This is a genomic window from Arthrobacter sp. 10T425 (genome assembly GCF_056393985.1).
The window spans coordinates 1-57,671 of record NZ_JBFTGZ010000005.1; the positions used below are offsets into that span (position 1 = coordinate 1).

Annotated in this window: 44 protein-coding genes, 2 tRNA genes and 1 pseudogene (1 of these 47 running past the window's edge); 29 read left to right on the top strand and 18 right to left on the bottom strand. The window is 68.5% G+C overall.

All coding sequences use genetic code 11. The features are described from left to right. From AC1DDH_RS07385 to AC1DDH_RS07400, 4 genes are all read right to left on the bottom strand, one after another. A partial coding sequence (locus AC1DDH_RS07385; RefSeq protein WP_476955166.1) for a DUF222 domain-containing protein occupies positions 1–756 on the bottom strand: 756 nt, incomplete at its 3' end. A gap of 167 nt (positions 757–923) precedes the next feature. Then, positions 924–1,226 (bottom strand): hypothetical protein, encoded by a 303-nt coding sequence (locus AC1DDH_RS07390; protein ID WP_476848746.1) that lies wholly within the window; start codon positions 1,224–1,226, stop codon positions 924–926. Positions 1,227–1,283: 57 nt separating this feature from the next. Then, complete coding sequence (locus AC1DDH_RS07395) at positions 1,284–1,508, bottom strand: DUF3107 domain-containing protein (protein WP_028278253.1); 225 nt, start codon at positions 1,506–1,508, stop codon at positions 1,284–1,286. Positions 1,509–1,569: 61 nt separating this feature from the next. After that, entirely contained in the window at positions 1,570–2,265 is a 696-nt protein-coding gene (locus AC1DDH_RS07400; protein ID WP_374208359.1) for a TetR/AcrR family transcriptional regulator, read from the bottom strand. Positions 2,266–2,373: 108 nt separating this feature from the next. Here AC1DDH_RS07400 and moeB point away from each other — a divergent pair, with 108 nt between their 5' ends. Both moeB and AC1DDH_RS07410 read left to right on the top strand, forming a co-directional pair. Continuing rightward, positions 2,374–3,597, top strand: a complete 1,224-nt coding sequence (moeB, locus tag AC1DDH_RS07405; RefSeq protein ID WP_476931170.1) for a molybdopterin-synthase adenylyltransferase MoeB — start codon at positions 2,374–2,376, stop codon at positions 3,595–3,597. 85 nt (positions 3,598–3,682) lie between these two features. Beyond that, positions 3,683–4,768: an SDR family NAD(P)-dependent oxidoreductase gene (locus AC1DDH_RS07410; RefSeq protein ID WP_476955167.1), complete on the top strand. Its 1,086-nt coding sequence runs from the start codon at positions 3,683–3,685 to the stop codon at positions 4,766–4,768. A 38-nt stretch (positions 4,769–4,806) separates the two neighbouring features. Here the strand turns inward: AC1DDH_RS07410 and AC1DDH_RS07415 are convergent, their stop codons facing one another. Further along, the gene (locus AC1DDH_RS07415; protein ID WP_476946853.1) at positions 4,807–6,189 is read right to left on the bottom strand and encodes a glutamyl-tRNA reductase; all 1,383 of its coding nucleotides are present in this window, start codon (positions 6,187–6,189) and stop codon (positions 4,807–4,809) included. 170 nt (positions 6,190–6,359) lie between these two features. On the opposite strand from AC1DDH_RS07415, the gene hemE reads away from it, so the two are divergent. The 10 genes from hemE to hemL all read left to right on the top strand — a co-directional run bounded on the left by hemE (position 6,360) and on the right by hemL (position 17,799). Beyond that, positions 6,360–7,532 carry a uroporphyrinogen decarboxylase gene (gene hemE / locus AC1DDH_RS07420; protein WP_476858909.1) on the top strand — a complete coding sequence of 391 codons (1,173 nt, stop codon included), beginning with the start codon at positions 6,360–6,362 and terminating at the stop codon, positions 7,530–7,532. Positions 7,533–7,536: 4 nt separating this feature from the next. Then, the gene (locus AC1DDH_RS07425) at positions 7,537–9,081 is read left to right on the top strand and encodes a protoporphyrinogen/coproporphyrinogen oxidase (protein ID WP_476955168.1); all 1,545 of its coding nucleotides are present in this window, start codon (positions 7,537–7,539) and stop codon (positions 9,079–9,081) included. A 292-nt stretch (positions 9,082–9,373) separates the two neighbouring features. Continuing rightward, positions 9,374–10,177 carry a hypothetical protein gene (locus AC1DDH_RS07430; protein ID WP_476955169.1) on the top strand — a complete coding sequence of 268 codons (804 nt, stop codon included), beginning with the start codon at positions 9,374–9,376 and terminating at the stop codon, positions 10,175–10,177. Between the two features lie 158 nt (positions 10,178–10,335). After that, a complete protein-coding gene (gene hemQ, locus AC1DDH_RS07435; protein ID WP_028277195.1) occupies positions 10,336–11,082 on the top strand; it encodes a hydrogen peroxide-dependent heme synthase in 747 nt (248 codons plus the stop codon). Further along, on the top strand, positions 11,079–12,362 hold the full coding sequence (locus AC1DDH_RS07440; protein ID WP_476955170.1) for a ferrochelatase: 1,284 nt from the start codon (positions 11,079–11,081) through the stop codon (positions 12,360–12,362). Before hemQ ends, AC1DDH_RS07440 begins: the two co-directional genes overlap by 4 nt. After that, on the top strand, positions 12,359–13,357 hold the full coding sequence (gene hemC / locus AC1DDH_RS07445) for a hydroxymethylbilane synthase (protein WP_476858905.1): 999 nt from the start codon (positions 12,359–12,361) through the stop codon (positions 13,355–13,357). The genes AC1DDH_RS07440 and hemC overlap by 4 nt, the downstream gene beginning before the upstream one ends. A gap of 19 nt (positions 13,358–13,376) precedes the next feature. Then, positions 13,377–14,345 (top strand): uroporphyrinogen-III synthase, encoded by a 969-nt coding sequence (locus tag AC1DDH_RS07450; RefSeq protein ID WP_476955171.1) that lies wholly within the window; start codon positions 13,377–13,379, stop codon positions 14,343–14,345. Next, positions 14,342–15,325, top strand: a complete 984-nt coding sequence (gene hemB / locus AC1DDH_RS07455) for a porphobilinogen synthase (protein WP_476955172.1) — start codon at positions 14,342–14,344, stop codon at positions 15,323–15,325. Before AC1DDH_RS07450 ends, hemB begins: the two co-directional genes overlap by 4 nt. Continuing rightward, on the top strand, positions 15,322–16,422 hold the full coding sequence (locus AC1DDH_RS07460) for an LLM class flavin-dependent oxidoreductase (protein ID WP_476873233.1): 1,101 nt from the start codon (positions 15,322–15,324) through the stop codon (positions 16,420–16,422). The genes hemB and AC1DDH_RS07460 overlap by 4 nt, the downstream gene beginning before the upstream one ends. A 45-nt stretch (positions 16,423–16,467) precedes the next feature. Then, the gene (gene hemL / locus AC1DDH_RS07465) at positions 16,468–17,799 is read left to right on the top strand and encodes a glutamate-1-semialdehyde 2,1-aminomutase (protein WP_476955173.1); all 1,332 of its coding nucleotides are present in this window, start codon (positions 16,468–16,470) and stop codon (positions 17,797–17,799) included. A gap of 79 nt (positions 17,800–17,878) precedes the next feature. Here the strand turns inward: hemL and AC1DDH_RS07470 are convergent, their stop codons facing one another. From AC1DDH_RS07470 to AC1DDH_RS07485, 4 genes are all read right to left on the bottom strand, one after another. Then, the gene (locus AC1DDH_RS07470; RefSeq protein ID WP_028277189.1) at positions 17,879–18,616 is read right to left on the bottom strand and encodes an amino acid ABC transporter ATP-binding protein; all 738 of its coding nucleotides are present in this window, start codon (positions 18,614–18,616) and stop codon (positions 17,879–17,881) included. Continuing rightward, complete coding sequence (locus AC1DDH_RS07475) at positions 18,613–19,377, bottom strand: amino acid ABC transporter permease (RefSeq protein ID WP_028277188.1); 765 nt, start codon at positions 19,375–19,377, stop codon at positions 18,613–18,615. The genes AC1DDH_RS07470 and AC1DDH_RS07475 overlap by 4 nt, the downstream gene beginning before the upstream one ends. A gap of 3 nt (positions 19,378–19,380) precedes the next feature. After that, on the bottom strand, positions 19,381–20,316 hold the full coding sequence (locus AC1DDH_RS07480) for an ABC transporter substrate-binding protein (RefSeq protein WP_223913927.1): 936 nt from the start codon (positions 20,314–20,316) through the stop codon (positions 19,381–19,383). A 408-nt stretch (positions 20,317–20,724) separates the two neighbouring features. Continuing rightward, positions 20,725–21,435 carry a 3'-5' exonuclease gene (locus tag AC1DDH_RS07485; RefSeq protein ID WP_028277186.1) on the bottom strand — a complete coding sequence of 237 codons (711 nt, stop codon included), beginning with the start codon at positions 21,433–21,435 and terminating at the stop codon, positions 20,725–20,727. A gap of 110 nt (positions 21,436–21,545) precedes the next feature. Here AC1DDH_RS07485 and AC1DDH_RS07490 point away from each other — a divergent pair, with 110 nt between their 5' ends. The 3 genes from AC1DDH_RS07490 to AC1DDH_RS07500 are packed head-to-tail and all read left to right on the top strand — an operon-like array spanning position 21,546 to position 28,968. Beyond that, entirely contained in the window at positions 21,546–21,962 is a 417-nt protein-coding gene (locus tag AC1DDH_RS07490) for an MGMT family protein (RefSeq protein WP_028277185.1), read from the top strand. 26 nt (positions 21,963–21,988) lie between these two features. Beyond that, positions 21,989–25,342 carry an ATP-dependent helicase gene (locus AC1DDH_RS07495; protein WP_476955247.1) on the top strand — a complete coding sequence of 1,118 codons (3,354 nt, stop codon included), beginning with the start codon at positions 21,989–21,991 and terminating at the stop codon, positions 25,340–25,342. Continuing rightward, positions 25,339–28,968, top strand: a complete 3,630-nt coding sequence (locus tag AC1DDH_RS07500) for an ATP-dependent helicase (RefSeq protein WP_476955174.1) — start codon at positions 25,339–25,341, stop codon at positions 28,966–28,968. The genes AC1DDH_RS07495 and AC1DDH_RS07500 overlap by 4 nt, the downstream gene beginning before the upstream one ends. Before the next feature lie 392 nt (positions 28,969–29,360). Here the strand turns inward: AC1DDH_RS07500 and AC1DDH_RS07505 are convergent. Then, positions 29,361–30,602, bottom strand: a pseudogene (locus AC1DDH_RS07505) (macrolide 2'-phosphotransferase); the annotation flags it as partial. Between the two features lie 187 nt (positions 30,603–30,789). Here AC1DDH_RS07505 and nudC point away from each other — a divergent pair. The 3 genes from nudC (at position 30,790) to AC1DDH_RS07520 (ending at position 34,797) form a co-directional block, all read left to right on the top strand. Continuing rightward, positions 30,790–31,869: an NAD(+) diphosphatase gene (gene nudC, locus AC1DDH_RS07510; RefSeq protein ID WP_476955175.1), complete on the top strand. Its 1,080-nt coding sequence runs from the start codon at positions 30,790–30,792 to the stop codon at positions 31,867–31,869. Between the two features lie 181 nt (positions 31,870–32,050). Next, positions 32,051–34,153, top strand: coding sequence for an ATP-dependent DNA helicase UvrD2 (locus AC1DDH_RS07515; protein ID WP_476859004.1), 2,103 nt, complete (start codon positions 32,051–32,053; stop codon positions 34,151–34,153). Further along, positions 34,153–34,797 carry a M48 metallopeptidase family protein gene (locus AC1DDH_RS07520; protein ID WP_476955176.1) on the top strand — a complete coding sequence of 215 codons (645 nt, stop codon included), beginning with the start codon at positions 34,153–34,155 and terminating at the stop codon, positions 34,795–34,797. Before AC1DDH_RS07515 ends, AC1DDH_RS07520 begins: the two co-directional genes overlap by 1 nt. 7 nt (positions 34,798–34,804) lie before the next feature. Here the strand turns inward: AC1DDH_RS07520 and AC1DDH_RS07525 are convergent, their stop codons facing one another. Next, positions 34,805–36,331, bottom strand: a complete 1,527-nt coding sequence (locus AC1DDH_RS07525; RefSeq protein ID WP_476858898.1) for a zinc-dependent metalloprotease — start codon at positions 36,329–36,331, stop codon at positions 34,805–34,807. Between the two features lie 257 nt (positions 36,332–36,588). Here AC1DDH_RS07525 and AC1DDH_RS07530 point away from each other — a divergent pair, with 257 nt between their 5' ends. From AC1DDH_RS07530 to AC1DDH_RS07545, 4 genes are all read left to right on the top strand, one after another. Further along, positions 36,589–37,737: a YlbL family protein gene (locus AC1DDH_RS07530; protein WP_476858897.1), complete on the top strand. Its 1,149-nt coding sequence runs from the start codon at positions 36,589–36,591 to the stop codon at positions 37,735–37,737. Positions 37,738–37,951: 214 nt separating this feature from the next. After that, complete coding sequence (locus AC1DDH_RS07535; protein ID WP_476856666.1) at positions 37,952–40,948, top strand: UPF0182 family membrane protein; 2,997 nt, start codon at positions 37,952–37,954, stop codon at positions 40,946–40,948. A 264-nt stretch (positions 40,949–41,212) separates the two neighbouring features. Continuing rightward, positions 41,213–41,286 (top strand) — tRNA-Met (locus AC1DDH_RS07540). 241 nt (positions 41,287–41,527) lie between these two features. Continuing rightward, positions 41,528–41,601: transfer RNA gene (locus AC1DDH_RS07545), tRNA-Met, on the top strand. A gap of 107 nt (positions 41,602–41,708) precedes the next feature. On the opposite strand, the gene AC1DDH_RS07550 is transcribed toward AC1DDH_RS07545, so the two are convergent. The 3 genes from AC1DDH_RS07550 to AC1DDH_RS07560 form a co-directional block, all read right to left on the bottom strand. Then, a complete protein-coding gene (locus AC1DDH_RS07550; protein ID WP_476943544.1) occupies positions 41,709–43,133 on the bottom strand; it encodes a cryptochrome/photolyase family protein in 1,425 nt (474 codons plus the stop codon). 179 nt (positions 43,134–43,312) lie between these two features. Next, on the bottom strand, positions 43,313–44,104 hold the full coding sequence (locus tag AC1DDH_RS07555) for a PspA/IM30 family protein (protein ID WP_223913934.1): 792 nt from the start codon (positions 44,102–44,104) through the stop codon (positions 43,313–43,315). Between the two features lie 156 nt (positions 44,105–44,260). Then, complete coding sequence (locus AC1DDH_RS07560) at positions 44,261–46,333, bottom strand: TPM domain-containing protein (RefSeq protein ID WP_476955177.1); 2,073 nt, start codon at positions 46,331–46,333, stop codon at positions 44,261–44,263. A gap of 296 nt (positions 46,334–46,629) precedes the next feature. Between AC1DDH_RS07560 and AC1DDH_RS07565 the strand changes: the two genes are divergently transcribed. The 6 genes from AC1DDH_RS07565 (at position 46,630) to AC1DDH_RS07590 (ending at position 53,221) form a co-directional block, all read left to right on the top strand. Beyond that, a complete protein-coding gene (locus AC1DDH_RS07565) occupies positions 46,630–48,360 on the top strand; it encodes a S1C family serine protease (protein WP_476955178.1) in 1,731 nt (576 codons plus the stop codon). Positions 48,361–48,615: 255 nt separating this feature from the next. Next, complete coding sequence (locus AC1DDH_RS07570; protein ID WP_230008547.1) at positions 48,616–49,416, top strand: electron transfer flavoprotein subunit beta/FixA family protein; 801 nt, start codon at positions 48,616–48,618, stop codon at positions 49,414–49,416. Between the two features lie 16 nt (positions 49,417–49,432). Beyond that, positions 49,433–50,383: an electron transfer flavoprotein subunit alpha/FixB family protein gene (locus AC1DDH_RS07575; RefSeq protein ID WP_476955179.1), complete on the top strand. Its 951-nt coding sequence runs from the start codon at positions 49,433–49,435 to the stop codon at positions 50,381–50,383. Between the two features lie 4 nt (positions 50,384–50,387). Then, entirely contained in the window at positions 50,388–51,167 is a 780-nt protein-coding gene (locus AC1DDH_RS07580) for a PIG-L deacetylase family protein (protein ID WP_223913938.1), read from the top strand. Positions 51,168–51,242: 75 nt separating this feature from the next. Then, positions 51,243–51,773, top strand: a complete 531-nt coding sequence (locus tag AC1DDH_RS07585) for a gluconokinase (RefSeq protein WP_476848769.1) — start codon at positions 51,243–51,245, stop codon at positions 51,771–51,773. A gap of 53 nt (positions 51,774–51,826) precedes the next feature. After that, positions 51,827–53,221 (top strand): GntT/GntP/DsdX family permease, encoded by a 1,395-nt coding sequence (locus tag AC1DDH_RS07590; protein ID WP_223913985.1) that lies wholly within the window; start codon positions 51,827–51,829, stop codon positions 53,219–53,221. A 115-nt stretch (positions 53,222–53,336) separates the two neighbouring features. Here the strand turns inward: AC1DDH_RS07590 and AC1DDH_RS07595 are convergent, their stop codons facing one another. The 4 genes from AC1DDH_RS07595 to AC1DDH_RS07610 form a co-directional block, all read right to left on the bottom strand. Then, a complete protein-coding gene (locus AC1DDH_RS07595; RefSeq protein ID WP_476848770.1) occupies positions 53,337–54,236 on the bottom strand; it encodes an anti-sigma factor in 900 nt (299 codons plus the stop codon). A gap of 10 nt (positions 54,237–54,246) precedes the next feature. Then, positions 54,247–54,852: an ECF RNA polymerase sigma factor SigK gene (gene sigK, locus AC1DDH_RS07600; RefSeq protein WP_223913940.1), complete on the bottom strand. Its 606-nt coding sequence runs from the start codon at positions 54,850–54,852 to the stop codon at positions 54,247–54,249. Positions 54,853–55,159: 307 nt separating this feature from the next. After that, positions 55,160–55,627, bottom strand: coding sequence for a tRNA (cytidine(34)-2'-O)-methyltransferase (locus tag AC1DDH_RS07605; RefSeq protein ID WP_026538402.1), 468 nt, complete (start codon positions 55,625–55,627; stop codon positions 55,160–55,162). An 83-nt stretch (positions 55,628–55,710) separates the two neighbouring features. Continuing rightward, a complete protein-coding gene (locus tag AC1DDH_RS07610) occupies positions 55,711–56,697 on the bottom strand; it encodes a J domain-containing protein (RefSeq protein ID WP_476848771.1) in 987 nt (328 codons plus the stop codon). 141 nt (positions 56,698–56,838) lie between these two features. Between AC1DDH_RS07610 and AC1DDH_RS07615 the strand changes: the two genes are divergently transcribed. Continuing rightward, a protein-coding gene (locus tag AC1DDH_RS07615) for a diacylglycerol/lipid kinase family protein (protein ID WP_476871335.1) crosses the window boundary here: on the top strand, positions 56,839–57,671 show its 5' portion. Its footprint extends 85 nt past the window's final position; 833 of the gene's 918 nt are visible here — the first part of the coding sequence; it begins with the start codon at positions 56,839–56,841; its stop codon lies beyond the right edge, outside the window.

Genomic DNA, 57,671 nt, shown 5'->3' on the forward strand with positions numbered 1-57,671 from the left:
GGGGTCCAGGGCGAGCGTGATGACGGTCGCGGCCCGGGAGGCGACCTCGCCGGCCGCGACGGCGGCTCCGAGCTCCGGGTGCACGGGCGGGATGGGCCGGCCGGCGAGTCCCTGCCGGGGCAGCAGCGTGTCGGCCAGGCAGAGCCGGCGCCTGGCCTCCGCGGCGCTGATCCGCAGCCGCGCCCGCAGGAACTCCACCGTGTTCCGGTACCCGTCATCCAGCACCGATTCCGGCACCGCCGGCTCACCCGTTCCGGGGCTTCCGGCGGGAGCCGCCGCAACGGACGTGCCGGAGGGAGCCAAGGACAAGGACGTGCCGGAGGGCTCCGCAGCAGCGGACGTGCCCGCGGGAGCCGAGGCCAAGGAGGCGCCGGCGGGTTCCGCGGTTCCGGGTGCGCCGGTCTGCCACCCGCCGGGGCTCTCACGCCAGCCCGTGGTCCACCCGGTGACCGCCCCCGTTACAGCCCCCGTGGCCGTGGCGGCGGACTGCTTCCTGGTCCGGTCCACGGCGGCCGCCGCGACGAGCTGCAGATACTCCACCGCGCGGGAGACTTCCTCCACGCCGCCGGCGAAGTCCGACGCGGCCCGGAAGCCCCACGACCCCGCATCCTCCGCGGCCGTCGAACCCACCGCCCGCAGCGCGGCCAGGGCGGCGTCCATACCGGATTGCCCGACCGGGGCTGCACCCCGCTCCGTGCCCTGCGCCTCGTCCCCGCAGGCGGTGAAATCCCTGATGAAATCCCTGACGGCTTCCATGGCTCGAGTCTATTTGAGGGCTCCGACAAAAGTGATGGGCACAGTTCCGCCTCGGAATGACTCCGGTACGGCGCACTCGGCCGAACCCCAAATGAACTGTGACCACGCACCCCGTTGGGTGCGTGGTCACAGTTGCGCGCCGAAAACAGCTGCGCGGGGCTAACGAACTAGAGCTTCAGGATGCCCGTGAGTCGCTCGGTGTCCTGCCGCGTCCGGGCCCTGCCGAGGTACACCACGGCCGCGATCGAGGCCGCAGTGCCCAGGACCATCGGCAGGATCCATGGGATCCAGGTCAGGCCCGGCTGGTAGCCGAATCCGGCCGCTATGAAGATGATCCAGCTGAGCATACCGACGGATGCAGCGACTCCCGCGGGGACGGCGACGCCGTACTTCTGGTGCCGCTTGTCGTTGGCCCACACCACGAAACCCGCAGCCACGGTCACCATGGCGACCACAATCAGGGAAAGCATTCAGGACACCTCACGATGTAGAAACTGCGATGAAGGACGGTGGTGGGAAGAACGGGGCTAGAGGGCACCGAAGCCGACGCGGCGGGCCTCTTCTGCGCCGATTTCCACGTAGCCCAGAACATTGGCGGGGACGATCACCAGGCGGCCTTTGTCGTCCGTCAGCCGCAGTTCGCTGCCCTTGGCGATCGCGTCGCCAACTACCTTGGCGACGGCTTCGGCATCCTGCGCCGATTCGAGGACAATTTCGCGGCCAATGTTTTGAATACCAATCTTTACTTCCACAGCAAGGCCTCCCAGCCAATCAACGTCCAAAAAATGTCTAAGGTCAATCTCTAGTTGTAGTCTAGGTCTCTTTGGGGAAGCGGGAGATTCCGCGCCAAGCTAAACGGTAGATGAGGTCACTGGCTACATCGAGATCCAGGTTCCCGTCCGTTTCCAGCCAATACCGTGCGCTCACGTGGGCCATGCCGGCGAGTCCGCGGCCCAGCAGCTGGGCCTCCAGCTCAGGCAGTTTGGTGTCCTCGGCGATGACGTGAGCGACGGCGTCGGCGAAGGTCTTGTTGAACGTTTCCAGCCGCGCGCTGACGTCGGGATCGTTAATCAGGTCCGACTCGAAGACGAGCCGGTGGGCCTGGTCGTCGTGCGCGATGAAGCGGAAGTAGGCGCGCATGACGGCCTGGACGCGCTCGTCATTGTCGGTGGTGGAGTTCAGGGCGCCAAGCAGGAGGTCGGTCAGCTTGCTGAGGTGGCTGTCCAGCAGAGCCAGGTAGAGGTCCCGCTTGGAGGGGAAGTGCTGGTACAACACCGGCTTGCTGACGTGGGCGGTCTCGGCGATCTCGTCCATGGCGGCACCGTGGTAGCCGTTCGCCACGAAAACTTCCTGCGCGGCCGCCAGCAGCTGAGCCCGGCGTTCGTCGCGGGGGAGGCGGGCCGAGCGTTGTCCGCTCCGGGGCTGCCCTGCCGTCGGCTTGCCGGACTCGTCCCGCTCCAACGGTGCCTGATGAACCACTGTCGGCCTTCTTTCCCTTATCCACCCCATTGCGCGCAATGGCAATCATTTGCATTTTGTACTGAACTACCTTGCACTCAATTACACCTTACGCGCGGGTAATATGACCTGGTGGTATCTTCGGGCATAGATTGAAGTATGGCTTCCAAGTTCACCGCCGCCGGTGCCCCCGCAACCCCCCAGACGAAGCTGGATCCGCAGCCCGGACCGCTGGTCGACCCGGCTGCGGACCTCAGGCCGGACGAGGTGGAACGCTACTCGCGGCACCTGATCATTCCGGAGATCGGCGCGATCGGCCAGCGACGCCTCAAGAACGCAAAAGTCCTGGTGATCGGTGCCGGTGGCCTCGGCTCCCCGGCCCTGCTCTATCTCGCCGCCGCGGGGGTCGGCACCCTTGGCATCGTCGATGACGACGACGTCGACCTCAGCAACCTCCAACGCCAGATCATCCATGGTGTCGAGGATGTGGGCCGGCCGAAAATCGAGTCCGCCCGCGACGCCATTAAGGCCCTGAACCCGCTCGTGGACGTCCGGCTGCACAACGTCCGGCTCGACGCGTCCAACGCACTGGAGCTCTTTGCCGGCTACGACCTGATCCTCGACGGCGCCGACAACTTTGCCACGCGCTACCTCGTCAACGACGCCGCCGCCATCCTCGGCAAGCCCTACATTTGGGGATCGATTTTCCGTTTCGACGGCCAGGTCAGCGTCTTTTGGGAACAGTTCGGGCCCACCTACCGGGACCTCTACCCGGAGGCACCCCCGCCCGGATCCGTGCCGTCCTGCGGCGAAGGCGGCGTGTTCGGCATGCTGTGCGCCGCCGTCGGAGCGCTGATGGTGACCGAGGCGGTCAAACTGATCACCGGCGTCGGCCGGTCCCTGCTGGGCCGGCTGGCGCTCTATGACGCTCTGGGCGGCACCTGGCGCGAGATCAAGGTGACCAAGGACCCGGCGGCAGCACGAATCACCGAACTCACCGATTACGAGGCCTTCTGCGGGATCACTCCAACGGCGGATGCCGGTACCGAGCACACCGTGACGGCGACCCAGCTCGCCACCATGCTGGCCTCCCGCAAGGCCGGCCTCAAAGACTTCCACCTCGTGGACGTGCGGGAGCAGGGAGAATACGAAATCGTCCGCATTGAGGGGTCGGAGCTGATCCCGCAAGGCCGCATCCTTGCCGGCGAGGCGTGGCAGGAACTGCCCCAGGATGCCGAAATTGTCTTCCACTGCAAGGCCGGAACACGATCCGCCGCCGTCCTGTCCGCAGCCCGCGCCGTCGGGTACGAGCGCGTCAGCCACCTCGAAGGCGGCATTCTCGCCTGGGTACGGGACGTGGAGCCCGGGAAACCGGTGTATTGAGCCGCGGCGGCCCATATGGCCAGCAAGGCTGCGATACCGCACAACATGCTCCGCCGAGCGGCGCCCTAAAACGAAAGGCCTGGTCATGAGCGAGGAAAATGTCGTGAGAGAGGAAGACGCCGTGAGCCAGGAAAATACAGTGACGTCCCAGCGCAAGATTGGCTCCGGGTTCGGCCGGGATTCGACGGCGGCTGACGTCATTGCCGGCATCGACCTGACCGGGAAGACCGCTATTGTCACGGGAGGCTACTCGGGGCTGGGCCTGGAGACCGTGCGGGCGCTGGCCTCCGCCGGCGCCACCGTCGTGGTGCCGGCCCGGCGGCCCGAGCATGCCCGCGACGTCCTGGCCGCGGCGGGGCTGACGCCGGCAACGGCTGGCGGCGGCGTCAGCGTTGCCGAACTGGAAGTTGCCGAATTGGACCTGGCGGACCAGGACAGTGTGAAGGAGTTCGCCGCCGGCTTCCTGGCCGGCCCGGCACTTGGCGCGGCGCCGGGCTCAGGCCGCAGCCTGGACATCCTCATCAACAACGCCGCCATCATGGCAAGTCCGGAGCAAAGGGTGGGACCCGGCTGGGAATCACAGTTCGCCACGAACCACCTGGGCCATTTTGCCTTGACCAACCTGCTGTGGCCGGCGCTTGCCGCGGCGCAGGGAGCCCGCGTGGTCTCGCTCTCCTCGACCGGCCACAAGCTCTCGGCCATTCGCTTCGATGACATCAATTTCGACGCCGGCTACGACAAATGGCGTGCCTACGGCCAGGCCAAGACGGCGAACGCGCTCTTCGCCGTCCAGCTCGATGCCCTGGGCCGCAACTTTGGCGTGCGCGCCTTCGCAGTACATCCCGGCGGGATCATGACGGAGCTGCAACGGCACCTGCCGCGGGAGGAGATGATCGCCGCGGGCTGGATGGACGAGCACGGCAAACTCGACCCGCGCTTCAAGACACCCGCGCAGGGCGCCGCCACCTCGGTCTGGGCCGCAACCGCGCCGGCGCTCGAAGGAATGGGCGGCGTCTACTGCGAGGACTGCGACATCGCCGAAGCCACGGTGCCGGGATCGCCCGAAGCCAGGATCAGGGGAGTGGATGCCCACGCGGTGGACCGGGAGGCGGCCACTAGGCTGTGGCAGGTGTCGGCCGAAATGACCGGGATCAACGCTTTCCCCGAATAATCCAGGGATGAGCCGCGGCGCGGGGAGGCGCGGGGCAGCTACGCGGTTTCGCGGATGTCGCCCGCTGCGGGGCCGGGGTTATGGGCACCGGGGTTGTGGACAGCGGCATTGTGGTCCACAGGGCAAGCCCCGGAACCGGCGGCACCTGCAACCGTTGCGCCGGCGGTGGGCTCCACCGTGATGCCGTACAGCGCCTCAAGACCGGCAATGTAGGCGTCCTGCTGTCCGTTGGAGGCCAGTTCGCGGGCCCGGACGGTGGGGACGTGGAGAAGCTGCTTCACCATGCGGCGCAGGGCAAATTCGACTTCTTCGGCGGCGGCCGTGCAGCCGTGCCGGGCCCGAACCTTTTCCATTTCCGCATCCAGGACGTTCATCGTGTGGCGGCGCAAGGCGACGATCGCCGAGTCGACGCTCCTGGCCTCGCGCTCCTGCTCGAAGGCGCTGGCCGCCCCGGCCACGATGCTGCTGGCCTGTTCGAGCGACTCGGCCTGTTCCTGCGGTGCGGCCAGCCGGACCGATTCCAGCGTCAGCAGTTCGACGCCGTCGAGGTCGCCGACGGCGGGGTCGAAGTCATGGGTCAAAGCGAGATCGATCGCGATCAGCGGCTGGGGCGAGTTCGCCCGGATCCGGGCGAGTTCGTCCGCTTCGACCCGGCTGTCGGAGCCGCTGCAGCCGATCATGACGTCGGCCCCGGCAACTGCGCCCGGAAGCGTGTCCTCGTTCAGTGCCGTGCCGCCCCGGGTGGCGACGAAGCTGGCGGCGCGGCCGGAGGAGGAATAAACAGAGACATCGGTGCAGCCACGTTCACGCAGCAGGGACATGGTGGCACCGGCATAGGCGCCGGTCCCGAAGACGACGGCTTTCTTGGCGGACCAGTCCGGGTTTTCCGACAGGTCAGTGGCGAGGTCCAGGGCCACGGAAACGATGGAGAGCCCGCGCGAACCCAACGCCGTCTGGGCGCCGACGTCCTTCGCGGTCTTGGACGCGGCCTGGAACAGCCTGACCAGGCCGGAGCTGGCGGTGCCCTCGTGCTGGGCCGTGATCAAGGCGCGGCGCACCTGCCCGGCAATTTCCCGTTCGCCCACCACGGCGGAGTCCAGACCGGAGCTGACCGAGAAGAGGTGCTGGCTGACCTCGGCGCCGGTGCGGGTGCTGAAGGCGCGGGAGACGAGCTGATCGTTGAGTCCGCTGGCGCCGCTGATGTGGGTGATGAGGGCCGCCCGGGCGGCGGCGACGGCGTCCGGATGGGGGGCTTCGCCGTAGATTTCAAGGCGGTTGCAGGTGGCAAGGACAACGGCACCCGCCACGGCCGGCGATCCGGCGAGGGCGGATGTGGCGATCCCTGAAGCACCGGTGCTCAACTGAGCAACGGTTTCGAGGTCGATGTCGGCGTGTGTAGCCACCAATGAAAAAAGAACCACAGCATCACCATCATAGCTTTTTCGCGCCCGTGTAGAACAACTGTCCGGGCGTGGGCTCAGGCACCCTGGCCTGTGATTCCCGCCACGACGTGGCACTCGGGGCCGGTGTCAGAGCCGGCGTGACAGGCTGTCGTTATCTTTTGGGCACAAATTTGGGCACAATCGAAGTCATGACTCCAAGCGCTGCGGCACGTGCCGGCACGACCACATTCAGTACGTCCGACAACGGCACAGCCGGCAATGCAGCCATTGACGGCGCCGCCACAGACGTCGCCGCCCGCGGCCTCGATGCCGGCCACCCGCTGATGGACGGCCGCACCGCGGATTCGCCGCTGATCACCGCCTACCGCGGCGGCAAGCCCTCCCGCCGTCCCGTCTGGTTCATGCGCCAGGCCGGCCGCTCACTGCCCGAATATCTCAAGGTCCGTGAGGGCGTCGCGATGCTGGACTCGTGCCTGCGCCCCGAGCTCGCTTCCGAGATCACCCTGCAGCCGGTCCGCCGCCACGACGTCGATGCCGCCATCTTCTTCTCGGACATTGTCATCCCGCTCAAGCTGGCCGGCGTCGGAGTGGACATCGTGCCCGGCGTCGGACCCGTCCTGGACAAACCGGTCCGCACGGCCGCGGACGTTGCCGCCCTGCCGCAGCTGACCTGGGAGGCCTTGGAGCCCATCCGCGAAGCCGTCCGGCTCACGGTGGCCGAGCTCGGCAGCACCCCGCTGATCGGCTTCGCCGGTGCGCCCTTTACCCTCGCCGCGTACATGGTGGAAGGAAAGCCTTCCCGCGACCACCTCGGCCCGCGCACGATGATGCACGCCGACCCCGAAACCTGGACTGCCCTGGCCAACTGGGCCGCCGATGCCTCGGGGATGTTCCTCCGCGCACAGCTGGAAGCCGGCGCCTCCGCCGGCCAGCTCTTCGACTCCTGGGCCGGTTCGCTGGGACTGGCCGACTACCAGCGCTTCGTTGCGCCGGCGTCGTCCCGTGCCCTGGACCATGTCCGGCACCTGGGTGCACCCCTGATCCACTTCGGCACCGGCACCTCGGAACTGCTCGTCGCGATGCGCGACGTCGGCGTTGACGTCGTGGGGGTCGACTACCGGCTGCCGCTGGACGAAGCCAACCGCCGCCTCGGCGGCACCGTCCCGCTGCAGGGCAACATCGACCCGGCACTGCTTTCGGCACCGTGGGAAGTCCTCGAAGCCCACGTCCGAGAGGTGATCGCGGCCGGCTCCGCGGCGCCCGGGCACGTCCTGAACCTCGGCCACGGCGTGCCGCCGGAGACGGACCCTGAGGTGCTCACGCGCGTCGTCGAACTCATCCACTCCATCGCTCCGGAGTAGGGGCGTGGACGCAGGCGCCGCCGGGACTCCCGTGGAAGGTACCGCCGTCGTGATCGGGGGCGGGATTTCCGGACTGCTTGCGGCACGGGAATTCGCCCGGGCCGGGGTCCGCACCACCGTCCTGGAGGCCGGCGAGGCCTGGGGCGGCTGCGTCGGCAACCATGTCGTGGCCGGACTGACCCTGGACAGCGGCGCGGAGTCTTTCGCCACCCGCACCGCCGCCGTAGCCGATCTCGCCGCGGAGCTGGGGCTGGCCGGCGAGATCGTTGCGCCGAACCCCGGCGGGGCCTGGGTCCAGTTGCCTGACGGCCCCAGGGAACTGCCTAAGACCGGTGTGCTGGGCATCCCGGCGAGCCCGTGGGACCCGGAAGTCCGCCGGTCGTTGGGCCTGCTGGGATCGCTCCGCGCCTCCGTCGACGCCGTGCTGCCGGCCTCGCTGGGCACCGCTGCCGGGGCAACGAGCGTGTCAGCCCTGGTCCGCCGGCGGATGGGAAGGCGGGTCCTGGACCGGCTCGTCGCACCGGTGGTCGGCGGCGTCCACTCGGCCGACCCTTCCGTGCTCGACGTCGACATGGTGGCCCCCGGTCTGCGGGCCGGCATCCGCCAGCACGGTTCCCTCGCCGCCGCCGTCGCGGCCCAGCGCAGGGGAGCGGCGGCCGCCACGGGCAGACCCCCCGGACCAGCCGGACCGTCCGGACCAGCCGGACCGTCCGGAACAGGCCAGGCCGGCGGGCTCCAGAAGGCCGGTTCCGCCGTCGCCGGGCTGCGCGGCGGCATGCACACCCTCGTCGCCGCCCTGCTGGCCGATCTGCGTCAGCGCGGAGTCACCCTGCTGCCCGGCACCGCGGCCCGGTCAGTGCGGCGCACAGCAGACGGCTGGCGCGTGGCCACGGACCAGGCCACTTTCGACGCCGGGCTCCTCGCGGTTGCGGTCGAGGGTCCCGCCGCCATCGGGCTGCTTGAGGAGTCCCTGCCGGAACTTGCCGGCCACCGCCCCGATGCCGGACCCGACGTCAGCCTTGTCACGCTCGTGGTGGACCTCCCGGCCCTTGACGCGGCGCCACGCGGCACCGGCGTGCTTGTTGCGCCGCAGAGCCCGGGTGTGCAGGCCAAGGCGCTGACGCACGCCACCGCCAAATGGGCGTGGCTGGCGGAGCAGTCAGGCCCGGGACGGCATGTGCTCCGGCTCTCCTACGGGCGGAGTGCAGCTCCAGAGGCTGTTACTCCCCGGGCATTGCCCGAGCCCCGCGGCGGCGGACTGGCCGCGGCGCCGCGCTCCGACGATGAACTTTTCCGCGCAGCCCTGGCTGATGCGTCGGCCCTGCTGGCGGTGCCAGTCGGCGCCGGGGACGTGGCCGATTGGGACGTGGTCCGCTGGGCCGGCGCGCTGCCGTTTGCGTCCCTGGGCCACAGGCAGCGCGTCGCGGCCGTCCGGAGCGTCTGTGCCGCGGACGGCACGCTTGCCGTGGTGGGCGGCTGGCTGTCCGGCAATGGCCTGGCAGCGATCGTGGCCGACACCCCGCAGCAGGTCCGCACCCTGTTGTCCTGAACGTCGTCTTGAACGTGGCTGTGCTGAACGTGGCTGCGCTGAATGTGGTTGCCTCAATGTGCCTGCGCTGAATTCGGTGACCCTGAATTCGGTGACCCTGAATGTGGCTGTTCCGAACGAGGTTTCCGAGTCCCAAGCACAACTTCAGTCACAGGAATCACAGCGGTTCCAAAGGCACCCTGAACCCCTCCGGTCACGGCGGTTTCGTGCCGGAAATTCGCGGTTTTTGCAAGTTTTTCCTGCTGGTCGATTCCGGCTAGGCTCGATGACCATGTTTATTTTCAGGTCCAAGGTGTCAACAACGAAGACCGGCCGCCATCGGGGCCTTCGAAGCGGCGCGGCGGCGGTCGCGCTCGGGGCCGTACTGGCTGGCAGCGCCGGGGCTCCTGCCTCGCAGGCGGCCGCAGGGTTGTCCGCGGCGGCGTCCACCGCACCGTCCGCGCAGGGTTCGCTGACCCTCGGCCTCGGCGACGTGCTGGACAGCCTGCTGGGTTCCTCGACGACGCCGAGCCCCTCGCCGTCCGCCGGCTCGGGCGAGTCCTCCCCGTCGCAGCCGCCGCCGTCGCACGACAGCAGCCCGGAACCCAGCGACCCCGAGCCCAGCGACCCGGAACCCAGGGACCCCGAGCCCAGCAATCCCGAACCTACGGCCCCGCGCACCCCGCCCGCGACGGTTGCGCCGCCCGCCGGGCCGCAGGACCCCGCCGCGCCGCCCGCCGCCCCGGCTCCGGGAGCTCCCGCCGCAGGCGGATCCGCCGGGTCTGCCCCCACCGGACAGGCCCCCGGCCGGCCGGCACCGGGCAGCGTGGCCGCCGATCCACAGTCCGGCACCGCGGTGCCGGCCGCGGGCAACGGTGCCGGCGCGCCGGCGTCGGCCTCGACGTCGGCCACACCGCACCCGTCCCCAACTGGTTCAAACACAGCCGGCTGGACCCAGGCACCGGCTCCGGCCAAGGGCCACTCCGGCAACTCCTCCCTCGAGGCAACCTCGACGTTGGAACCGGCCGGCCTGTCCCCGCTGGTCGGCTGGGGCATCGGCCTGGTGGCGCTCTCGCTCGGCGCCGGCGCCGCGGTCCTCCGGATGCGCCGGAGCTGACAGGACCCGCCTCCCGCGGATGCGCCGGAGCTGACAGGACCCGCCTCCCGCGGATGCGCCCCCACCTCCCGCGCCCCGCATGTGAAATAAAGCACTTCTACGCGCTGTAGAAGTGCTTTTTTTCGACTTAGCTGGGGAGAGGAGGCAGACTGGTATGCATGAGCCACACTTCTGCCGAATCTGTCACTAAAACCGGAATGTCAGCCCCCGGAGAATCAGTCGCCGGGGCATCGGCGCCCGAAGATTCAACTGAGCAGTTCTTCACCCTTTGGACCGTATTCAAGCGGTCAGCGGACATCCTGCGCGGCGCCGATGCCGCTGAGGACTTCGAGGCCCTGATGAAAAGCCTCGCCGACGCCGGAGTTGTCCACCGCGGCAGCTACGACGTCTCGGCGATGCGGGCCGACGCGGACATTATGGTCTGGTTGCACGGTCCCCGGCCGGAAGCGCTGCAGCGGGCAGTGCGGGACATCCGGCGCAGCAAACTGTTCGCCGGCACCGAGATCGTCTGGTCCGCCATGGGCGTGCACCGGGAGGCCGAGTTCGCCAAGAACCACACCCCGGCGTTTTCCCGCGGCGTGGAACCGGCGGAATGGCTCTGTGTCTACCCCTTCGTCCGCTCCTACGAGTGGTACCTGCTCCCGGATGCCGAGCGCGGCGCCATGCTCCGCGACCACGGCATGCTGGGCCGCGATTTCCCCCAGGTCATCTCCAACACCGTCTCCTCGTTCGCCCTCGGCGACTGGGAATGGATCCTCGGACTGGAAGCCCCCGAGCTCGTGGACCTCGTGGACCTGATGCGCCACCTGCGCGCCACCGAAGCCCGGCACCACGTCCGCGAGGAAATCCCCTTCTACACCGGCCGCCGCGTCACCGCCGCCGAGATTGCCGAGGTCCTGGCATGAGCCCGCTCGATCCGCAGGAATCCGCCGCCCCGGTAACCGCCGTGAACACCGTCACCGAGGCCGGCCGGATGGCCCCCAAGGAGTACGACGCAGTGCTCCTCGCCTCCTTCGGCGGACCCGAAGGCCAGGAGGACGTCATCCCGTTCCTCCGCAACGTCACCCGCGGCCGCGGCATCCCCGACGAACGGCTCGAAGAGGTCTCGCACCACTACCGCGCCAACGGCGGCATCAGCCCCATCAACGGACAGAACCGTCAGCTCAAGGCCGGCATCGAGGCCGAACTTGCAGCCCGCGGCATCGCGCTGCCGGTGTTCTGGGGCAACCGCAACTGGGACCCGTACATCCCGCAGACCCTGCAGGAGATCTACGACGCCGGCCACCGCAAGGTGCTCATGCTCACCACGAGCGCCTACTCCTGTTACTCCAGCTGCCGCCAGTACCGCGAGGACATCGGCATGGCGCTGACCGAAACCGGGCTCGACGGCAAGCTCGAGGTCGACAAGGTGCGCCAGTACTTCGACCACCCCGGGTTCGTGGAGCCCTTCATCGAGGGCACCGCCGCCGGCCTCGCCGACGTCCGTGCCCAGCTGGCCGCCGCCGGCACCCCGGACGCCCCCGTGCACATCCTGTTCGCGACGCACTCCATCCCGACCCGCGATGCCGAGGCCGCCGGCCGGTCCGAGGGCGAGCCGCGCACTTTTGAGGAAGACTCCGCCTACGCCGCACAGCACCTGGCTTCCGGCACCGAGATCATCCGCCGGGTGGAAGACGCGACCGGCCTGACCGCACCCTGGTCCCTCGTCTACCAGTCCCGCTCCGGCGCCCCGCACGTGCCGTGGCTCGAACCGGACATCAACGACGCCATCGAGGAGCTCGCAGGCCAGGGCGTCAAGGGCATCGTGATTGTGCCGCTGGGCTTTGTCAGCGACCACATGGAAGTGGTCTGGGATCTGGACACCGAGGCGCTTGAGACCTGCGCCCGGCTGGAACTGGCCGCAACCCGCGTCCCCACGCCCGGAACGCACCGCAAGTTTGTCGCCGGGCTTGTGGACCTCATCTGCGAGCGGACCGTCGCGAACAACATCGCCGAGCGGCCGCACCTGACCACGCTCGGCCCCTGGTACGACGTCTGCCGTCCCCGCTGCTGCGCTAACTTCCGCGGCGAAAAGCCCACCATCGCCGGAGCCGACACCACCGTCGGGACCGGACACGATCCCTACCCGGCCGCACCTGTGGCTTCGGGTTCGGCTGCTGCGGCGGCGGGCCAGGGGACCGCATGAGCGTCCGGATCGGCACGCGCGCCAGCAAACTCGCCCTGACCCAGACCCAGCAGACCGCGGACCAGCTGGCCGCCGTCGGCGGGTTCCCCGTGGAGCTGGTCCATATCCGGACCGACGGCGACGTCCTCAAAGGCTCGCTGTCCCAGATGGGCGGTACCGGCGTCTTCGTCGCCGCGCTCCGCGACGCCCTGTTGCAGGACATCTGCGATATCGCCGTGCATTCGCTCAAGGACCTCCCGACCGGTCCGGCCCTCGGCCTGAGCCTCGCGGCCACACCCCAACGCGTCGACGTCCGGGACGTGCTGTGCGCCCGCGACGGGCTGAAGCTCGCCGACCTGCCGAGCGGCGCGAGCGTCGGCACCGGCTCCCCGCGCCGCGCGGCCCAGCTCCGCGCCGTGCGTCCGGACCTGGACATCCGCGACATCCGCGGGAACGTGGACACCCGGTTGGGACGCGTCCCCGGGCTGTCGGGCAACACGAACGACGCCGTCGTTGACGGCAAGTCAAACGACCTCGACGCCGTCGTGCTCGCAGCCGCCGGACTGCACCGGATCGGCCGGCTCGACGCGGTCAGCGAATACCTTGAGACGGACATCATGCTGCCGGCCGCCGGGCAGGGTGCCCTGGCGATCGAATGCCGCACCGCCGACGCTCCCCGCCGGGCCGGGTCCACGGAAGGCTCCCAGGGCGTGCTGGCGCAGGCCCTCGCGGCCCTCGATGATCCGGACACCCGGCTCGCCGTCACGGCCGAACGGGCTTTGCTGGCCCGGCTGGAGGCCGGATGCGCCGCCCCGGTGGGCGCCTACGCCTACCGCAAGGGCAGCATGCTGCACCTCGAGGCGGTGGTCTGCGCCGTCGACGGCACGGCAACCGTCCGCGACAAGAAAGCCACCGACGGCCTCACCGAAGTCGGGGCAACGCTGCTCGGGATCGAGCTGGCGGAAGTCCTGCTGGCCCGCGGCGCCGCGGACATCGCGGACCTGGCAGCTTCCTGAACCGCGGATCCACCACTTCATGGCACGGCACAGCGACCGCAACCACACGGGCGGCCCAACCGGCATGAGGGTGCCGGAGGGCGCCCGCGTGCTGGTAGCCCGCAGCCCGGACCGCGCGGGGGAACTCGTCACGGCCCTCCGCCGTGTCGGCGCCGAGCCGTTGCTGCTCCCGCTGATTGACTTTGAGCAGGCCAGCGACCAGCACTCCCTCGACGTCGCCTTCGACGCTCTCGGCGCCGGGGCCTACACGTGGCTCGTGATCAGCAGCGTGACCACAGTCCAGGCACTTGAGGCGAAAGCCGCGGAACGCGGCGCCTCCCTCAGCAGCTGGCTGCCCGGCAGCATCCTCGTGGCCACGATCGGCCCGGCGACCCGCCGTGAGCTGGAGTCCCGGGGCATCAGCGTCGACCTTGCGCCCACGGGCCAGCAATCCGGCACGGGCCTGCTCGACATCTGGCCCGCGAACCAGGGCAGCGTGCTCCTGCCCCAGGCGGACATAGCGGACCCGCGGCTCCGCAAGGGCCTCGAGGCCCGCGGTGCGGCCGTCCAGGCCGTCACCGCGTACAACACCGTCGACTATCCTGCCGATCCGCGCCGGGCCCTGCCCGCATTCCCGCCGGCCCCGCCACAGGCGACCTTGTCGCAGGGGATCAGTCCGGCCGGGCAGGACGCGCCGCCGCCCACCGTGCTCACCACGGCCGAGGCGAAAGCCGAAATCGGGGCCGGCCGGCTGCACGCCGTCGTCGCCGCCTCCCCGAGCGCCGCCCGCCGCATCCACGCGGACCTCGGCCCGCTGGGCACCTGCCGTTTCGTCGCCATCGGACGCTCGACGGCGGCCGAGGCGGCCTCCCTCGGACTCAGCGTCGACGCCGTCGCCGAAGAGCCGACGGCGTCCGGCCTGGTTGCCGCCGTCGTGCGGTCCCTTGACCACCAGCAGCCCCCACCGCCTCCGTCAGCCGCAGAGCCCTCAGCAAAGGACACCATATGAGCTTCCCGACCCACCGCCCCCGCCGGCTCCGCACCACCCCGGCCATGCGCCGGCTGACGGCCGAACACCGGCTCTCAGCCTCGGAGCTCATCCTGCCGGCCTTCATCCGCGAAGGCCTGAGTGAGCCCAACCCGATCGCCTCGATGCCCGGCGTGCAGCAGCACACCACCGATTCGCTCAGGCGTGCCGCGGCCGAGGCTGTCCAGCTGGGCGTCGGCGGCATCATGCTGTTCGGCGTCCCCGCCGTCCGGGACGCGCGCGGGACGGCGTCGCTGGACCCCGACGGCGTGCTGAACAAGGCCATCCGGGACGTCCGCGCCGAGGTCGGCGACGACCTCGTGGTCATGAGCGACGTGTGCCTCGACGAATTCACCGACCACGGCCACTGCGGTGTCCTGGACGCCAACGGCTACGTCGACAACGATGCCACCCTGGAAATCTACGGCCAGATGGCGGTTGCCCAGGCCGACGCCGGCGCCCACGTCCTGGGCCCGTCGGGCATGATGGACGGCCAGGTCGCCGTGATCCGGCAGGCCCTGGAGGACGCCGGGCACGCCAACACCGCGATCGTGGCCTATGCCGCGAAATATGCCTCCGCGTTCTACGGCCCGTTCCGCGAGGCCGTCGACTCACAGCTGACCGGCGACCGCCGCACCTACCAGATGGACGCCGCCAACCGCCGGGAGGCCATCCTCGAGGTGGACCTGGACCTGGCCGAAGGCGCCGACATGGTCATGGTGAAGCCTGCCATGAGCTACCTGGACATCCTAGCCGACGTCGCCGCCATGAGCCCGGTCCCCGTGGCTGCCTACCAGATTTCCGGCGAGTACTCGATGATCGAGGCCGCCGCCGCAAACGGCTGGATCGACCGCCGGGCCGCCATCACCGAGTCCGTCCTGGGCATCAAACGCGCCGGCGCCAACATGGTGCTGACCTACTGGGCGAGCGAGCTCGCCGGCTGGCTGAAGGAAATCCGATGAACACGGCCCCCGAATCCGCGGACGCCCCGCTCAAGTCCACACCCACCGCGCCGGTGGGGCCCAACCGCATCCTCCTGGGCCTGAACACGTTCGGCGATGTCGGGGTCTTCCCGGACGGCCATCCCGTCCCGCACGCCCAGGTGCTGCGCCAGCTCCTGGAACAGGCCGAACTCGCGGACCAGATCGGCCTGCACGCCTTCGCGGTGGGGGAGCACCACCGCCGCGACTTCGCTGTCTCCGCCCCGGAGGTATTCCTGGCCGCGGCGGCTGCCCGCACCAAGAACATCCGGCTCGGCTCGGCCGTGACAGTGCTCAGCTCCGATGACCCGATACGGGTGTTCCAGCGCTTCGCCACCGTGGACGCCATCTCCGGCGGCCGGGCAGAGGTCATGCTGGGCCGCGGGTCCTTCATCGAGTCTTTCCCGCTGTTCGGCCTGGACCTGGCGGACTACGAGGTCCTGTTCGAGGAAAAGCTCGAGCTCTTCGACAAGGTCCGGGCGCAGAAACCGGTCCACTGGGAGGGACGCACCCGGCCGGCCATCAGCGGCCTGAGCGTCTACCCGCCGCTGGAACACCACCTGCTGCCGACGTGGATCGGCGTCGGCGGCACGCCCGAGTCGGTGCTGCGCTGCGCCGAGTACGGCTACCCGATCATTTTCGCGATCATTGGCGGCCAACCGCGGTCCTTCGCGCCCCTCGCCAACCTCTACCGTGAGGCCATGGCCAAGTACGGGCACCCGATGCAGCAGATGGCCACGCATTCGCCCGGCCACGTTGCCGCCACGGATGAGGACGCCCGCGAGGAGTTCTTCCCGCACTGGCTACAGCAGCGGAACCGGATCGGGGCCGAACGCGGCTGGGGCCCGGCCAGCCGGGGCGAATTCGACGCGATGTGTACGCCCGAGGGAGCACTCTATGTCGGGTCACCGGAAACCGTGGCCGCGAAGATTGCCCTGCTCAAAAAGAACCTGGGGGTGGACCGCTTTGATCTCAAGTACAGCAACGGCACCCTGCCGCACACGGCCATGATGCGCTCCATTGAACTGTTCGGCACCGAAGTGGCGCCCCGCGTGGCCGCGTTGCTTGGCGCCAACTGAACTGGCCGCGAACTGACCTCGCCGCGAACTGAAAGAATAGGAACCATGACTTCCAGCATGCCTCGCAACGAGGAACTCTTTGACCGTGCCCGCCAGCTGATGCCGGGCGGCGTGAATTCGCCCGTGCGCGCCTTCGGCTCCGTGGGCGGGACGCCGCGGTTCATGGTGTCCGCCAAGGGTGCCTACCTGACCGACGCCGACGGTGCCGACTACGTCGACCTCGTCTGCTCCTGGGGCCCGGCGCTGCTGGGGCACGCCCACCCGGAGGTCCTGGCGGCCGTGCACGCCGCCGTCGACCGCGGTCTCTCCTTCGGCGCCTCCACACCGGACGAGGCCAACCTTGCCGCAATCGTCAAGGAGCGCGTCCCGGCCGCCGAGCGCGTCCGGATGGTCTCCACCGGCACCGAGGCGACCATGACGGCCGTCCGGCTCGCCCGCGGCTTCACCGGCCGCAATCTGATCATCAAGTTCGCCGGCTGCTACCACGGCCACCTCGACGGCCTCCTCGCCGCCGCAGGCTCCGGCCTGGCGACCCTCGCGCTGCCCGGCTCGGCCGGGGTCACCGCCGCGACCGCCGCCGAGACGCTCGTGCTGCCCTACAACGACCTCGGCGCCGTCGAAGCCGCCTTCGCCAAGCACGGTGACAGCATTGCCGCCGTCATCACCGAAGCCGCTCCCGCCAACATGGGCGTGGTCACCCCCGGCGACGGCTTCAACGCCGGCCTCTCCCGGATTACCCGCGAACACGGTGCCCTGCTGATCCTCGACGAGGTCCTGACCGGCTTCCGCACCGGCTACTCCGGCTACTGGGGCCTCACCGGCGGCGCCGCCGGTGCCGCCCAGCCGTGGACCCCGGACCTGCTGACATTTGGGAAGGTGATTGGCGGCGGCATGCCGACGGCGGCTCTCGCCGGACGCGCGGAGGTCATGGACTACCTGGCGCCGCTGGGCCCCGTCTACCAGGCCGGGACTCTGAGCGGTAACCCGGTGGCCATGGCCGCCGGGGTCGCGACCCTCACGCACGCCACCCCCGAGGTCTATTCGTTCGTGGATGCCCGCTCGCTGGAACTCTCCGCGGCGCTGTCCTCCGCACTCGATGCGGCCGGCGTGGACCACTCCATCCAGCGCGCAGGCAACCTGTTCTCCGTGGCCTTCGGCACGGGCGCCCGGGGTGTCCACAACTACGACGACGCCCAGGGCCAGGAAGTGTTCCGCTACGCCCCGTTCTTCCACTCCATGCTGGACTCCGGCGTCTACCTGCCGCCGTCGGTCTTCGAGGCCTGGTTCCTCTCCGCCGCGCACGACGACGCCGCGATGAACCGGATCTTCGACGCCCTGCCGGCAGCGGCTAAGGCGGCGGCCGGCGCCAAGCCGTAGCCTCAGCCCTTAAATGACTGATGGCACCCGCCGCTGCGGGTGCCATCAGTCATTTAAGCTGCCGTGACGCTGGAGCGAACTACAGAACGTCCGCGAGGAACCCCTGCAGCCGCTCGGTCCGCGGGCTGGTAAAGATCTGTTCCGGGGGACCGGACTCGACGACGACGCCGGCGTCCATGAACGTCACGGTGTCCGAGACATTGCGGGAGAAGCCCATCTCGTGGGTCACCACCACCATGGTCATGCCGCCCTTGGCGAGGTCGGCCATCAGCGCCAGCACACCCTTGACGAGCTCGGGGTCGAGGGCGGAGGTGGCCTCATCGAAGAACATCACCTCCGGCTTCATGGCCAGGGCGCGGGCAATGGCGACACGCTGCTGCTGGCCGCCGGAGAGATTGGCAGGACGCGCGTCGGCCTTGTGTTTGAGCCCCACCAGGTCGAGCTGCTCGAGTGCCTCGGCCCGGGCCTGCTCCGCCGGCAGCTTGCGCAGCTTCCGCAGCGCCAGCGAGACGTTGTCCACCACGGTCTTGTGCGGGAACAGGTTGAACTGCTGGAACACCATGCCGATCCGCTGGCGCAGCTCGTCCGGGTTGTCCTTCAGGACCGAGCGGCCATCGAGCAGGATGTCGCCCTGGTCCGGTTCGATCAGACGGTTCATGACACGCAGCAGCGTGGATTTTCCTGAGCCGGAGGGCCCGATCACCGAGGCAGTGGTGCCCTTCTCGACATGAAGGTCGATGCCGCGGAGGACATGGTTCGTGCCGAAGGACAAGTGCAGGTTCTTGCCGGTCAGCGAGCCGGAGGCGAATTCGCTCATGGCTGTGCTCCCTTCCCGATCAAGGCCGCGGCGTCGTCAGGCTGACGCTTCTCCGGACGGCCGGTGCGCAGACGCTTGTCGATGTAGTTGACCAAGTGGGTGAGCGGAACGGTCAGGATGAGGTACATGAACGCGGCGGCAACCAGTGGCGAGAGGTTTCCCGTATTGGCGGCGGCGTCGTTACCGATCCGGAAGATCTCGCGCTGGCTGGCGATCAGGCCCAGCAGATAGATCAGGGACGAGTCCTTGATCAGCGCGATGAACTGGTTGACCAGGGCCGGGAGCACGCGCCGGACGCCCTGTGGAATCACCACGAGGCGCATAGACGAGCCATAGCTGAAGCCCAGGGCCCGGGACGCCTCCAGCTGGCCCTTTTCCACGCTCTGGATGCCCGAGCGGAAGATCTCGCCGATGTAGGCCGCCGCCATGAGCGTCAGGGCGAAGATGGCCAGCGGGAACGGGTTCGTGGATCCGGTCGCTACCCGGACTATGGGTCCGAGCCCGAGGCCGATGAGGAGGATGATGACAATAGCCGGAACGCCGCGGAAGATGTCCGTGTAGATCCGGGAGAGCCACCGCAGCGGCGTCAGGCGGGACGTGCCCATGACGGCCAGGACCATGCCCAGGATGCACCCGAGCACGCCCGAGGAAACCGCCAGGATCAGGGTGTTGGGCAGGCCGAACATAATCATGTTCGGCAGGACGGCTGCCATCGCCTCCCAGTCAAAGAAGGTCTTTACGAGTTGATCGAGTGCATCCATGGACTAGGACTTCGGAACGGTGACAGCCTTGGAGCCCGGGGACCACGTGGCCGGGGTTTCGCGGTCCGGGTACCATTCCTTGGTCAGCTTGGACCAGGTGCCGTCGGCAATCACGGCGTCGAGGCCGGAGTTCAGCGCGTCGATGAGCGGCTGGTTTTCCTTGTTCACGGCGTACGCGGTGAAGTTCTGGGTGTTTACAACCGACTCGGCGATGACCGTGCCGTCGCCTTCCTTGACCTGGCCGGTAGCCTGCTGGGACGGAGCGACCCAGGCGTCGACCTGGCCGTTCTTCAAGTTGGCGTACGCGGTGTTGTAGTCCTCGAAGCGGACGGGCTCGATCTGGAGGGTGTTGGTGACGTAGTCATCCTGCACCGTGCCCTGGACCACGGCGATGCGGGTGTCCTTGGTCAGGTCCTTGAACCCCTTGATGTTGGAGTCCTTCTTGGCGACCACGGCCATGTAGCCGAAGTCGTAACCGTTGGTGAAGCCCACGGTCTTGCGGCGCGCGTCAGTGGTGGAGATCGAGGAGGACCCGAGGTCGAACTGCTTGTTCTGAACCTGGGCGAGCAGCGAGGCGAAGCCGGTCGCCTTGAACTCCACCTTGAGGCCCAGCTTGTCCGCAATGGCGCGCAGGAGCTCGTTGTCGTAGCCGGTGAACTTGCCCGACTTGTCGATGTAGATGTTCGGCGGGGCGTCCGAAAGGGTGCCCACAGTCAGGGTTCCGTCGCTGATCAGGCCGAGCTTGGACTTGTCAATCTGGTCCAGGGGAGTGACGTCCTTGGTCGTGTATTTGTCCAGGGACTTCTGGTCGCTGCCCTGGAGGGCATCCGTCGGTGACGCCGTTGACTGGGCCGAACCGCCGCCGCAGGCTGCAAGGGAAACCGCCACGGCGATGGCCACGGGAACGGTGGTCAGCCACTTCAAGGCTTTGCTTTTCATCACGCAATCACTTTCGTCTGAAATTCAGTGGGTCGCGGGAGGCTCATCGGGCCCCCGGCCGCTGGCTTGGGCGCCGGGTGGAGCAGACACGCCGCGAAAGATAATTGTGTCATCCGACGTGGGCGCCCATTCAATCCGAACAAATCAGAGATGATGTGTGCGTTCTGCGAACTATCTTCAGGATCGTGTGCGATCGGCGCTGATCCTGATAGTGCTGGCGGGGTGGCGCGGAATCATCGGCGCCGGAGCGGGCGGCAAGTGGAAGCCCCGGGCCGTGTGACCTCCGTCGCAATCACTGGATTTGCGCGCAGCGGGGGACTAGTTAAGCCGTTCCGCCGGCGAACGTTTCGTTTTAAGAAGTGCTCCCGCGCCGGGGCCCAGCGTCCGGAATCCCGGCGTTCGGAAATCCTAGAAGTCGCCCCGGCTGGCGTCCTCGGGAGGCAGGACGGGCCAGTCGCCTTCGATCACGGCGGCCGGCTTCGTCTTGCGCAGGTAGCTTTGGAAGTCCGCGGCCTGGGCAGAGGCCCATTCGACCTGGAGCTGGTGCAGGTTGCCCGCCGGCATCCTGAGCTTAGGGAATTTTCCGGCCATGGCATCGAGCATCCGAAGGGTTGCCAGGGCATCGGCCGCGGAGGTATGCGCGTTGTCCAGATTGACGCCGTACTCCTCGCACAAGGCGGTGAGCGTGCGCTTGCCCTTGCGGTAGCGGTCCACCTGTTTGTTCATGACGTACGGATCCAGCACGGGGAAGCGGCTCAACTGCGGGACGCCGTAGCGGGCCGACTCGGCGGCGAGCACCGTGAAGTCGTAGCTGGCGTTGAAGGCGATGACCGGCACACCCGTGTCGAAGAGCTCCTGGAGCACGGCGGCGACCTCCCGCGTCACTTCCGCGGCGGGGCGGCCTTCGCTGCGGGCCTTCTCGGTGGTGACGCCGTGGATGTCGCTGGCCTCGGTGGGAATCTCAACCCCGGGGTCCGCGAGCCACTCGTGTTCCTGGACAATCCCGCCGTCGGAGTCCACCACGGTGATGGATGCTGTGACAATCCGCGCCGCGCGGGAGTTCCGCCCGGTGGTTTCGAGGTCGAAGGCTGCGCGGGGGAGGGTGTTCCAAGTGCTCATGCTTCAACGCTACCTGCTGCCACTGACAGTTCCTGACCGGGGTGGCGGCGTGCCGTCTCCGCCTGCCGTCCCGGCGCTGTTCCGGAGTCCGGAACGGCTAGGCTGGACCGATGCGGACGGAGTATGTGGAGGCGGTGCTGGAGCTCGTGGCGTTGATCCCGGCCGGCACGGCGGTGGCCTACGGCGACGTTGCGGAACTCCTCGGCGCCGGCGGCCCGCGTCAGGTCGGATCGGTCATGAGTCACTATGGCAGCAGCGTGCCCTGGTGGCGTGTCCTGAAATCCAGCGGAGACGCCCCGCCCGGCCTGGAGCACGAGGCGTTGGGCCTTTATCTGCAGGAGGGGACGCCGCTGCTGGGCCGTTACGAGGACTTCCGCCGGACCGGCGAGGGGCGCTGGCGTGTTGACTTGGCCTCCGGCCGGTGGGCGCCCACCGACGCCGATTTCGACCGGATCGATGCCATCGCGGAGCGGCTCGAGCGGGAGTCGCATAAATTGTCGGTACCCGATGATGAAATGACTGTGTGAGTACCCCCAGCCACCTTGAACCAAGCCTGCAGCGGTCCGGGTCCCGTCCCCTTCCCGGGGCGGGGCGCGCAACGGGAGCGGGGCTGCGCCTGTTGCCGCCCCGGACCCAGCACAGCGCGGTGCCGGTGCTGTCACCGGACCAGCTTGCCGCCGTCGAGGTCCCGCCCGGCTCCGGCCCCGTCCTGGTGCCCGGTGCGCCCGGCACCGGCAAGTCGACGGTCCTTGTCGAGGCTGCCGTCCGCCGCACCCTGCGCGATGGCCTGGATCCGGAGCGGATGCTCATCCTGGCTCCCGGGCGGCTCGCCGCGGATACGCTCCGCGACCGGTTCACGGCCCGCCTGGACCGGAGCCTGAGCACGACGCCGGCACGGACCTGGGCGTCATATGCCTTCGATCTGATCCGCCGGGCCAAGGCCGAGGGCCTCCTGCCGCTTCCGCGCCAGCCGAAGCTGCTCTCCGGCCCGGAACAGGACCTGATCATCAAGGAACTGCTGGAGGGCCATGCGCTGCCCGGCCTCGAGCTGCCCTGGCCCGAGGACCTGGGCGCCGCCCTGCAGACCCGCGGTTTCCGGCAGGAAGTGCGCCAGCTCTTTGACCGGATCATCGAATCCGGGCGGACCGCCGAGGACCTTGTGGCCTTGGCCCGGCAGTGCAACCGGCCGGACTGGATTCCGGCGGCCGCCCTGTACTCCGAATACCGCGATGTCCTGGACCTGCGCATGCCCGAGGCCTTCGACCCCGCCGGCATCATCACTGCCGCGCGCCAGATCTTCCAGGACTCACCCGATTTCCTCGCCGCCGAACGCGACCGCCTGCAGCTGATTCTCGTGGATGACATCCAGGAGGCGAACCCGGCGGTCTTCGAATTGCTCGCCGACATCGCCGCCGGCAAGGATGCCATCATCACTGCCTCGCCGGACACCGTGGTTCAGGGCTTCCGCGGGGCACGTCCCGATCTCGTGGCGGAGCTTCCCGGCCTCCTGGCACCTGACGGGACGATCCTGGAACGACCCCTGTGGACGGCGCATCGGCAGGACCCGGCCGTGGCGGAGGCATGGCTGGCAGTGGCCGGGCGCATCTCCCGCAGGTCCGGCGGGCAGTCCGCCCGCCGGCTCGAACAGCCCGGACCGGTGCCGGCGCCGGACGGGCAACCAGTCCCGACACCGGACAGAGCCGCCGGCGCCCGGGCGGGGACGGTCGAGGCCCACCTGCTGCCCTCCCCGGTCCACGAGCTGCGGTATGTGGCCCAGCGGATCCTCGAAGCCCAGCTGAACGACGCCCGGGAACTCGGGGACATCGCCGTGATCGTGCGCAACGGCGGCCAGCTCAGCCAGTTGCAGCGGTACCTGGCCGGCCAGGGGATCCCGGTCCGGATTCCCGTCGCCGAATCCGCCGTCCGGGACGAGGTCGCGGTCCGTCCGCTTCTCGATGCCTATGCGGTGGCCCTGGACCCTGCCGTGCTCACACCCGAGTCAGCGGTGTCCTTGCTGACGTCCCGGATAGGCGGCGCCACCGCGATTGAACTGCGGAGGCTGCGGCAGTCGCTGCGCCGGGAGGAACTCCTGGGCGGCGGCGGGCGCACCAGCGACGCGCTCCTGGTCGAAGCCCTGCTGGAGCCGGGGGCGCTCGCAACGCTGGGCATCGAGGGGCACTCGGCCCGCCGGATTGCCCGGATGATCGCAGCGGGCCGGGACGCCGCCGGTGCCCCCGGAGGCAACGCCGAGACGGTGCTCTGGGCGCTCTGGCATTCCACCGGCCTGGCCTCCCGCTGGACCGACGCCGCCCTCGCCGGAGGCTCAGCCGGTGCCCGGGCCGACCGTGACCTTGATGCCATGATGGCGCTGTTCCATACCGCGGAACGCTTTGTGGACCAGCTGCCGGGTTCCGGCCCGGAGCAGTTCCTTGAATACCTGCTCAGCCAGGAACTTCCCATGGATACCCTGGCCGCCCGGGCGCAGCTGGAAGACGCGGTGGAGCTCATGACCCCTGCCAGCGCGGCCGGCCGCGAATGGCCGGTGGTCATTGTGCCCGGACTTCAGGAAGGCGTGTGGCCCAACACCCGGTTGCGCGGAGAACTGCTCGGCAGCACGTTGTTCGCCGACGCCGTCGAACACGGCGTGGAGTATGCCCTGCGACTGGATCCGCAGAGCCGGCTGCGCGAAATACGCTATGACGAGCTCCGGAGCTTTTCCACGGCAGTGTCCCGCGCCCGGGAGGTGCTGATCTGCACGGCGGTGTCCTCGGAGGACGAGCAGCCGTCCTCGTTCCTGGACTATGTGGCGCCGTTGCGGCCCGGGCAGGACCGCCGGGGCTTTACCCCGGTCGAGCGTCCGCTGACGCTCCGGGCGCTGGTAGCGGAACTGCGGCAGTACGCCCAGCTCGACCCGAGGGCGGCCGAATCGGCGGAAGCCGCGGCCGTCCTGGGGGGCCTGGCCACGGCCCAGCCGCCGGTTCCGGGCGCGCACCCCGCGAGCTGGTGGGGGCTGGCGGAGTTGTCCTCGGAGGAGGCGGTGGTTCCGCCGGGCGGTACCGTGTTCGTGTCGCCCTCGAAGGTCGAAACCGTGCAGAAATCTCCGCTGGACTGGTTTGTCCAAGCCGCCGGCGGTGAAGCCGCCACCGATTTTGCCCGCAGCCTCGGAACGCTGGTCCACGCCATTGCGCAGGACCTCCCGGACGCCTCGGGAAGCGAATATGTCGCCGAACTCGTCCGGCGCTGGCCCACGCTGGGGATGAAGGACAACTGGGAAGGCAAACTGGACTTCCAGCGAGCCGAGTCCATGGTCCGCAAGCTCGCCCAGTATGTCCTCGTGATGCGCAGCGAGGGCCGGAGCCTGATCGGCGTCGAACAGGACTTTGAGGTGAAGCTGCCGGACGTTCCGGCGGAGGCCGCTTCCACACAGGCCGGATCCGATCCGGGCGAGGGCGGAAGCGCCGGTCCGGCGCGGCCCGCCGTGCTCAGGGGCCAGGTCGACCGGCTGGAGATCGACGCCGAGGGCCGGCTGGTGATCATCGACCTCAAGACCGGCAAACGCCAGCCCGGCAAAGCGGATCTGGACCGGCACCCGCAGCTCGGTGCCTACCAGGCCGCCGTGCTGGCCGGCGGCTTCGCGGGTCCCGACGACGGTCCGCCGCCGCTGCCGGGCGGCGCCGTCCTGGCCCAGCTGGGCACCACCACCAAGAGCCCCGGCATCCAGGCCCAGGCACCGCTGGATCCGCAGGACAACTGGGCACTGGAGATGGTCGGCGACGCCGCCCGCGTGATGTCCGGCAGCGTTTTCCAGGCCCGCCACGATCCGTCCAAGGGAGGCCACGGCGGCCACGGCTGCCGGCTCCCTGAAGTGTGCCCGCTGTGCGTGCGGGGAAAGCAGGTTACTGAATGAGCCCCGAGGCGCCGGCAAGCGGCCCGACCGACCCGCATCCGGCACCGGCTCCCCTCCCCGAGCCCCTTCCTGAGCCGCGGTTCAGCCCGGAAGAGCTGTCGGCACTGCTGGGGGAGGGGAACAGCCCCACGGCCGAACAGTCCCTGATCATTTCCTCGCCCCTCACGCCGCGGCTCGTGATCGCCGGGGCGGGCTCGGGGAAGACCGCCACCATGGCGGACCGGGTAGTGTGGCTCGTCGCCAACGGCTGGGTCCGGCCGGAGGAAGTCCTCGGCGTCACCTTCACCCGCAAGGCCGCCGGTGAACTCGCCTCGCGGATCCGGGCCAAGCTGGCCGCGCTGGCGCGCATCGCGGCGGCCGACACCGGGAACACGCTCTTCCCTGCCGGGCTGCTGAGCGCGGATGCGCTCGAACCCAAGGTCTCCACCTACCACTCGTATGCGAGCGGCATTGTGTCCGACTACGGTCTCCGCCTCGGCGTCGAACGCGACGTCGTGCTGCTCGGCGGCGCCCAGTCGTTCCAGCTCGCCAGCGAGGTGGTGGAAGCCTTTGACGGGGACTACGAACACTTCCGGTCCGCCAAATCAACGCTCGTCAAGGCCGTGATCCAGCTGGCGGGAGAGTGCTCCGAGCATTTGCAGGACCCGGCCCAGGTCCGTGGCTGGCTCTTGGAGCGGGTCGCCGTGTTCGAGTCGCTCCCGTACGTCGCAGAAGCCAAGAAGAACCCCACCCAGGCTGCGGGCGAGCTCAGCGCGATGCTTCGCACGCGGGCCAGCGTCGCGGACATGGTGGGCCGCTATTCCGAGGCGAAGCGCGCCCGCGGCGCCCTGGACTTCGGTGACCTGGTGGCCCTGGCGGCGCGGGTGGCCAGTGAGATTCCGGTCGCCGCCCAAACAGAGCGTCAGCGTTACAAGGTGGTGCTTCTCGATGAGTTCCAGGACACCTCGCACGCCCAGTTGGTGCTGTTCTCCCGGCTCTTCGGCGACGGCCATGCGGTTACCGCGGTGGGGGACCCGAACCAGTCCATCTACGGATTCCGGGGAGCGTCCGCCGGGCAACTCTTCCATTTCGTCCGCGAATTCCCGATCCTCGTCAGCAGCGAAGGCACCGTCACCGCCAATGGCGGCGAAGGCACCGACACCGCCAATGGCGGGGAAGGCACCGACACCGCCAATGGCAGCTCGCGGGACCGGGGCAGCGGGCAGGCCCGGCGCTTTGCCGTGGCGCCCACCTCCTACTTGACTACAGCGTGGCGCAACGGACGCAACATCCTGGCCACGGCCAACCTCATTTCGGCGCCCCTGAGCAAAGCGGCGGCGAACCTCGGGGCCGCCGGGGCCCGGGAAAGCGCCGACGCCGTCGAGGTCCCGCCACTGCAGCCCAGCCCGGCCGCGGTGGACGGCAGGGTGGTGATGGGACGGTTCGCCACGGACGAAGCCGAGGCCGCGGCGATCGCAGGCGACGTGCTGAAATTTCGCGTGACGGACTTCGACGCCGCGCACTCCGCCGACCCGGTTCCGCCGGCCATGGCTGTCCTGTGCCGGCGCCGGGCACAGATGGAATGCATCCGCCGCGAGTTCGAAGTCCGGGGCATTCCCTATGAAATCGTTGGGCTCGGCGGGCTGTTGGACACGCCGGAAATCATCGATCTTGTCGCCACGCTCCGGGTCCTGGCCGACCCGGGCCGCTCGGACTCCCTCATGCGCCTGCTGGCCGGCGCGCGGTGGCGGATCGGCCCGGCGGACCTGATGGCCCTGCGGGACTGGTCGAGTTTCCTGGCCCGCCGTCGCAGTCGCCCCGGCGGCCTGGAGGCCGGCGACGCCGGACAGGGTGCCGAGGATGACGGGCGTGCCGCCGAGGACGCGCTGGATGACGCTGTGATCGAAGGCGACATCACGGACGCCGCCAGCCTGGTCGAGGCCCTGGACTGGCTGCCCCGCGACGGCTGGACCTCGGCGCACGGACGCAGACTGAGCCCGGAGGCCCGGGACCGTCTGCAGCGGCTCTCGGACGAGCTCCGGCAGTTGCGCAGCTACATGGGGGACGACCTCACCACTTTGCTCGGGGAGGTCGAACGGGCGATGCTCCTGGACATCGAAGTCGCGGCCCGGCCCGGGATCAGCATCCATCAGGCCCGCCGCAACCTGGACGCCTTCCAGGACGCGGCGGCCGGGTTCCTGCACACCTCCCAGCGGGTAGATGTCCTGGCGTTCCTCGCATGGCTGGAAGCTGCGGCGGCCGAGGAAAACGGTCTGGATGCCGCAGCGCCGGAGGTGAACCACGAAGCCGTCCAGCTGCTGACCGTGCATGCCTCCAAGGGGCTGGAATGGGATGTCGTGTTCGTTCCCGGGCTCAATTCCGGGGCGTTCCCCAGCAGCCGCGACTCGCGGTGGAGCAGCGGCAGTGCGGCACTGCCGTGGCCGTTGCGCGGCGATCGCACCGATTTGCCCCAATGGGACCTGGACCAGCCGGACCAAAAAGGCTGGCTTGACGCCGAGAAGGAGTTCAAGTCGGCCGTCCAGGCGCACGGCGAGGCCGAGGAACGGCGCCTGGCCTACGTGGCGTACACCCGTGCCAAACACGTGCTCTGGCTATCGAGTGCCGCGTGGGTGGGGTCCCGGGCCGGTTTGGCGGAGATGTCTCCCTTCCTTGCCGGGCTCGAGGGCCTCACCGCCGACGGCGCGGCCGAAATCCATCCGCTGTCCGTCAGCGAGGACGCGCTGCCGGCCGAAAGCCCCCTGACCTCTGAACTCGAAGTCGCCGCCTGGCCCTATGATCCGCTGGAGGGCCCGCATGACCCCCGGACGGGAAAACGGCTGCGGCTTGTCCCGGGCCGGCGGGCGGCCATGGAATCCGCAGCGGCCCGTGTCCTGCAGGCAATGGCATCCGGCCCGGATGGCGCGGACGCCGGAAAACGTCCCGTCCTGCGCGGTCCCGCCGCCGGGTGGGCGCAGGAGGCGGCCACTTTGCTGGAACGCCGCTCCCGGCGTTCGGTGGTCCAGGATGTGCATCTGCCCGGGCACATCTCGGCGTCGACTCTCGTGGACCTGGAAGATGACCCAGGCTCCGTTGTGGCCCGCCTGCGCAGGCCGATCCCGCGCGAACCGGGGATGTCGGCGCGCAAGGGCACGGCCTTCCACGCCTGGGTGGAGGAATACTTCGGCGCCGCCGGGATGCTGGACCTGGGTGAGGCAGCCGGCGCTGACGACCACATCGACGAGGCCTACGGCCTGGATTCCATGGTGGAAACTTTCCGTCAGTCCGAGTGGGCCCACCGCGCCCCCGCCCACGTCGAGGTCCCGGTCGAGACACGGATCGGCGACGTCGTGGTCCGGGGCAGGATCGACGCCGTGTTCCGCGACGCCGACGGCCGCTGGGATCTTGTGGACTGGAAGACCGGCCGCCGCCCCTCGGCGGCCCAACTGAAGGTCAAGGCAGTCCAGCTCGCCGTCTACCGGCTGGCCTGGGCCCGGCTCAAGGGGGTCCCGTTGGAGGACGTCCGGGCCGCTTTCTATTACGTGGCCGACAACCAGGTGGTCCGCCCCCATGACCTCGGATCAGCGGAAAAGCTTGAGGAAATCGTGTCGGCGGCGCTAGGGAGGACAGCGACGCACAGCGGCGCCTAGCGGATGTCAGCCGGCCGGAGAAAGCCCGCCGAACGATCCGGGCGGGGCAGTACACCTGAACCGGCCGGCAGCCGTCGCTAGCGGGACGCGGAGTCGACCACCGTGATTGCGGCGGTTGACGTGTTGTCACCGGACCCGGGCTGGACGACGGCGATCGATTGCGTCGATGTGTCGGTACCGGCTGGAACCGCGGCCCCGGCGTCGCTGTCACCGGCCTCACTGACCTTCCCGGAGTCCGGGTCGGGGGCCGCCGCCTGCGGGGCGCCGTCCAGCGCGGCATCAGCGCTGGAGGGCACGGAGGACTTGGCGGCGCCGGGGATTGCGGTGATGTCGGCGGACGCACCTGCGGCCTTACCGGCGCCCGGCTCGGCGCTTGCCTGGTCGCCTGCTTCAGCGGCTGCGGTTGTGTCTGCTATGGGCTGGGGGACAGCCGCCGGTTCGTCAGCCCCCGTTTCGCGGGGGATAGGCGTGACGTGCACAGCGGGCCTGGCACTGATGCCGGCAGTGGCATCATCAGCCGGAGCGCTGCCCGTGACCGGCTCCATAGGCAGCAGCGTGACCTTGCTGACGGCGGGCGCCGTCCCGTTGGCCGCTGGGGCCGGCGCGGCCGGGACCGTCGGCGCATCGACATGAGCACCGGCGTCGGCAATGGCTTGTTCTGTGCCGGGTTCGGGTGCCGCGACCGGCTGCGGCAGCGGTTCCACGCTGATCGGCTGGCCGCCGTGTTCGGCCACGTCCTCGGCCAGTGTGGCGAGCATGGATTCCGCCTCGTCGATCATTTCCTGATTGCCGGCGGCCATGCCCTTGACCAGATACTGCGCCAGGGCGAATTCGGCGGAGAGCGCGGCCCGCCGCAACAGGTGCGCATCGGGCGCGTCGCGCCGGCTGGAGGTGTAGTGATCCAGGACCGCGTTCACAAAGTCCTGTTCGTTGGAGGCGACCAGCCAGGCCATGTCGTCCGCCGGGTCACCGATGCGCAGGTCGGTCCAGCCCGTCACTGCGGTCACGCGCTCACCCTCGACCAGCAGGTTGTCCTCGTGGAGGTCGCCGTGAACGACGCAGGGATTGAAGCGCCAGAGCGAGACGTCTTCCATGGCGTGTTCCCAGCGCCGCAGCAGCAGCGGCGGGATTTTTCCGGTCGTGGCCGCCTGGTCCAGTTCATTGAGGCGCCGCTGGCGGAATTCGTTGGGCGTGTAGCTCGGCAGATCGGCGTTGCTCACGATTGACCGTGGGAGGTCATGGATCGCGGCCAGGGCCGCCCCGATTTCGCGGGCCAGTGCGGGAGAGCCGTTGCTGAGCTCGTCCAGGGAGCGGGTGGCGCCGGCCAGGTGCGAATAGACAAACGTGCTGAGCTGGCCTTGCCGGACCGTTCCCGCCACTGTGGGCATGAGGAACGGGAGCTCGGCCCGGATGCCGGGAGCGAACGCACGCAGCACCAGGAATTCGGTTTCCAGCCGGGCGCTCGCTTCGGCATGCCGGGGGGAGCGGACGCGCCAACGCTTGCCCTCAGAGTCCAGCAGGAGGGCCGCGTCGAAGTCCGCCGGATCGTCGGGCGCAGAGCTGACGGCGGTCGGGGTCAGGCCGGGTACCGCCGCCGTTGCTACAGCTGCCAGTTCGATTGGTTTCCTTCTCACCCTTCCACGGTAGATTGAGCGGCGCCCAAGTCGGCGATGCACTCCGGCGAGTCTTGAGATCGGGGACAAATCGGAGGGAAATAGGCGCTGAATCCGGGGCAGGCGGCTTGTCCCGCACATGCTGTGGAGCGCCCGGCGGCATGGTCGGCAAATGTCAATTGTCTGCCCGAGTCAGTACGGTGGGTGTATGAGTCTTGCGGAGTCAGCGGCATCACAGCAAACACCCTCCGAATCCCCGGCATCCGACGGTGCGGCGCCGCCGCTGCATCTCCTGCCGGCAAACCACCTCATGGAGACGGTCCTTCCCGTGCGCCCGGCCCTGATCGACCGCGGATCCGCGGCGCGGGTGAAACCCGGAATGCTCGCGGAGCTGGTCGGTTCAGGCGCGGCGCAGGCCGTGGTGCTCTCCGGCAGGCAGGCCCTCGTCAGCGGCAACAGCCTCGTGCTCCTCAACGCGGCCGAGCTCTCCGGGCACCTGGCCAACACCCCGTACGCTCCCGAACACGTGATTTACCTCGGTTCCGCCCTGGCCGGTTCGGACCTCGACGCCGGCACCGAGCTTGTCCTCTTTGTCCTCCCGCTTCAGTTCGAAGTCCAGGCCGAGGAATTCGAGGCTCACGTGGCCGGCGTTCCGAGCGATGCGCAGTGGGTGGGTTTCCGCGAAATCGCGGCACGCCTGAACGCCACGGACACTGCGCTGTTCATCGAAGCCAGCGCCATCGCCAACTGGCATTCCACCCACACGCACTGCCCGCGCTGCGGCACTCCCACGCAGCCGGAAACCGGTGGCTGGGTCCGGCGGTGCCCGGCCGATAACTCCGAGCACTTCCCCCGGACGGATCCGGCCATCATCGTCACCGTGGTGGGCCCCGACGGGAGACTGCTGTTGGGCGGAGGCGGCCCACTCGACGCCCGGAACTATTCGACCCTCGCCGGCTTCGTCGAACCGGGGGAGTCGCTCGAACAGGCCGTGCAGCGCGAAATCGGCGAGGAAGTCGGGGTCCGCGTCACCGCGTCCCAGTATCTTGGATCGCAGTCCTGGCCGTTTCCCGCCTCCCTGATGCTCGGCTTCACGGCCACCACGCCGGACACCGAAGCCCGGCCCGACGGCGTCGAGGTCACCAGGGCACGGTGGTTCAGCCGGAGCGAACTGCAGGACGCCGTCCTCAGCGGCGAGATCGTCATTTCCAGCAGGCTCTCCATCGCCCGGTCCCTTATTGAACACTGGTACGGCGGCGTCATTCAGGACGCCGCGGACAGCGCCTGACACTGCCCCATACAGGCTGACACCGCCTGCCCCTATCCGCAGGACACCGACTACCGACTGAGCAGCAAAAGTGACCACAGAGAAATTGAACTTCAGCACCATCCCCGGCGGGGAACCGTCGGGCGGCACGACGTCGGGCGATGCCCCGCCTGCCGATGCCCCCGAACCTGACGGCCGTTCGCTGGAGGAACGGATCCTCGGCGGCCTCGACGCCGAGCAGCGCGAGGTTGCCGGCACCCTCCAGGGGCCCATGTGTGTCCTGGCCGGTGCCGGGACCGGCAAGACCCGCGCCATCACGCACCGGATCGCCTACGGCGTGCACTCAGGGGTGTACAGCCCGCAACGGCTCCTCGCTGTCACCTTCACGGCCCGGGCTGCCGCCGAGATGCGCAGCCGGCTCCGTGACCTCGGCGTCGGCAACGTTCAGGCCCGTACCTTCCACGCCGCGGCGCTGCGCCAGTTGCAGTTCTTCTGGCCGCAGGCGGTCGGCGGCACCTTGCCCAACCTGCTGGACCACAAGGCACAGATGATTGCCGAGGCCGCGCGGCGGCTCCGGCTCAGCACGGACCGCGCCTCCATCCGGGACCTCGCCTCCGAAATCGAGTGGGCCAAGGTATCCATGCTGACCCCGGCGAACTATCTGGAGAACGCCCAGGGCCGGGGCAATCCGGGCGGCTTCGACCTGACGGCCGTGGCACGGGTCTTCCAGTCCTATGAGGACGTCAAGACCGACCGCAACGTCATCGACTTCGAGGACGTGCTGCTGATCACCGTGGGGATCCTGCAGGAGGACCCAAAGGTGGCAGCGACCGTCCGGGAACAGTACCGGCATTTCGTCGTCGACGAGTACCAGGACGTCTCGCCGCTGCAGCAGCGGCTCCTGGAGCTGTGGCTCGGCGGACGCGACGAGCTCTGCGTCGTGGGCGACGCCAGCCAGACCATCTACTCCTTCACCGGCGCCTCCCCGAAGCACCTGCTTGGGTTCAAAGCGATGTATCCCGAGGCCCACGTCGTTAAGCTGATCCGGGACTACCGGTCCACGCCCCAGGTAGTCAGGCTCGCCAACGACCTCCTCGCCGGCCGGCGCAGCGGCGGCCCGGTGGCGGACGCCGCCTGGGCCACGCCTTTGCAGCTCGTAGCGCAGCGGCCGGCGGGCCCGGTGCCACGGTTCACCGAATGCTCGGATGACGAGGCGGAGGCCGCCACTGTCGCCGCGCGGATCCGCGAACTCCTCGACGCCGGAACACCGGCGAGCCAGGTCGCCGTGCTCTTCCGCACCAACGGGCAGTCCGAAGCCTACGAACAGGCTCTGGCCTCGGCGGGGATCGGCTACCAGCTGCGCGGCGGTGAGCGGTTCTTCGCGCGGAAGGAGGTCCGGGACGCCATCCTGCAGCTCCGGGCCGCGACCCGGGCGGTGGCTGAAACCGCCACGCCCGAGCCGCTGGGGCAGCTGGTCCGGGACATCGTCGCCTCCCTGGGCTACACGGACGCGGCGCCGCACAGCGGCGGCGCTCTCCGGGAGCGCTGGGAATCGCTGGCCGCCCTCGTGGCGCTGGCCGACGAACTCGTGATCAGCAGGGGCCCGCAGTTCTCGCTCCCGGACTTTGTCAACGAGCTCCAGGAACGGTCCCTGGCCCAGCACGCACCGACTGTGCAGGGCGTTACCCTGGCATCGCTGCACGCCGCCAAGGGCCTGGAATGGGACGCCGTGTTCCTGGTCGGGCTGAGTGAGGGCCTCGTGCCGATCTCGTTCGCGGACACTCCGGAAGCGGTGGACGAGGAACGCCGGCTCCTGTACGTCGGGATCACCCGCGCCCGCGAACACCTGTCCCTGTCCTGGTCCACTGCCCGGACACCCGGCGGACGCGCCAACCGCAAGCCCTCGCGCTTCCTGGACGGCCTGCGCCCCGACTCGGTGGCCAGCTCCCACCTGCGGGGCAAGGGCCCGGCGCCGCGCCGGAAGGCGGCCGTTCCGGCGTCGTGCCGGGTCTGCGGCAGCATGCTCTCCAGCGGCGCGGAGCGCAAGGTGGGCCGCTGCAACCAGTGCCCGCCCAGTTACGAGGAACAGACGTTCGACGCGCTCAGGCAGTGGCGGAAGGACGTGGCCCTTGAGGCGGACGTCCCGGCATTCGTGGTGTTCACCGATGCCACCCTGACCGCGATCGCCGAGGCGCGCCCCGAGTCGCTGGAGCAGTTGGCCAAACTCGCCGGCGTGGGTCCATCCAAACTGGAGAAGTACGGCGAGGCCGTTCTGACAGTCCTGGCCGAAAGCACGGTTCAGTGATGCCCGGTTCAGTGATGCCCGGTTCAGTTCCGGGTGCCATTCCGCTGACCACCGCCGACGGCGCCCCGGTAGTGGTCCGCCGCTCTGCGCGCCGACGCCGCACGGTCGCCGCGTTCTGGGAGGACGGCACCGCCGTCGTCGCCATCCCCGCGTCCTTCAGCAGGGCGCAGGAACGGGAGTGGGTACATCGCATGCTGGAGAAACTCCGGCGCCAGGGGGACCGGGCGGCGCGGGGTTCCGGCCGGCGCCGCCCCCGCAGCGATGCCGACCTTGCCGCCCACGCCGCGGATCTGTCGGCGAAGTACCTGGGCGGCAGGGCGGTGCCCTCCTCGGTCCGCTGGGTCACCAACCAGAATTCGCGCTGGGGTTCCGCGACGCCGTCCGAAGGGACCATCCGGCTCTCGGCGAAGCTGCAGCCCATGCCGCAGTGGGTGATCGACTACGTGCTGCTTCACGAACTGGCCCACCTCCTGGTGGCCGGCCACGATGCCGCCTTCTGGCGGTCGCTGACGGCGTACCCGGAGACTGAGCGTGCCAAGGCCTTCCTGGAAGGGGTCTCGTTCGCGACCTCACGCGGCCTGGCGTCCGACGGCGGATACGACGAAGCCCCGGACGGAACCGAAATCCCGGCCGGGGCCCACTAGCGTTCGGCTAGGCCTTGGGCGTGCCGCCGTCGTCCGGTCCGCCGTCCTGACGGTCGTCGTCCTTGGCCGCCGGTTCGTCCGTGCCCTCTGAATCCGCCGTGCCTTCTGAATCCGGAGTGCCCTCTGAATCCGCCGTGCCTTCTGAATCCGCGGTGCCCTCGGTGTCCGTGGCGTCGGCGCCGGCCGGCTCGTCGAACCCTCCGCTAAGCAGTTTCTGCAGGGCGTCGTCCACTTCGCTGTCGCTGGCTTCGGCGAGTTTACGGCGTTCGCTGAAGCCTTGCGGATCTTCCAGGTCCTCTGCCGTGGGAAGCAGGTCGGGATGCTGCCAAACGGCGTCGCGGCCGTCGACCCCACGCTCTTCCTTGAGCAAGGCCCACAGCGTGGCGGCCTCGCGGAGCCGGCGCGGCCGCAGTTCGAGTCCCACGAGGGAGGAGAACGCGTGCTCCGCGGGGCCCCCGGTGGCCCGGCGCCGCCGGACGGTTTCGCGCAGTGCGGCGGCGGACGGCAACATCTTCTCGGTTGCACCCCAGGTGAGTTCGTCCACCCAGCCTTCCACCAGGGCCAGCGCTGTCTCCAGCTTTTCGAGGGCCTGCTCCTGGGCGGGAGTGCGCTGCGGCATGAAGACTCCCTGCGAGAGCGCCTCCTGGATGCCCTCGGGGTTGCTGGGATCGATCTCGCGTGCCAGTTCTTCGATCTTGGACGTGTCGATGTGGATGCCGCGGGCGTAGGCCTCGATCGCGCCGAGCAGGTGCCCGCGCAGCCAGGGGACCTGGACGAAGAGACGGGCGTGTGCCGCCTCGCGCACGGCCAGGAACAGGCGGATGTCGTTCTCCGGCAGGCTGAGGCCCTCACCGAATTTCGCCACGTTGGCCGGCAGGAGCGCCATTTCAAGGTCTGCGAGGGGCACGCCAATGTCCGTCGAGCTGACCACTTCGGCCGAGAGCGCGCCGATCGCCTGGCCGAGCTGCATGCCGAAGATCGCCCCGCCCATGTTCTGGATCATCGAGGAGGCGCCGCCCATCATGGACTTCATTTCCTCGGGCATCTGCTCGGTCATGGCGGCCGAGAGCGCATTGGCAATGCTGTTGGCCACGGGCTCGGTCAGCCGCTTCCACGTCCCAAGGGTTTCCTCGACCCATTCGGCGCGGGACCACGCCCGGCCGATCAGTCCCGTGGCCGGAAGCCCGGTGACCTGGTCGAGCCACAGTTCGGCCAGCCGAAGGGCCTCATCGACCTCCCGCGACTGATGCGCCGTGACCGAGGGGTCAGTTCCGCTGGCGGCGACGCGCCGGGCGTTGTCATGTGCCAGCTGCCAATTGACGGGCCCCTCCGAGGGGGCACTCATCATCGCCTGCACCTGGGAGAACATCTGGGCCAGGAGGTTTGGATCGTCCGGGAGGCCTGCTGCCTTGGCGAGCTCGGCGGGGTCGATATTGCCCATGCCCTGCCCGCCCATCAGGTTTTTGAGCATTTCGGCCAAAGGATCCTTGGGCTCCTCGTCGCCATTGGACGGATTGAGTGGGTTGGAGGTCATGATCCCGCCGATCGTCGGTGTGGCTGCTTCTCAACTTCACGGTACCCCTGTGCAAGAGTGGCTGTCTGCCGAAACCGCGCCACGTTCGCTGTAGGCAAAGAGCGGTCCGGGGTCCCAAGCGCGTAGGCTTGGAAGTTGGAATATTTGCACGCGGCAGCCTCGGGTTAGGCTGCGGCCCTGGTGCGTGGTCGCGGTGTCCTCTCGGGCTTGTCCTGGCAGGGCCGCAGCCCCTCGTGCCGGCACGGAGAGGTCGTTCAATGACAATCACCCACGGTGAGCAGCCCGCCAGCGACCCAGCGGCCGGCCCTGCCCGGGGCAGGTGGGCGCGACTGGCTGGCGCCGGCGTGCGGCGCCCGCGCAACAACCGGTCTTCAGCCATGCTTGTCTCGGGGCTGCTTGCCGCCGCACTGGGCATCACCGCGGTGAGCCTGCCCGTGCCCTACGTGATCGAGTCTCCCGGCCCCACCTTCAACACCATCGGCCAGGACAACGGCAAACCGGTGATCAGCGTCAGCGGCCATGAGTCGTTTCCCGCCAAGGGCAGCCTGGACCTGACCACTGTCTATGTCGACGGCGGTCCCAATGGTCCGGTCAGCGTCTTCGAGGCGTTCTCGGCATGGCTGAACGGGACCAAGGCCGTCTACCCCCAGGAACTGCTCTTCCCCACCGGCGTCACCAAGGAACAGTCCCAGCAGGAGAGCGCCACCGCGATGACCACCTCCCAGGAGAACGCCATCGCCTCGGCACTGAAGGAACTGAAGATTCCGTTCGGGCAGAAAATGCAGGTGGCCGGGCTCCCGGACGACTCCGCCTCGAAGGGACTGCTGCAGGCAGGGGACGAACTTGTCTCCATCAATGACAAGCCCATCACTGCGCTCGGCGTGGTCCAGGCGGAACTGGCCGCCGGCAACGGAAAGCCCGCCAAGGTTATCGTCGAACGCGCCGGCGCCCGGGTGCCAGTCACCATTACGCCGGCCAAAAACAGTGCGGGCCGCTACATCCTGGGCGTCTTGCTGCAGTACAAGTTCACCTTCCCGTTTGATGTCACCATCTCGCTCGACAAGGTCGGTGGCCCCAGTGCGGGCATGATGTTCGCGCTTGGCATCATTGACACCGTCACTCCCGGGGACCTGACCGGCGGCAAGCACATCGCCGGAACCGGAACCATCACCCCGGACGGTGCCGTAGGACCCATCGGCGGGATCGCCCAGAAGATGCAGGGGGCGCGGTCTGGCGGGGCCACGCTGTTCCTGGCTCCGGCGGCCAACTGCGAAGACGTCCTGGGCCACATCCCCGACGGCCTGCAGGTGGTCCGGGTCGAGAACCTCACCGAGGCCCGCAAGGCAGTTGAACTGGCCGCGTCAGGCGGCGACACATCGGGACTGCCGGTCTGCACCAACAACTAGACTGGCCGCGGAACTAAGCGCCGTCCCCACTCGTGGCACTAATTGACGGCCGCGCCGTCCCGCCGGGACCCTGCTGCAGGGCCCTGACGGAACGGCGGTGACGGCCGTTAGAATGCATCAACCTGCAACACCGGCACTTGGTCGCCAGACTGAGCCACAGCAGCGACTGATAACTAAAAACCAGCAGTAGACGACCAGCTATGAGGTACCGAGTTTGTCCCGTCCCGCCAGCACTGTCCCGCCCGGAAGACCCCAGACACGACGCGGCGCCCTGACGCCGACGCTGATCATCGTGGCCCTGATCGTGGTCGGATTCATCTTCTTCGCCAATGTCTGGACGGATGTCCTCTGGTACCAGCAGCTCGGCTACTTCGAAGTGTTCCTGACCGAGAACCTGGCCAGGATCGTGATCTTCCTGACAGGTTTCGCTGTCATGTTCCTGGCCGTCTTCTTCGCCATCAGGATTGCCTACCATGCGCGGCCGGTATACGCCCCCGATTCGGAAATCCGGGACAACCTCAACCGCTACCAGGCGCAGCTCGAACCGATCCGCCGCGTCGTGATGGTGGGGCTTCCCATCCTCTTTGGCCTGTTCGCCGGCAGCGCCGCGGCCAGCCAGTGGCAGAAAGTCCTCCTGTTCCTGAACCAGGAGGCATTCGGCCAGAACGATCCGCAGTTCGGGCTCGACATCAGCTTCTACCTCATGACTCTTCCCTTCCTCGGCTTCGTCACCGGGTTCCTCATCAGCGTCACGGTGATCGCTGGCCTTGCCGGCATCCTCACCCACTACCTCTACGGCAGCATCCGGATCATGGAACGCGGGATCTTCACCAGCCGCGCCGCACAGATCCACCTGGCTGTCACGGGCGCCGCCTTCCTGGTGCTGATGGGCCTCAACTTCTGGCTGGACCGCTACTCCACGGTGCAGAATAACGGCGGGCGCTGGGCCGGTGCGCTGTACACGGACGTGAACGCCGTCATTCCGACCAAGGCCATCCTGGCCGTGGCCGCGGCCATCGTCGCCGTGCTGTTCATCGTCGCCGCGGTCATCGGCAAGTGGCGGCTGCCGGTGATCGGCACCGCCATGCTCATCATCACGGCCATCCTGGCCGGCGGCGTCTACCCGTGGGTCATCCAGCAGTTCCAGGTCCGGCCCTCGGAGCAGACGCTGGAGAACGAATACATCAAGCGGAACATCGCGATGACCCGTGCCGCCTACGGCCTGGATAAGGTCCAGGAAAAGCGGTACAACGCCACCACCAACGCCACCACCGGCGCGCTGGCCCCCGATGCGCAGACCACCGCCAACATCCGGCTGCTGGATCCGAACCTGATCTCGGATGCGTTCTCGCAGCTCGAACAGTACCGGCCCTACTACCAGTTCCCCAGCGCCCTGAACGTGGACCGCTACGAGATCGACGGCAAGATCCAGGACACGGTCATCGCCGTCCGCGAACTCAACCCGGACGGGCTCGCCACGAACCAGCAGTCCTGGCTGAACCGGCACGTTGTCTATACTCACGGCTACGGCGTCGTCGCCGCCAAGGGCAACAAGTTCACCGTGGACGGCAAGCCGGACTTCCTGCAGGCGGGCATCCCGTCCACCGGCGCGCTCGGCAACGATTCGACCTACCAGCCCCGCGTCTACTTCGGCCAGGACTCGCCCGACTACTCGATCGTGGGCGCCCCGGACGGTGCACCGCACCGTGAGCAGGACCGGCCCGCGGCCAAGGAAGGCGACGGCGAGACACAGTACACCTTCACCGGCAACGGCGGCCCGAACGTGGGCAGCTTCTTCAACAAGATCCTTTACGCGATCAAGTTCCAGTCCTCGGACCTGCTGCTTTCCGACGGCGTGAACGCCGAGTCCCAGATCCTCTACGACCGCAACCCGCGGGACCGCGTCGAAAAGGTGGCGCCCTACCTGACTGTTGACGGCAATCCGTACCCCGCCGTCGTCGACGGCAGGGTGAAATGGATCGTGGACGGGTACACCACCAGCCCGTACTTCCCGTACTCCCAGCAGGAGCAGCTCTCGGCCGCCACGGCCGACTCACAGACCGCCGCGAACCGGACAGTAGCCCTGCCGAACAGCTCGGTGAACTACATCCGCAACTCGGTCAAGGCCACCGTGGACGCCTATGACGGCTCCGTGACGCTGTACGCCTGGGACGACCAGGATCCGGTCCTGAAAGCCTGGCAGAAGATCTTCCCGACGTCGGTGAAGCCGTATTCGGAGATGTCCGGTGCCCTCATGAGCCACGTGCGCTACCCGGAGGACCTGTTCAAGGTCCAGCGCGAGCTTCTGGGCCGCTACCACGTGACCAACCCGGACAGCTTCTACACCAACATTGACGCCTGGTCCGTTCCCAACGACCCCACCGTCAAGGACGAAGTCAAACAGCCGCCGTACTACATGTCGCTGAAGATGCCCGACCAGGACAAGCCGGCGTTCCAGCTGACCTCGTCGTTCATCCCGCAGGTGGTCAACGGCAACGCCCGCAACGTGCTCTACGGCTTCCTGGCCGCGGACTCCGACGCCGGCAACCAGAAGGGCGTCAAAGCGGACAGCTACGGCCAGCTGAGGCTCTTGCAGATCCCGCCGGAGACCCAGGTCCCCGGACCGGGCCAGGCGCAGAACAAGTTCAACTCCGACCCCACCGTTTCGCAGGCCCTTAACCTGTTGCGCCAGGGTGCGTCTGCGGTGCTCAACGGCAACCTCCTGACCCTGCCGGTCGGTGGCGGCATGGCGTACGTCCAGCCCGTCTATCTGCGCTCCACGGGGGAGACCTCCTACCCGACGCTGCAGCGGGTCCTGGTGGCGTTCGGCGACAAGATCGGGTTCGCGCCCACACTGGACGAGGCCCTGAACCAGCTCTTCGGCGGAAATTCGGGTGCCGCAGCAGGTGACTCGGCCAACAAGGGACAAACACCGGCCACGCCCACCACGCCAGGTGGGGCCACCCCGCCGCCCGGCACCACCGACGCGAAGGCAGACCTGAAGGCCGCGCTGGACGAGGCCAATGCCGCGATCAAGGCCGGCCAGGACGCCCTCGCGAAGGGCGACTTCGCGACCTACGGTGAGCAGCAAAAGAAGCTGAACGCTGCCTTGCAAAAGGCACTCGAGGCCGAAGCAAAGCTGGAAACCCCGGCCGCGCCGGCGGGCACCGCCACACCGTCGCCCACACCGTCGGCGACGGCGGGCGGCTAACGCTGCGCAGCTGACCCTGGCAGGTCCTTACGCGCTGCGCGAGGGCCGGGCGCAGGCTGTGAACGGTGCGACAGGCCGGGTTTGCCCCTACGGAGGGGCAAACCCGGCCTGTGGCGTAGCCGGACCGGATTCGATCCCTGTGCGGCCCTGGCCGGCCCGGGAGGCCGAGGCGACCAGGGCGGACGCTCCGGTCGGCGGCGAGATGCACATCACGTCGCCTCGATTTGGCCTCAAGTTCACCGGCAGGTAGAGTTGATCTTGCGACGCGGGGTGGAGCAGTTCGGTAGCTCGCTGGGCTCATAACCCAGAGGTCACAGGTTCAAATCCTGTCCCCGCAACTGGAGAAAAGGTCCGGAACACTGGAAACAGTGTTCCGGACCTTTTGCTTTAAGCCGCTGGGGGACGGCCCGGAAGCCGGGAACCGGGAAACCGGTCATAGGACAAAAAGGGCGACCGCTCGAGCGGCTCGCCCCCGCAGTCCATCGCCTCGCAGTCCATCGATCTGGATGTGCCGGACTGGACGGCGGCTGGGCACGTGGTCAGGTCGGTCCGGAAACTAGGGTAGAGTTGATCAAGCGACGCGGGGTGGAGCAGTTCGGTAGCTCGCTGGGCTCATAACCCAGAGGTCACAGGTTCAAATCCTGTCCCCGCAACTGGAGAAAAGGTCCGGAACACTGGAAACAGTGTTCCGGACCTTTCGCTTTAAGTCCGCGGTGGCGGCCTGCGCTGCGTCTGCCCCGAGCCGCCCCCGTGCCGGCTCTCAGCCGTCCTTGAGCCGCTGATAGGTTGCCAGCGCCCGTGCCCGGGACTCGGCAAGGTCCACGATCGGTGCGGGGTAGCCGGGGGCGGCGCTGTCGGCCTTCCAGGGCTCGTGGACGGTTTTGTCATCCAGCGCGGCGAGCTCGGGAATGTACCCGCGCAGGTAACGACCGGCGGCGTCGAACTTCTTGCTCTGCGTGACCGGGTTGAAGATCCGGAAGTACGGCGACGCGTCGGCACCCGAGCCCGCCACCCACTGCCAGTTGGCCGGATTGCTCGCGGCATCGGCGTCCACCAGCGTGTCCCAGAACCAGGCCTCGCCCAGCCGCCAGTCGGCCAGCAGGTTCTTCACCAGGAAGGACGCGGCCGCCATCCGCACGCGGTTGTGCATCCAGCCCGTCTGCCAGAGCTGGCGCATGCCCGCGTCCACCATCGGGTAGCCCGTACGGCCCTGCTGCCAGGCCTGGAGCTCGTCGCCCGACGCCGGCTGCCATTGAAAGCGGTCGAACTCCGGCCGGTAGTTCTGTGTCGCCAGATCCGGATTCTCGTACAGCAGCTGCCAGCAGAATTCCCGCCAGCCAAGTTCGGAACGGAAGATCCCGACGTCGGCCGGCGCCCCCGCCGCAAAGCTGTGGCGCAGCGTGTGCCAGATCCGGAAGGGGCTGATTTCGCCAAAGCGCAGATGCGGGGAGAGCCGGCTGGTGCCCTCGACGCCCGGGACGTCGCGGCCGGTGCCGTACTCTGCGGCCGGGCCGTCCACGAAGTCCTCGAGGCGGCTGAGGGCGCCGGCTTCTCCCGGCGTCCAGGTGTCGGCCAGCCCCGGGCTCCAGTCCGGGCTCCGGGGGAGCAGGCCCCAGCTTTCGAGCGGTTCGCTCGCCGGCAGGCCGCCGCTCTGGGTGCGTGCAGGGCCCGGCAGCTGGTCCGGAGCCGCCAGCGGCTGCCGGGGCTCGGCACCGGCCAGGCAGGCCTTCCAGAACGGCGTGAAGACCTTGTAGGGGCCCCCGCCGCCGGTGCGCACGGTCCACGGCTCGAACATGAGGTTCGCCTGGAAGCTCGTGGCGTTGAGGCCCTCCCCGCCGGCCCAGCTCTTCAGGCCGGCGTCGACGGCGCGTTCAGGGCCGCCGTAGCGGCGGTTCCACAGCAGGGCGTCTGCCGACGTTTCCACCGCGAGGTCCTGGATGACCCGGGCGGCGGGGCCGCGGCGGAGCACCAGCCGCGAGCCAGTGGCCTCCAGCGCGGCGGCCAGGCCGGCCAGGGAATGGTGGAGCCACCACTTCACCGCGCCACCCAGCGGCCGGATGCCGGGTGACTCCTCATCCAGGACATAGACGACGGTCAGGGGTTGGTGCAGGGCAGCGGCCTCCGCCAGAGCCGGATTGTCATCCAGCCGGAGGTCATCACGGAGCCACACAAGGGTCGCAGACATGGATCCACGGTACACGCGCGCCCGCCGCCGCGGGCGCCTGTGCGGTGAGACATGGGGCCATGCAGGGCACAACGGGGGCCGGGCCCCGGCGGCCAATCCTGAGGTGTCAGGTTCGTCCGCCGGAGCCCGGCCCCGGGCCCGAGCGCTCAGCAGTCCTGCGGAAGCGCCGGACCGGCGGGTCAGAGCTTGTCGAAGTCGGCCTCCTCGACCGTGGAACCGGACTCGGCGCTCTTTTCGCCGGTGCCGATGGCAGCGGGGGCGCCGCCGGACTTCAGCGCTGCCAGCCGGGCTTCGATCTCGGTCTGCTCGCCAAGATCTTCAAGCGAATTGAACTGGGCGTCCAGGCTCGACTCGGCGAGCTCCTGCTGGCCGCGGACCTTGGCTTCCTCGCGGCGGATCTTCTGTTCGAAGCGGCCCACCTCGGAGGTGGGGTCCATGATGTTGATGCTCTTGAGGGCGTCGTGGACCTGGCTCTGGGCCTGCACGGTCTTGGACCGGGCCACCAGCTCATTGCGCTTGCTGGTCAGTTCGTTGAGCTTGCCCTTCATCTGGTCGAGGCCGTGCTTGAGCTTGTCCACCACCTCGGTCTGGGACGCGATGCTCGGCTCGGCGGCCTTGGCCTCGTTCTCGGAACCCATCTGGCGCTGCAGGGCCACCTTGGCCAGGTTGTCGAACTTCTCGGCATCGCCGACGTCGCCCTTCGCCCGGTATTCGTCGGCCTTGCGCGAGGCTGCGAGGGCCTTTCTGCCCCAGTCCTGGGCGTTGCGGACGTCCTCGTTGTAGTCGTCCTGGAGCATGCGCAGGTTGCCGATGGTCTGGGCCACGGCGGACTCCGCCTCCGCGATGTTGTTCGTGTAGTCACGGACCATCTGGTCCAGCATTTTCTGCGGATCTTCGGCCTGGTCCAGCAGCGAATTGATGTTTGCCTTCGCCAGCTGCGCCATGCGGCCGAAAATGGACTGCTTAACCATGGTGTTACCTTTCGTCCTGCTCCGTTGTCTCACTGATTCCAGTGATCGATGATGTATCGCATCTATCCGCTGTCCGGGCCCTTGCGGCCGGCGCGTGGTCTGTCGAGTTTCCTGCTACTGCTTTCCCACTGTGTCCCCTGCGGGGTGGCGAACAGGCTAGAAACTTCCGGAGTCCCCGCCACCGAAGTCTCCGCCGCCGCCAAAGTCGCCGCCGCCCCAGCCGCCGCCGGAGTCATCGCCGCCTCCGCCGCCCCAGCCGCCTCCGCCGCCGCCCCAGCCTCCGCCGCCTCCGCCGCCTCCGCCGTGGAGGATCGAGTTGATGAGGATTCCGCCGAGGATCGCGCCGCCGAGGCCGCCCCCGCCGCTGCCGCCGAACATGCCGCCCCGACCGTAGCCTTGGCCCTGGTTGGCGTAGCCGCCGAATTGGTCGACGTCGGACTGGGCCAGCTGCGCGGCCTGTGCCGCCAGCGCGTAGGCCTGCTGTGCGTACTGCAAGGCCGTGACGGGATCGGTGCGGGAAATGGAGAGCGCATAGTCCAGGTTCCGCTGGGCTTCCGCCAGGCGTGTGCGCGCATCGGTGCCTACGCCGCCGCGGCGGGCGGTGATGTAGTCCGACGTCGCGCTGATCTGGGCCTGGGCCGACATGATGCTCTGCTGCAGTGAGGCCTGGGCCCGGCGCGCCTGGTCCTGCTGGTCGCGGATTCCGGCCAGGGACTGGTCGAGTGCCTGGTGGGCCGTGACGACCCGTTCCAGCGTCGCGATCGGATCAATCTTGCCGCCCTGGATTTCCGTTTTGACCTGGGCGAGCGCGGCTTCCGCCGCAGCCACGGGGCCGGCAAGTTCCGGATGGGCGCCGGACTGGATCATCGCCTTCGCCTGGGCCAGGTCCTGCGCGGTATCGACGACGGCGGCTTCCAGGCTGTTGCGTGCCCCGTCGAGGCTGCCGGCCACCTTGGTGATGGCGCCGATCAGCACGTTCGTCTGGTGCAGGCTTTCCTCGGCGGCGCGGACGGCGACCGCTGCGAGGCTGCTTTCACCCGCGGCGAGCTTTTCCTGCGCCGCCGTGGAGGCATTCTGCACGAAGTCGAGACGTTCCTTGGCCTGTTTGATGTTGTCCGCGACCTGGACCAGGGCGCTCTCGGCGTACTTGGCCCGCAGATCGGTCAGCGACTGTTCGGCGGCGGCAAGCTTTGCCTGGGCGTCCGCGGCACCGGCGCCGACGGCGGCGAGGGCCTGCGGGGCGTTCTTTTCCAGCTCCCGGAGGGAATCGAAATCGGCTTTCTGTTCCTGCAGCGATGCCAGCGCGGCTTCGGAGCGGCCGATGATTTCAACGAGCCAGCTCCGTTGCTGCTCCTCGGTGTCGGGGATGTGGTCGTCAAGCTGCTGCTGCAGCTTGAACGATTCCGTCATGTGGCCCTTGGCCTCCTGCAGAGCCTTGGTGAAATTGCCCACCGCGGCGTCCCCGTATTGGGCCTGGGCGAATCCCAGCTCCTGCTCGCTGGACTTGATGGCGTCATCGGCCTCGATCAGCAGCGAATCGCTCTTCCGGCGCAGCTCGGCCACGCTGAGCCCCGCCAGCGGGTCCGGCTGCCCGCCCTGGGCCCCGGCTGACGCCCCCGAACTTTGCAGGGCCTTCTTCCGGCGGCTGCGCAGGTACAGGTAGGTTCCCGCACCGCCCACAGCCACGACGCCGACTCCCACGAGGACGGCGCTGCCCGCTCCGGCGCCGGACGGCACCGTTCCGCTGCCGCCGCCCGCCGCGTCGCCCACCGCAGCGGCCGTATCAATGGCTGCCTGGGCGAAGTCGCGCTTTCCGCCGGCCAGGTTCGGCACGATGGCGTTCTGGACGATGGTGGACGTCTTGGGATAGATGGCGCTGGCCGAGCTGGGGGAGAAGTAGTACTTGCCGTCGTCGGACATGGTCAGGATGACGTCGGCCTTGCCCATGCCCTTGTTGGTCGCGACGGCCTGGGCCCACGCCTTGGGTTCGGCCGGATTCTCGAACGTCTTTGCCGTGATGACGTAGAGGTTGTACTTGTGGTCCTTGAGGAGCTTCTGGATGGCGTCCTGGACTTCGGCCTTGCGGCTGCCGAGCACGTTCGCGCTGTCCACGATGTTCTGCCCGGACGGAATGGCCACCGGATCTTCGGCGAGGGCCGGAGCGGCGGGGAGCGCCAGCAATCCAGCGACGCCAAGGACGGCGAGGAAACGATTCAACTTAGACCGCATGTGCAACCCTTCAGCACTTCTGGGACCGGTTCGGTCGAACCAGCCGTCACAGAAAGCAGCAGCGCCCCCACGCAGATGTAAAGCCGCAGGTCGCTGTGGCATTTCCATTTGATTCTATGGTGCACCCAAAAGGCAGTCCACCTAGGGGAATATGCCACCAGCGAAACGGGCTTAAACTGGGAAACACGGGCCCGCAGGCCGCAAACTGTCCGTTCAGGAACCTCCCAGCAAATGTCCGCTCTAGTGTCAGCCTGAGCGTTCATAGTTATAGGCAGACGAGGACGAAAGGAAGTCTCATGACTGAGAACCCAGTGCCGGGTGTGTCACCGGAGCCGACACAACAGAACCAGGAACCGGCGGGAGTGCGGGAGGGCTCGCCGGAGCAGCCGCATGCCGGCCGCGCGCCTGAGGCGGCACCGGGAAGTCCGGCATCCGAAAGCACGACGTCCGAAAACTCAGTAGTCGGAAGCCCGGCGCCCGAGAACCCGACCCTCCGGCTGGACCGCGCCGAGGACGGCGCGCCGCGTCCGGTGTACCAGCAGCAACTGCCCTCCGCCGCGGATACCCAGCAGATCGGCGCCCCGGCCCAGCAAACCGGCCCGTACGGCGGGTTCTCCCAGTCCGGCCAGGGCCAGCCCGCCCAGCCCGGCCACCCGCCCTACGGCCAGTCCCAGCAAACCCCGTACGGGCAGTCGCCGCAAACCCAGTACGGCCAGGCCCACTACGGCGCCAACCCTTACGGCGGCCAGCCGCAGCCGGGTCCGTCCTACCCTTCCGGCCCCGGCTTTGCGAACGACCCGGCGCACGCCCCCAAACGCAAGGCGGCATTCGGCGTCCCCACCCTCGTGGCCAGCATCGTGGCCGCCGGCCTGATCGGCGGCGGCGTGGTGGCCGGCAGCAACGCCCTGCTGGGCGATCGCCTTTCCCCGTCCGCCGCGAGCAACACGAGCCAGGCCGGTCCGGTGATCGTCAACAACAGGGAAGACGTCAACGCCATCAGCGCCGCCGCGCTCAAGGCTTCCCCCAGTGTGGTGACCATCAAAGCGACCAGCGGCAGCGACGGCGGCACCGGCAGCGGGATCATCCTCGACACCCAGGGCCATGTGCTGACCAACACCCACGTGGTGACGCTCGACGGCAAGGCCGCGAACGCCACCATGGAGGTCCGGACGAGCGACGGCAAGGTCTACTCCGCGAAGATCGTCGGTACCGACCCGCTTTCCGACCTCGCCGTGATCAAGATCGACAACCCCTCGGGACTGGTCCCGGCAACTCTCGGTGACTCGGGCAAGCTGAACGTCGGTGACACCGCCGTCGCCATTGGATCGCCGCTGGGACTTACCGGCACAGTCACGGACGGCATCGTCTCAACCCTGAACCGGACCATCAGCGTGGCATCCTCGGCTGCGCCGAAGGGCGGTGCGGACAACTCCCAGGGCGGTGACCAGGGCTTCCAGTTCGCGCCCCCCGGCGGCGGCGAGACTCCGAGCACCGCGGATCAGGGATCCATCTCGATCAACGTCATCCAGACGGACGCGGCCATCAACCCGGGTAACTCCGGCGGCGCGCTGGTGAACACCAAGGGCGAAATCATTGGCGTCAACGTCGCGATCGCCTCCGCCGGCGGCGACGCGGCCAGCGGAAGCAGCAGCGGCAACATCGGCGTGGGCTTCAGCATCCCCATCAACAACGCCAAGCGCGTGGCCCAGGAGATCATCAGCGCCGGCAAAGCCACCCACGGGCAGTTCGGGGTCAGCGTGAAGCCCAAGGCCGCAGGCTCGTCCTCCTCCGGGTTCTCGGTGGGCGCGGAGGTCGCGACCGTCGAGTCCGGCTCGGCCGCAGACAAGGCCGGCATCAAGGTCGGCGACGTCGTGACGAAGTTCCAGAACCTGACCATCAGCGATCCCAACCAGCTGACCGCGGCGGTGCGGGAACAGGCCGCCGGGGCCACGGTCAAGGTGACGGTGCTGCGCGGCGGCCAGCTCAAGGACGTCGACGTGACGCTCGGCACCGCAGCCGAGCAGTAGAGCTGGGCGAAAGCAAACAGCGCAGCTGTAAATCAAGGCAGCAGCAAACAGGCCGGGCGGCACCGAAAAGGTGCGGCCCGGCCTTTGCCGTCCCGGGCCAGTTCACTGACACAGACCTTAACCCTGGCCGCGCTGCCCGGCGGCTATATGGTTAGCTAGGAACAGCCCGGCTGCCGGGCATTCCGTGGCCATGACCCCGTCAGGGGCGGCTGTCCACCCGCATGGAAGGCTGCTGTAGACACAGTGGAAGAAACTCTGAAAATCATTGTGCTGGTCAAGCACGTCCCGGATGCGCAGTTCGACCGCCACCTCACAGGTGAGGCCAACACGGTGGACCGCTCCGAAAGCATCCTGTCCGAACTGGATGAATACGCCCTGGAAGCTGCGCTGCAGCTGACCGAGGCCCGCGGCGGAGAAGCGGCCGGCAATAAGGTCATTGCGCTGAGCATGGGCCCGGCCGGGGCAGTCAATGCGGTGAAGAAGTCCCTCCAGATCGGCGCCACGGAAGGCGTGCACCTCAGCGATGAGGCCCTGGCCGGCTCGGATGCCGCGGCCACGTCGCTGGCGCTGGCCGCCGCGATCCGCCACCTGGGCGCGGATGTCCCCGCGGACCTCATCCTCACCGGAATGGCCTCCACGGACGGCGAGACCTCGCTGGTCCCGGCACAGCTCGCTGAGCGGCTGGGCCTCCCGCAGGTCACCTTCGCCGCGTCCCTCGAGCTCGACGCCGGCAAGCTCACCGCCCGCCGCGACGGCGACACCCACGCGGACACCATCGAGGCCACACTCCCGGCCGTCGTTTCCGTCACCGACCAGATCAATGATCCGCGGTACCCGAACTTCAAGGGCATCATGGCGGCGAAGAAGAAAACCATCACCACCTTGAGCCTTGCCGACATCGGCGTGGACGCCGCCCAGGTGGGCCAGGCCGGTTCCTGGACCGCCGTCGAGACCGCAGAGGCCCGCCCGCCGCGGACGGCCGGCACCATCATTACCGACGAAGGCGACGCCGGCATCCAGCTGGTCGAGTTCCTGGCCGCCCAGAAGTTGCTCTAAAGGGGATTATCCGAACATGGCAAAAGTACTCGTTTTCATCGACAACCCCGGTGCGGCGCTGAAGAAGTCGAGCCTGGAACTGCTCACCATCGCCCGGTCCCTGGGCGAGACCGTCGCCGCCGTCAACGGCGAACTGCACGACGACGCCGCCTCGACCCTGGCCGCGTACGGCGCCCAGGCACTGTACCGCCCGTCCGCCACGGACCTCGACGACTACCTCGTCGGACCCAAGGCGGCATTCCTGGCCGCGGCCGCCGCCGCCGCCGGTGCGGGCGTGGTCCTGGCCGAGAACTCGGCCGAGGGCAAGGAAATCGCCGCCCGGCTCGGCATCAGGCTCGGCGCCGGCGTCATCACCGACGTCGTGGCCGTGGATCCCGACGGAACGGCGCACAAGTCGGTCCTGGCCGGGTCCTACACCAGCGCCGCGAAGGCGGTGACACCCGTTTCCGTGCTGACCGTGAAGCCCAACAGCATCACGCCCGAGCCCGCGGTCACCGGCACGGCGCCGGAGAGCATCACTGTCCAGGTTCCTGACGTGACTGCGGCTGCCGCGCGGGTTACGGCGCGCACCGACAAGCCTGCCAGCGGACGCCCCGATCTGTCCGAGGCACGGGTCGTCGTGGCCGGCGGCCGTGGCGTGGACGGCAACTTTGGTCCGCTGGAGGAACTCGCCGACGCCCTCGGCGCAGCCATCGGAGCCTCGCGGGCTGCCACGGACGCCGGCTGGATCGGCCACGACGCGCAGATCGGCCAGACCGGCAAGACCGTCGCACCGCAGCTCTACATCTCCGCGGGCATTTCCGGAGCCATCCAGCAGAAGGCAGGCATGCAGACCGCGAAGGTGATCGTGGCCGTGAACAAGGACGCCGAATCGCCGGTTTTCGAGATCGCGGACTTCGGCATTGTGGGCGACCTCTTCCAGGTCCTGCCGCAGGCCACCGCCGAAATCAAGAAGCGCAGAGGCTGACCGCATGAGCACCACCGCCGTCCCGGCACAAAGCCCGTTCGACCCGGAGACCACCCGGATTGAGCGGGTGCTTTGTTTCACGGCCCACCCGGACGACATCGATTTCGGCGCAGCCGGCACGGTTGCAGCCTGGACCGCCGCCGGAGTCCAGGTCAGCTACTGCATCATGACCGACGGCGACGCCGGCGGCTTTGATCCGGAGCAGCGCGAGGAAATTGTGCGGCTGCGCGTTGCGGAGCAGCAGCGCGCCGCCGCCCTGGTCGGCGTCACGGACATCCATTACCTGCACCAGCGTGACGGCTACCTCGAACCCTCGCATGAGGTAATGCGCGAGGTGGTGCGCCTGATCCGGCAGCTCCGGCCCGACGTCGTGCTCTCCATGCATCCGGAACGCAACTGGAACCGGATCCAGAAGAGCCATCCGGATCATCTCGCCGTGGGGGAGGCGGTGACCCGCGCCGTGTACCCCGCGCTGGAAAACCCGTTCGCGTACCCGGAACTGGCCGAGTCCGGGCTGGAGGCCTACAAATTGCCCTGGCTGTGGCTCTTCGCCGGGCCGGAAGAGCGCGAAAACCACTTCGTGGACGTCACCGGGCATGTGGAGAGCAAGCTGGCCGCCATCCACATCCACGTCAGCCAGCACCCCGACGTCGACGCCATGGAGCGCACGGTCCGCGGCCTCATGCTCGGCACCGGGGCCCGGGCCGGACTTCCCGCCGGGCGCAGCGCCGAGGCCTTCCATGTCGTAACAGTCAACGGCCAGGGGACTATCGCCGGTTTCTAGTGTTGCTGCAGCACAACCTCTGCCATATGCTGGCCTCTGTTTAAATCATATTTATTTGATGGAAGGCAGACTTTGATGGCGAAGACTGCGCAACACCCCGTTCTTGTGATCATGGGCGTCTCCGGATCCGGCAAATCAACTGTCGCGGGACTTCTGGCCGGCAGGCTGGGCTGGGACTTGGCCGAGGGCGACGACCTGCACCCCGAATCAAACGTGGCAAAGATGCACGCAGGACAGCCGCTGACCGACGAGGACCGGTGGCCCTGGCTCGAAAGCATTGCCGACTGGATCCGGGACCACACCGGCGCCGGGAATCCCGGCGTCGTGACCTGTTCGGCGCTGAAGAAGCGCTACCGGGACGTTCTGCGCGGCGAAGGGGTGGTTTTCGTGTTCCTCGAGGGATCACGGGACAAGATCTCCGACCGGCTGGCCTCCCGCCACGGGCACTTCATGCCCCCGGCCCTGCTGGAGTCCCAGTTCGACGCGCTCGAAGCCCCCACGGCAGACGAAAACTTCATCTCCCTGTCCGTCTCCGCAACGCCGGCGGAAGAAGCACAGGAAATCATCACCCGACTTAATCTCGACGCCGCCGACGCCAGGCCCTGAGCCTTCCCGCGTTTCGCCGCGACCAAGGAATTTTTGTGAAATCACTGATAGCAATGCAGCTTCCGGCTGCCGTTGAGGCCGGGACCGGCGTCAATACCCAACTACTGATCATCGCGGGTCTGGGCATCGCCCTGCTCGTGGTCCTGATCGCCAAATTCAAGTTCCACCCCTTCCTGGCCCTGATTCTGGGGTCAGGATTCGTCGGCCTCGCTGCCGGTGTGGAACCGGCCAAGGTGATCATCAACTTCGAGGACGGCGTGGGCGGCGTCCTGAAGGAAGTCGGTCTGCTGGTCGCCCTCGGCGCGATGCTGGGCAAGCTGCTCGCGGACTCCGGCGGCGCGAACCGGGTGGTCGACACCCTCCTGGCAAAGGCCACCGGAAACAAGCTGGTCTGGTCCATCACGCTCGTAGCCGTGATCATCGGCCTGCCGATGTTCTTCGAGATCGGGCTCGTCCTGCTGCTGCCGGTGATCGTCCTGGTCACGCAGCGCTCCAAGATGCCCCTGATGCGCATCGCCATCCCGGCGCTGGCCGGCCTGTCCGTGCTGCACGGGTTGGTGCCGCCGCACCCGGGACCGCTGATCGCGATCAGCGCCGTCAAGGCTGAACTGGGCACCACACTGGCCCTCGGCATCCTCATCGCCGTCCCCACGGTGATTATCTGCGGCCCGCTCTTCTCCCGCCTGGCGGCCCGGTGGGTCCCGGTGGGTGCCCCCGCCGTCGCCGGCGGCGTCGATACCGTGCACGGCGCGGACATGGAGGGCGTCAAGCGCCCGCCGAACTTCACTGTCACGCTGTTGACCATCATCTTCCCGGTGGTCCTCATGCTGCTCAGGGCCGTTGTGGACATCATCTGGCCGGACCCCAAGACGGCCCCCGCGATCCGGATGTTCTTCGACTTCGTCGGGCAGCCGCTGGTGGCGATGACCCTGGCCGTCCTGCTGGCCATGGTGACCTTCGGCTACGCCGTGGGCCTCAACGGCGCCAAGATTACGAGCAAGATCGCTGCCAGCCTGGGCCCGATCGCGGGGATCATCCTGATTGTCGGCGCAGGCGGCGGCTTCAAGCAGACGCTGATTGGTGCCGGTGTGGGTGACTCGGTGAAGGCCTGGGCCGAGGGGACCAACATGTCCGTGCTTGTGCTCGGCTTCATCGTGGCCGTTGCCCTGCGCCTGGCGACAGGCTCAGCCACCGTCGCCACCGTGACGGCCGCCGGCATCGTGGCACCGCTGGCCAGCTCGCTGTCGCCGACGCACGCCGCCCTCCTGGCCCTCGCGATCGGCGCGGGCTCGCTGTTCTTCTCGCACGTGAACGACGCCGGGTTCTGGCTCGTCAAGGAGCTGTTCGGACTCACTGTGGGCCAGACCTTCAAGACCTGGTCCGTCATGGAAACCCTGATCTCCGTGGTGAGCTTCGGCCTGGTCATGCTGCTCTCGCTGGTCATTTAGCCGGGCAGGACAGCGGCCGGACAGGACGTCCGCCGGCCACAACACAAAGCCGCCCGGGCCTTGAGTCCTTCTACGGAAGGAGCCAAGGCCCGGGCGGCTTTGTGTGTGCGGGTGGCTAGGCGTCCAGCGGTGCGGCGGCGACGGTCGGCAGGGTAGGCGACGCGGATCCGCCTTCGGGCTCCACGGTGATGCCCAGCGCGGCCGCGGAACCGATGCCCTTGACCACCGCGGGCTTGGACAGGGCTTCAGCGTCCATGAGGCCCTGCGAGACCGGGGCCGAGCCGTCCTTGGGGATCAGCCACATCTGGTAGACCTTGCCCACGGGCGGGGCCGGGACGCCGTTCATTTTGACGACGGCGGCATCCTTGGACGGGGAAATCGACACGGTGGCGGTGCCGCCGCCGTTGACGTCGACAGTAGCCTGGCGGACGTCGCTGGCCTGCATCACCTGATTCAGGGGATCGTTCTGGTTGGCCACGTAGGCTCCGACGCCCACACCGCCCAGGGCGATCACGGCTGCTGCGGCGACGCCGATAAGCCAGTTCCGCATGCCCTGCGGGCGGCGGCGCTCTTCCCTGCGCTGGCGGGCCGCGCCGAGTTCGTCGATGGCGGGCAGCGCGGAGCCGTCACGTACCGGATGCGGCAGCACCGGCGTCGCTTGCGGAGCCGTGCCGGGAAGCGGCACTGCGGCGGGGGACTGCGCTGCGGCCTGCTCTGCTGTCTGCGCAGGCAAGGATGACATGATCCGGTCCAGCAGCCCGGGCGGAGGCTCTTCCTCTGCGGTGAAGCTGGTGGCCAGGGTCTCCCGGGCCTGCCGGACCCGCTCGTTGAAGGCAGCCCTGTCTGCTGCCGGTGCGGAGGCGAGGAACTGCTCGATTGCGGCGCGTTCGGCGTCGTCCACGGCGTTGAGGGCATAGACCTCGGCAAGGTCCACCACGCGGCCGGACGACAGGTCGGTGGCGATCTCGGCGGTGAAGCCGCCGGGGAGGCGGTTGTTGTTCTCATGTGCGTTCATATCGGTCAATTCAGCTCACCCCCAAGCAGGTCTTCAGTCGGATGAGTCCATCGCGGATGCGGGACTTGATGGTAGGTACCGCGGCATTCAGCCGCTCGGCCACTTCCCGGTAGGTGAGGCCGCCGTAGTACGCCAGCCGGACGGACTCCTGCTGCGTATCGGTCAGCGTCTCCATGCACCGGACCACGGCCTCGGCCTCGAGCCGGCTGCCGACTTCGTCCGAGACGGAATCGTGGTCGATCTCCTGGCTGCTGGCACCGTATCTGGCTTCGCGGTCGGTGGCGGACTGCGAGGACCGGACCTTGTCAACGGCGCGTCGGTGCGAGATCGTCATGAGCCAGGCGAGCGGACTGCCGGCGGCGGGATTGAATTTGGCGGCGTTCTGCCAGACCTGCAGGAAGACTTCCTGGGTGGTGTCCTCACTGAGTTCGGTATCGATCAGGACCCGGCGTGCCATGCCGAAGACGCGCCTGGAGGTGAGGCTGTAAAATTCCGCGAACGCCGTCTGGTCGCCCTGGGCAATCAGTGCCAGCAGGCTGCTGAGCCGGCCGTTGATGTCGGCTGAGGTGTCCGCCGGTGCGGCGGCCTCGGGGTTCGGGGCATTCGGAGTTTCCATCACTCCCAAGCATAGGGCGCTTGCAGCCCAACGCGGGCCAATCGGTGCGGCATGCGTCGAGGGGCCGTCCCCTGCCACGCGGGCAGAGGATCTGTCCAGATGTACTGTTCTCACCTGCCGCTCCTCGCTCCCTTCCGTTTCTCCGCACTAGGCCCGGTAGACACAATGTGAGTGGGCGGATTGGTGTCCGCCTTCAGAAGTGATTCGGTGCGCCCCGGCATCTGGATGGGCGTGCTGCGCGGGAATTCTTTCCCGCGGGCCGCCCGGGGGGCCGCCGCACGTCCTGGCGGGCCTTCGCGGCGGACCGCTACAACTTGGCCCCTGCAAACCCGTTCTGGCGCCACGCCTCGTAGACGGCGATGGATGCCGCGTTGGCCAGGTTCAGTGACCGGAGGGCTGGGAGCATCGGCAGGCGCACCCGGGACGTCACCCGGGGACTGTGTTTGACTTCCTCGGGCAGGCCTACGGATTCAGGACCAAACAGAAGGACGTCGCCGGCACGGTAGCGGATGTCTGTGTACGTGGTCTCGCCGTCGGAGGTGAAGGCAAATACCCGTTCCGGCTCGAGAGCGGCCCACGCCGCGTCGATGTCCGGGTGGACGGTCACGACGGCGAGGTCGTGGTAATCAAGGCCCGCCCGCCGGAGTTTGGCGTCGGAGAAGTCAAAGCCCAGGGGCTCCACCAGATGCAGTTCGGCCCCCGTAATGGCAGCCAGCCTGATGGCGTTTCCCGTATTGCCGGGGATTTCTGGGGTGTGGAAGAGGATGCGGAACACCGTCCCATCCTAGCGAGCCGCCGGCGTCGAACGCGCCTCGGGCCTTCCCTTCCCCGGGGCGCAGGGGAGCGCCCGGGCGGAATCTAGTGCATTCCGCGCAGCAGGCGGGCCAGCACGGGAACGTTGACGGTGTTGGGCGCCGGTCCCGAGCCGAGGAACAACTTCAGGCCGCGGGCCAGGCCCGCGGCGTTGACCACCTCGACAAGGCCCGAGCCTTCCCCGTACCCGCTTCCCTGGCCGCCGGGGGCGCGGCGGTGCCGGTCGATGACCGGTTGATGCAGATTGCCGTCCGTGCTGTGGACGACAATCCAGCCGGTGACATTGAGCTCGGGAAATATGTCCTGCATCCGGCGCACGATGTGGCCCAGCTGGGGCGGGGCGACGGAGCGTCCGCCGTGGGTCAACGTGCTGCCGTTCCATGCATAGGCACCCGGCGGCAGGAGCATGGATCCGACGATCGCGAGACGGTACCCGGCAAGGACCGCGTGGTCGATGTGGCTGTTGTCCGCCGGGGACTGCAGCCCGTTGACAAGGCGCGCCGCCGGGATGGTGGTCAGGATCTGCCTGCTGATGAGCTGCACGGTGCGCATCTCGCGTTGGATCCGGGCTTCGGCGCCGAAGATGCCGCGCTTGCGGGGCATGCCGTGGACCTGCTGCCGGGCCACGCTGGCGGGAATCAGCGGCACCGCCGACCCGCCGTCAAACTGCTCGAACGGTGGAACATAGACGGGTGGATCTGCGGCCGTATTCCGCGGCGTGTTCGGCCGGCGCACGTTGGCGGAGGCCCGGCTGCCCGCGGCGGGCGCGTCGAAGTGGGCGCCCTCATCGCCGGCGGGAGACGAATACGCGCCGCCGGATGCGCTGCCGTAGGAGCGGTCGTAGTCCGCGCGGCGCTTGGTGTCGATGAGGGTCTCGTACGCGAGCGTGACGCGCCGAAACGCTGCAGGGTCGCCGCCATGGTCCGGGTGGGCGGTCCGGGCGGCCTTGCGGTACGCGACTTTGATGTCCTTCTCCGTCGCCGTCACGGGGATCCCGAGGACCTGGTAATGCGAGCTGCTGCCCTGCGTCAAACAGAGATCCTTTTCGTTGATGGTGCCAGCGGTGGGAATGCCGGACCGTTCGTGGGCGTCCGGCGTGCCCAGTTTAACCGGCTGGAGGAATAACGACTGCGTGCACAGGGATGGTTCCCGGCGGCTGGCATAATTCAGCGCATGCTGATCGCCGTCGCCGTCAACCCGCGCGCATCCTTTGGCCGGGCGCGGCACGCCGGCAAGGACGCGGCGGCGTACTTCCGTGCAGCCGGGGCGGAGGTCCTGCTGCTGTGCGCGGACAGTTATGCCGGGCTCGCGCAGGCAGTTGAGGCTGCGCTGGAGTCGGGCGTGGATGCCCTCGTGGTGGTGGGCGGCGACGGCATGGTCCACCTCGGGCTTAACGCGATAGCAGGTGAAGGTGCCGGAGCAGGTGCCGGTGCCCGCCGTCGGGTTCCACTGGGCATCATTCCCGCCGGGACGGGCAACGACACGGCCCGTTCGCTGGGCCTGCCGCTGCACGACCTCCCGGCGGCCTGTGAACGGGCCCTGGAGTCTTTGGCCTGCGGCGGCCGGATGATTGACGCCGGCAGGATCACCGCCGGAGGATCCTCCCGCTTGTTTGCGGGCGTGGTCTCGGCCGGGTTCGATGCCGCAGTCAATGAGCGGGCCAATGACTGGCGCTGGCCGCGCGGCAAGATCCGCTACCAGCTCGCCATGCTGCGGGAACTGGCGTCGTTCCGGGCCATCGATTACACGGTGACTGCCGACGGCGAGAAGTGGCAGCAGGGCGCCATGCTGATTTCCGTCGCCAACGGCCAGTCGATCGGCGGCGGGATGAGGATCGTCCCGGGAGCCGCCCTTGATGACGGCTACCTGGACCTCTTCATTGTCAACCGGCTGTCCCGGACCCGGCTGCTGGCCGTGTTTCCCAAGGTCTTTGCCGGCAAGCACGTGGGCCACCCCGCCGTGCAGCTTCGCCGGGTCCGCACCGTGGAACTGTCTGCCGGCAATAT

Excerpts from the sequence above, each read along its gene's own strand:
- AC1DDH_RS07500 (WP_476955174.1), top strand. The coding sequence starts at position 25,339 with ATGAGCCCCGAGGCGCCGGCAAGCGGCCCGACCGACCCGCATCCGGCA.
- AC1DDH_RS07565 (WP_476955178.1), top strand. The coding sequence starts at position 46,630 with ATGACTGAGAACCCAGTGCCGGGTGTGTCACCGGAGCCGACACAACAG.
- AC1DDH_RS07590 (WP_223913985.1), top strand. The coding sequence starts at position 51,827 with ATGCAGCTTCCGGCTGCCGTTGAGGCCGGGACCGGCGTCAATACCCAA.
- AC1DDH_RS07450 (WP_476955171.1), top strand. The coding sequence starts at position 13,377 with ATGGCACGGCACAGCGACCGCAACCACACGGGCGGCCCAACCGGCATG.
- hemE (WP_476858909.1), top strand. The coding sequence starts at position 6,360 with ATGACTCCAAGCGCTGCGGCACGTGCCGGCACGACCACATTCAGTACG.
- AC1DDH_RS07485 (WP_028277186.1), bottom strand. The coding sequence starts at position 21,435 with ATGAGCACTTGGAACACCCTCCCCCGCGCAGCCTTCGACCTCGAAACC.
- moeB (WP_476931170.1), top strand. The coding sequence starts at position 2,374 with ATGGCTTCCAAGTTCACCGCCGCCGGTGCCCCCGCAACCCCCCAGACG.
- AC1DDH_RS07460 (WP_476873233.1), top strand. The coding sequence starts at position 15,322 with ATGAACACGGCCCCCGAATCCGCGGACGCCCCGCTCAAGTCCACACCC.
- AC1DDH_RS07560 (WP_476955177.1), bottom strand. The coding sequence starts at position 46,333 with ATGCGGTCTAAGTTGAATCGTTTCCTCGCCGTCCTTGGCGTCGCTGGA.
- AC1DDH_RS07550 (WP_476943544.1), bottom strand. The coding sequence starts at position 43,133 with ATGTCTGCGACCCTTGTGTGGCTCCGTGATGACCTCCGGCTGGATGAC.
- sigK (WP_223913940.1), bottom strand. The coding sequence starts at position 54,852 with ATGGAAACTCCGAATGCCCCGAACCCCGAGGCCGCCGCACCGGCGGAC.
- AC1DDH_RS07390 (WP_476848746.1), bottom strand. The coding sequence starts at position 1,226 with ATGCTTTCCCTGATTGTGGTCGCCATGGTGACCGTGGCTGCGGGTTTC.
- AC1DDH_RS07400 (WP_374208359.1), bottom strand. The coding sequence starts at position 2,265 with ATGGGGTGGATAAGGGAAAGAAGGCCGACAGTGGTTCATCAGGCACCG.
- AC1DDH_RS07530 (WP_476858897.1), top strand. The coding sequence starts at position 36,589 with ATGACAATCACCCACGGTGAGCAGCCCGCCAGCGACCCAGCGGCCGGC.
- AC1DDH_RS07555 (WP_223913934.1), bottom strand. The coding sequence starts at position 44,104 with ATGGTTAAGCAGTCCATTTTCGGCCGCATGGCGCAGCTGGCGAAGGCA.
- AC1DDH_RS07585 (WP_476848769.1), top strand. The coding sequence starts at position 51,243 with ATGGCGAAGACTGCGCAACACCCCGTTCTTGTGATCATGGGCGTCTCC.
- AC1DDH_RS07595 (WP_476848770.1), bottom strand. The coding sequence starts at position 54,236 with ATGAACGCACATGAGAACAACAACCGCCTCCCCGGCGGCTTCACCGCC.
- AC1DDH_RS07580 (WP_223913938.1), top strand. The coding sequence starts at position 50,388 with ATGAGCACCACCGCCGTCCCGGCACAAAGCCCGTTCGACCCGGAGACC.
- AC1DDH_RS07520 (WP_476955176.1), top strand. The coding sequence starts at position 34,153 with ATGCCCGGTTCAGTGATGCCCGGTTCAGTTCCGGGTGCCATTCCGCTG.
- hemB (WP_476955172.1), top strand. The coding sequence starts at position 14,342 with ATGAGCTTCCCGACCCACCGCCCCCGCCGGCTCCGCACCACCCCGGCC.
- AC1DDH_RS07575 (WP_476955179.1), top strand. The coding sequence starts at position 49,433 with ATGGCAAAAGTACTCGTTTTCATCGACAACCCCGGTGCGGCGCTGAAG.
- AC1DDH_RS07470 (WP_028277189.1), bottom strand. The coding sequence starts at position 18,616 with ATGAGCGAATTCGCCTCCGGCTCGCTGACCGGCAAGAACCTGCACTTG.
- AC1DDH_RS07525 (WP_476858898.1), bottom strand. The coding sequence starts at position 36,331 with ATGACCTCCAACCCACTCAATCCGTCCAATGGCGACGAGGAGCCCAAG.
- hemC (WP_476858905.1), top strand. The coding sequence starts at position 12,359 with ATGAGCGTCCGGATCGGCACGCGCGCCAGCAAACTCGCCCTGACCCAG.
- AC1DDH_RS07410 (WP_476955167.1), top strand. The coding sequence starts at position 3,683 with ATGAGCGAGGAAAATGTCGTGAGAGAGGAAGACGCCGTGAGCCAGGAA.
- AC1DDH_RS07440 (WP_476955170.1), top strand. The coding sequence starts at position 11,079 with ATGAGCCCGCTCGATCCGCAGGAATCCGCCGCCCCGGTAACCGCCGTG.
- hemQ (WP_028277195.1), top strand. The coding sequence starts at position 10,336 with ATGAGCCACACTTCTGCCGAATCTGTCACTAAAACCGGAATGTCAGCC.
- AC1DDH_RS07490 (WP_028277185.1), top strand. The coding sequence starts at position 21,546 with ATGCGGACGGAGTATGTGGAGGCGGTGCTGGAGCTCGTGGCGTTGATC.
- nudC (WP_476955175.1), top strand. The coding sequence starts at position 30,790 with ATGAGTCTTGCGGAGTCAGCGGCATCACAGCAAACACCCTCCGAATCC.
- hemL (WP_476955173.1), top strand. The coding sequence starts at position 16,468 with ATGACTTCCAGCATGCCTCGCAACGAGGAACTCTTTGACCGTGCCCGC.
- AC1DDH_RS07480 (WP_223913927.1), bottom strand. The coding sequence starts at position 20,316 with ATGAAAAGCAAAGCCTTGAAGTGGCTGACCACCGTTCCCGTGGCCATC.
- AC1DDH_RS07475 (WP_028277188.1), bottom strand. The coding sequence starts at position 19,377 with ATGGATGCACTCGATCAACTCGTAAAGACCTTCTTTGACTGGGAGGCG.